57 protein-coding genes and 1 pseudogene (1 of these 58 running past the window's edge) are annotated in these 57,671 nt (G+C 28.5%); 14 read left to right on the top strand and 44 right to left on the bottom strand.

Annotated elements, in window-relative coordinates; all coding sequences use genetic code 11:
• Positions 1-529: the 5' portion of a DedA family protein gene (locus KPL38_RS04060; RefSeq protein ID WP_216287400.1), read on the bottom strand. 77 nt of this gene lie to the left of the window's left edge; only the first 529 of its 606 coding nucleotides appear in the window; the start codon lies at positions 527-529; the stop codon falls past the left edge of the window.
• A 420-nt stretch (positions 530-949) separates the two neighbouring features.
• Positions 950-1,519, bottom strand: a complete 570-nt coding sequence (locus tag KPL38_RS04055) for a class I SAM-dependent methyltransferase (RefSeq protein ID WP_216287398.1) — start codon at positions 1,517-1,519, stop codon at positions 950-952.
• Between the two features lie 394 nt (positions 1,520-1,913).
• Between KPL38_RS04055 and KPL38_RS04050 the strand changes: the two genes are divergently transcribed.
• A complete protein-coding gene (locus KPL38_RS04050; RefSeq protein WP_216287396.1) occupies positions 1,914-3,050 on the top strand; it encodes a CapA family protein in 1,137 nt (378 codons plus the stop codon).
• 31 nt (positions 3,051-3,081) lie between these two features.
• Here the strand turns inward: KPL38_RS04050 and KPL38_RS04045 are convergent, their stop codons facing one another.
• The 4 genes from KPL38_RS04045 to KPL38_RS04030 all read right to left on the bottom strand — a co-directional run bounded on the left by KPL38_RS04045 (position 3,082) and on the right by KPL38_RS04030 (position 6,190).
• Positions 3,082-3,900 carry a polysaccharide deacetylase family protein gene (locus tag KPL38_RS04045; protein ID WP_216287394.1) on the bottom strand — a complete coding sequence of 273 codons (819 nt, stop codon included), beginning with the start codon at positions 3,898-3,900 and terminating at the stop codon, positions 3,082-3,084.
• A gap of 310 nt (positions 3,901-4,210) precedes the next feature.
• Positions 4,211-4,558: a hypothetical protein gene (locus tag KPL38_RS04040; protein ID WP_216287392.1), complete on the bottom strand. Its 348-nt coding sequence runs from the start codon at positions 4,556-4,558 to the stop codon at positions 4,211-4,213.
• Between the two features lie 331 nt (positions 4,559-4,889).
• Positions 4,890-5,837, bottom strand: a complete 948-nt coding sequence (locus tag KPL38_RS04035) for an AEC family transporter (RefSeq protein ID WP_216287390.1) — start codon at positions 5,835-5,837, stop codon at positions 4,890-4,892.
• 161 nt (positions 5,838-5,998) lie between these two features.
• Positions 5,999-6,190 carry a hypothetical protein gene (locus KPL38_RS04030; RefSeq protein WP_246577802.1) on the bottom strand — a complete coding sequence of 64 codons (192 nt, stop codon included), beginning with the start codon at positions 6,188-6,190 and terminating at the stop codon, positions 5,999-6,001.
• 184 nt (positions 6,191-6,374) lie between these two features.
• On the opposite strand from KPL38_RS04030, the gene KPL38_RS04025 reads away from it, so the two are divergent.
• The 5 genes from KPL38_RS04025 to KPL38_RS04005 all read left to right on the top strand — a co-directional run bounded on the left by KPL38_RS04025 (position 6,375) and on the right by KPL38_RS04005 (position 9,716).
• On the top strand, positions 6,375-7,040 hold the full coding sequence (locus tag KPL38_RS04025) for a nucleotide-binding protein (protein ID WP_216287389.1): 666 nt from the start codon (positions 6,375-6,377) through the stop codon (positions 7,038-7,040).
• 99 nt (positions 7,041-7,139) lie between these two features.
• Positions 7,140-7,349: a 4Fe-4S binding protein gene (locus KPL38_RS04020; RefSeq protein ID WP_216287387.1), complete on the top strand. Its 210-nt coding sequence runs from the start codon at positions 7,140-7,142 to the stop codon at positions 7,347-7,349.
• A 15-nt stretch (positions 7,350-7,364) separates the two neighbouring features.
• A complete protein-coding gene (locus KPL38_RS04015; protein WP_216287385.1) occupies positions 7,365-8,435 on the top strand; it encodes a 3-methyl-2-oxobutanoate dehydrogenase subunit VorB in 1,071 nt (356 codons plus the stop codon).
• Positions 8,435-9,184: a thiamine pyrophosphate-dependent enzyme gene (locus KPL38_RS04010; protein ID WP_216287376.1), complete on the top strand. Its 750-nt coding sequence runs from the start codon at positions 8,435-8,437 to the stop codon at positions 9,182-9,184. The genes KPL38_RS04015 and KPL38_RS04010 overlap by 1 nt, the downstream gene beginning before the upstream one ends.
• Position 9,185: 1 nt before the next feature.
• Complete coding sequence (locus KPL38_RS04005) at positions 9,186-9,716, top strand: 2-oxoacid:ferredoxin oxidoreductase subunit gamma family protein (RefSeq protein ID WP_216287374.1); 531 nt, start codon at positions 9,186-9,188, stop codon at positions 9,714-9,716.
• A 188-nt stretch (positions 9,717-9,904) separates the two neighbouring features.
• On the opposite strand, the gene KPL38_RS04000 is transcribed toward KPL38_RS04005, so the two are convergent.
• From KPL38_RS04000 to KPL38_RS03970, 7 genes are all read right to left on the bottom strand, one after another.
• Positions 9,905-10,555: a hypothetical protein gene (locus KPL38_RS04000; RefSeq protein ID WP_216287372.1), complete on the bottom strand. Its 651-nt coding sequence runs from the start codon at positions 10,553-10,555 to the stop codon at positions 9,905-9,907.
• A gap of 371 nt (positions 10,556-10,926) precedes the next feature.
• Positions 10,927-12,024, bottom strand: a complete 1,098-nt coding sequence (locus KPL38_RS03995; protein ID WP_216287363.1) for a lipocalin-like domain-containing protein — start codon at positions 12,022-12,024, stop codon at positions 10,927-10,929.
• Between the two features lie 154 nt (positions 12,025-12,178).
• The gene (locus KPL38_RS03990; protein WP_216287361.1) at positions 12,179-12,991 is read right to left on the bottom strand and encodes an alpha/beta fold hydrolase; all 813 of its coding nucleotides are present in this window, start codon (positions 12,989-12,991) and stop codon (positions 12,179-12,181) included.
• 612 nt (positions 12,992-13,603) lie between these two features.
• Positions 13,604-14,767, bottom strand: coding sequence for an iron-containing alcohol dehydrogenase (locus KPL38_RS03985; protein WP_216287359.1), 1,164 nt, complete (start codon positions 14,765-14,767; stop codon positions 13,604-13,606).
• 147 nt (positions 14,768-14,914) lie between these two features.
• Positions 14,915-15,055 (bottom strand): hypothetical protein, encoded by a 141-nt coding sequence (locus tag KPL38_RS03980; RefSeq protein ID WP_216287357.1) that lies wholly within the window; start codon positions 15,053-15,055, stop codon positions 14,915-14,917.
• Between the two features lie 269 nt (positions 15,056-15,324).
• A complete protein-coding gene (locus tag KPL38_RS03975; RefSeq protein WP_216287355.1) occupies positions 15,325-15,600 on the bottom strand; it encodes a hypothetical protein in 276 nt (91 codons plus the stop codon).
• A 59-nt stretch (positions 15,601-15,659) separates the two neighbouring features.
• Positions 15,660-15,803 (bottom strand): hypothetical protein, encoded by a 144-nt coding sequence (locus KPL38_RS03970; RefSeq protein ID WP_216287347.1) that lies wholly within the window; start codon positions 15,801-15,803, stop codon positions 15,660-15,662.
• A 612-nt stretch (positions 15,804-16,415) separates the two neighbouring features.
• Between KPL38_RS03970 and KPL38_RS03965 the strand changes: the two genes are divergently transcribed.
• The 4 genes and pseudogenes from KPL38_RS03965 (at position 16,416) to KPL38_RS03950 (ending at position 18,769) form a co-directional block, all read left to right on the top strand.
• Positions 16,416-17,108, top strand: a complete 693-nt coding sequence (locus KPL38_RS03965; protein ID WP_216287345.1) for a hypothetical protein — start codon at positions 16,416-16,418, stop codon at positions 17,106-17,108.
• A gap of 48 nt (positions 17,109-17,156) precedes the next feature.
• Positions 17,157-17,303 carry a hypothetical protein gene (locus KPL38_RS03960; protein WP_216287343.1) on the top strand — a complete coding sequence of 49 codons (147 nt, stop codon included), beginning with the start codon at positions 17,157-17,159 and terminating at the stop codon, positions 17,301-17,303.
• 456 nt (positions 17,304-17,759) lie between these two features.
• Positions 17,760-18,571: pseudogene (locus KPL38_RS03955) on the top strand (IS91 family transposase).
• 57 nt (positions 18,572-18,628) lie between these two features.
• Complete coding sequence (locus KPL38_RS03950; RefSeq protein ID WP_216287341.1) at positions 18,629-18,769, top strand: hypothetical protein; 141 nt, start codon at positions 18,629-18,631, stop codon at positions 18,767-18,769.
• 244 nt (positions 18,770-19,013) lie between these two features.
• On the opposite strand, the gene KPL38_RS03945 is transcribed toward KPL38_RS03950, so the two are convergent.
• Positions 19,014-19,355, bottom strand: coding sequence for a cupin domain-containing protein (locus KPL38_RS03945; RefSeq protein ID WP_216287339.1), 342 nt, complete (start codon positions 19,353-19,355; stop codon positions 19,014-19,016).
• Positions 19,356-19,419: 64 nt separating this feature from the next.
• Between KPL38_RS03945 and KPL38_RS03940 the strand changes: the two genes are divergently transcribed.
• Entirely contained in the window at positions 19,420-19,569 is a 150-nt protein-coding gene (locus KPL38_RS03940; protein WP_216287331.1) for a hypothetical protein, read from the top strand.
• A 155-nt stretch (positions 19,570-19,724) separates the two neighbouring features.
• Here the strand turns inward: KPL38_RS03940 and KPL38_RS03935 are convergent, their stop codons facing one another.
• Positions 19,725-19,877 carry a hypothetical protein gene (locus tag KPL38_RS03935; RefSeq protein ID WP_216287329.1) on the bottom strand — a complete coding sequence of 51 codons (153 nt, stop codon included), beginning with the start codon at positions 19,875-19,877 and terminating at the stop codon, positions 19,725-19,727.
• Between the two features lie 420 nt (positions 19,878-20,297).
• Between KPL38_RS03935 and KPL38_RS03930 the strand changes: the two genes are divergently transcribed.
• The 3 genes from KPL38_RS03930 (at position 20,298) to pyk (ending at position 23,655) form a co-directional block, all read left to right on the top strand.
• Complete coding sequence (locus KPL38_RS03930) at positions 20,298-20,627, top strand: winged helix-turn-helix transcriptional regulator (protein WP_216287327.1); 330 nt, start codon at positions 20,298-20,300, stop codon at positions 20,625-20,627.
• Between the two features lie 296 nt (positions 20,628-20,923).
• Positions 20,924-22,066, top strand: a complete 1,143-nt coding sequence (locus KPL38_RS03925) for a sugar diacid recognition domain-containing protein (protein WP_216287324.1) — start codon at positions 20,924-20,926, stop codon at positions 22,064-22,066.
• A 170-nt stretch (positions 22,067-22,236) separates the two neighbouring features.
• A complete protein-coding gene (pyk, locus tag KPL38_RS03920; protein WP_216287322.1) occupies positions 22,237-23,655 on the top strand; it encodes a pyruvate kinase in 1,419 nt (472 codons plus the stop codon).
• 158 nt (positions 23,656-23,813) lie between these two features.
• Here the strand turns inward: pyk and KPL38_RS03915 are convergent, their stop codons facing one another.
• The 29 genes from KPL38_RS03915 to KPL38_RS03775 form a co-directional block, all read right to left on the bottom strand.
• A complete protein-coding gene (locus tag KPL38_RS03915; protein ID WP_216287320.1) occupies positions 23,814-24,518 on the bottom strand; it encodes an LrgB family protein in 705 nt (234 codons plus the stop codon).
• 28 nt (positions 24,519-24,546) lie between these two features.
• Positions 24,547-25,722: an SAM-dependent methyltransferase gene (locus KPL38_RS03910; protein WP_246577801.1), complete on the bottom strand. Its 1,176-nt coding sequence runs from the start codon at positions 25,720-25,722 to the stop codon at positions 24,547-24,549.
• 427 nt (positions 25,723-26,149) lie between these two features.
• Positions 26,150-26,797: a fructose-6-phosphate aldolase gene (gene fsa, locus KPL38_RS03905; RefSeq protein WP_216287318.1), complete on the bottom strand. Its 648-nt coding sequence runs from the start codon at positions 26,795-26,797 to the stop codon at positions 26,150-26,152.
• Between the two features lie 57 nt (positions 26,798-26,854).
• Positions 26,855-27,685, bottom strand: a complete 831-nt coding sequence (locus KPL38_RS03900; protein ID WP_216287316.1) for an HAD-IIA family hydrolase — start codon at positions 27,683-27,685, stop codon at positions 26,855-26,857.
• Between the two features lie 225 nt (positions 27,686-27,910).
• Positions 27,911-29,269, bottom strand: coding sequence for a sn-glycerol-1-phosphate dehydrogenase (locus KPL38_RS03895; protein WP_216287314.1), 1,359 nt, complete (start codon positions 29,267-29,269; stop codon positions 27,911-27,913).
• A 31-nt stretch (positions 29,270-29,300) separates the two neighbouring features.
• Positions 29,301-30,350, bottom strand: a complete 1,050-nt coding sequence (locus KPL38_RS03890; RefSeq protein ID WP_216287312.1) for a glycerol-3-phosphate dehydrogenase — start codon at positions 30,348-30,350, stop codon at positions 29,301-29,303.
• Between the two features lie 207 nt (positions 30,351-30,557).
• A complete protein-coding gene (locus KPL38_RS03885; RefSeq protein ID WP_216287310.1) occupies positions 30,558-31,838 on the bottom strand; it encodes a PTS galactitol transporter subunit IIC in 1,281 nt (426 codons plus the stop codon).
• 260 nt (positions 31,839-32,098) lie between these two features.
• The gene (locus KPL38_RS03880; RefSeq protein ID WP_216287308.1) at positions 32,099-32,386 is read right to left on the bottom strand and encodes a PTS sugar transporter subunit IIB; all 288 of its coding nucleotides are present in this window, start codon (positions 32,384-32,386) and stop codon (positions 32,099-32,101) included.
• Between the two features lie 23 nt (positions 32,387-32,409).
• On the bottom strand, positions 32,410-32,886 hold the full coding sequence (locus KPL38_RS03875; RefSeq protein ID WP_216287306.1) for a PTS sugar transporter subunit IIA: 477 nt from the start codon (positions 32,884-32,886) through the stop codon (positions 32,410-32,412).
• A gap of 359 nt (positions 32,887-33,245) precedes the next feature.
• A complete protein-coding gene (locus KPL38_RS03870; RefSeq protein ID WP_216287304.1) occupies positions 33,246-36,215 on the bottom strand; it encodes a sigma 54-interacting transcriptional regulator in 2,970 nt (989 codons plus the stop codon).
• A 272-nt stretch (positions 36,216-36,487) separates the two neighbouring features.
• Positions 36,488-36,874, bottom strand: a complete 387-nt coding sequence (locus KPL38_RS03865; RefSeq protein WP_246577800.1) for a DUF1523 domain-containing protein — start codon at positions 36,872-36,874, stop codon at positions 36,488-36,490.
• Between the two features lie 261 nt (positions 36,875-37,135).
• Positions 37,136-37,963, bottom strand: coding sequence for a peptidoglycan-binding protein (locus KPL38_RS03860; protein WP_216287302.1), 828 nt, complete (start codon positions 37,961-37,963; stop codon positions 37,136-37,138).
• A gap of 139 nt (positions 37,964-38,102) precedes the next feature.
• Positions 38,103-38,534, bottom strand: coding sequence for an ankyrin repeat domain-containing protein (locus tag KPL38_RS03855; protein WP_216287300.1), 432 nt, complete (start codon positions 38,532-38,534; stop codon positions 38,103-38,105).
• Between the two features lie 99 nt (positions 38,535-38,633).
• Positions 38,634-39,794 (bottom strand): metallophosphoesterase, encoded by a 1,161-nt coding sequence (locus KPL38_RS03850; protein ID WP_216287298.1) that lies wholly within the window; start codon positions 39,792-39,794, stop codon positions 38,634-38,636.
• Positions 39,795-40,026: 232 nt separating this feature from the next.
• Positions 40,027-40,392: a hypothetical protein gene (locus KPL38_RS03845; RefSeq protein ID WP_216287296.1), complete on the bottom strand. Its 366-nt coding sequence runs from the start codon at positions 40,390-40,392 to the stop codon at positions 40,027-40,029.
• 411 nt (positions 40,393-40,803) lie between these two features.
• Positions 40,804-40,944 (bottom strand): hypothetical protein, encoded by a 141-nt coding sequence (locus tag KPL38_RS03840; protein ID WP_216287287.1) that lies wholly within the window; start codon positions 40,942-40,944, stop codon positions 40,804-40,806.
• Positions 40,945-41,076: 132 nt separating this feature from the next.
• Positions 41,077-42,282 (bottom strand): transglutaminase domain-containing protein, encoded by a 1,206-nt coding sequence (locus tag KPL38_RS03835; RefSeq protein WP_216287285.1) that lies wholly within the window; start codon positions 42,280-42,282, stop codon positions 41,077-41,079.
• A 237-nt stretch (positions 42,283-42,519) separates the two neighbouring features.
• Positions 42,520-43,548, bottom strand: a complete 1,029-nt coding sequence (locus tag KPL38_RS03830; RefSeq protein ID WP_216287283.1) for an LCP family protein — start codon at positions 43,546-43,548, stop codon at positions 42,520-42,522.
• A gap of 60 nt (positions 43,549-43,608) precedes the next feature.
• Positions 43,609-44,286 carry a CpsD/CapB family tyrosine-protein kinase gene (locus KPL38_RS03825; protein ID WP_216287282.1) on the bottom strand — a complete coding sequence of 226 codons (678 nt, stop codon included), beginning with the start codon at positions 44,284-44,286 and terminating at the stop codon, positions 43,609-43,611.
• Positions 44,280-44,972, bottom strand: coding sequence for a YveK family protein (locus KPL38_RS03820; protein WP_216287280.1), 693 nt, complete (start codon positions 44,970-44,972; stop codon positions 44,280-44,282). The genes KPL38_RS03825 and KPL38_RS03820 overlap by 7 nt, the downstream gene beginning before the upstream one ends.
• Positions 44,973-44,990: 18 nt before the next feature.
• Positions 44,991-47,303, bottom strand: a complete 2,313-nt coding sequence (locus tag KPL38_RS03815) for an alginate lyase family protein (protein WP_216287278.1) — start codon at positions 47,301-47,303, stop codon at positions 44,991-44,993.
• Between the two features lie 20 nt (positions 47,304-47,323).
• Positions 47,324-48,781 carry an oligosaccharide flippase family protein gene (locus KPL38_RS03810; RefSeq protein WP_216287276.1) on the bottom strand — a complete coding sequence of 486 codons (1,458 nt, stop codon included), beginning with the start codon at positions 48,779-48,781 and terminating at the stop codon, positions 47,324-47,326.
• A gap of 41 nt (positions 48,782-48,822) precedes the next feature.
• Positions 48,823-49,902 carry a glycosyltransferase gene (locus KPL38_RS03805; RefSeq protein ID WP_216287267.1) on the bottom strand — a complete coding sequence of 360 codons (1,080 nt, stop codon included), beginning with the start codon at positions 49,900-49,902 and terminating at the stop codon, positions 48,823-48,825.
• Between the two features lie 57 nt (positions 49,903-49,959).
• Positions 49,960-51,108 (bottom strand): sugar-transfer associated ATP-grasp domain-containing protein, encoded by a 1,149-nt coding sequence (locus tag KPL38_RS03800; RefSeq protein ID WP_216287265.1) that lies wholly within the window; start codon positions 51,106-51,108, stop codon positions 49,960-49,962.
• Positions 51,109-51,179: 71 nt separating this feature from the next.
• Positions 51,180-52,559, bottom strand: coding sequence for a phenylacetate--CoA ligase family protein (locus KPL38_RS03795; protein WP_216287263.1), 1,380 nt, complete (start codon positions 52,557-52,559; stop codon positions 51,180-51,182).
• Positions 52,560-52,637: 78 nt separating this feature from the next.
• Entirely contained in the window at positions 52,638-53,951 is a 1,314-nt protein-coding gene (locus KPL38_RS20195; protein ID WP_216287261.1) for an O-antigen ligase family protein, read from the bottom strand.
• 52 nt (positions 53,952-54,003) lie between these two features.
• The gene (locus tag KPL38_RS03785) at positions 54,004-55,200 is read right to left on the bottom strand and encodes a glycosyltransferase (protein WP_216287252.1); all 1,197 of its coding nucleotides are present in this window, start codon (positions 55,198-55,200) and stop codon (positions 54,004-54,006) included.
• Positions 55,201-55,297: 97 nt separating this feature from the next.
• Complete coding sequence (locus KPL38_RS03780) at positions 55,298-56,419, bottom strand: glycosyltransferase family 4 protein (protein ID WP_216287250.1); 1,122 nt, start codon at positions 56,417-56,419, stop codon at positions 55,298-55,300.
• Between the two features lie 27 nt (positions 56,420-56,446).
• Positions 56,447-57,538: a glycosyltransferase gene (locus KPL38_RS03775; protein ID WP_216287248.1), complete on the bottom strand. Its 1,092-nt coding sequence runs from the start codon at positions 57,536-57,538 to the stop codon at positions 56,447-56,449.
• Positions 57,539-57,671 lie beyond the last annotated feature (133 nt).

Below are 57,671 nucleotides of genomic sequence, written 5' to 3'. Positions count from 1 at the left end.
CTGCATAATGAAACCATGGTCGTATTATAATCCAATTCTCTCCCATATAATAACCAGTAAAACCAAGTAAAGTACTCCAAATTAATGAGCCAAAAAAAGTATACAATGTGAACTTTTTAAAATCCATATTGCTTATTCCTGCTGGTAGTGAAATAAAAGTCCTTACGATAGGTAATAGCCTTGAATAAAAAACAATTTTTTCTCCATATTTACTAAAATATTTATCACTTTTATCCAAACTTGATTTTGATAAATGCAAAAAAGATGAATATTTCTCAACTAGTAGTCTTCCACCTAATTTTCCTAAATAATAAGCTAAAATCGAACCAAATGTTCCTCCAAGTGTTCCTATAAGTATTGTTGGAATTATGCTCAGCCTTCCTGTATAGCTTAAATAACCCCCAAAAGGAAGTATTGCCTCACTAGGTATTGGAATACATGCGCTTTCAAACATCATAAATATAAAAACTCCAAAATATCCCAATTTATCCATAACAATAATTACCATATTAATTATACTTTCTACCATATTTTCCTCCCTTTAATTCAAAAAACTTGCCGCTATTATAAACTTTCCGATACCAATGGTTTTACAGACAATAAGCACATTATACCATAATAATTTTCGGAATTCTTTTCTAAAACGAAAATTGACTTATTACATATAAACTCTGCAATTACATTACAAATAACCCATTGTTTCTTTTTATTATCTATAATTTATCTGTTTTTATATTTTATATTGTGACAGTTACTAATGTCAATTAGGTGTCAATATAATATTTTTTTTATTAATTTTTTATAAATTCATAAACATATACGCTATATAGCTTTATTAATAAATTTTTATAGCATATAAAAAAGCCTTGAATTACCTTATGGTATTTCAAGGCTTTTAAAAACTATGTAATTTTATTATGTTTAATTTTTAATCCGCTGCATAGAAGAATTATTTAGATTTTTTTTTACTTGAATATGCATTAGTTTTCTTTTCTACCATGAAAACATAATACCCATCTATCTCGGTTATTTTCACCCCACCAAAGATTGAAATCAACTTATTCTTATACCAGTCTTTTCTTTTAGTAACCATATACATTTTCCCACCAATTACTAATCTATTAAATCCTTTTTCAATAAATTCCTTTGGAACAGAAAAATCTACATGGTATGGAGGATTTGAAATAATTAAAGTAAAGTCTTTTTCATTAATGTTCTTAAATCCATCACTTTGATATAATTTAACCTCTTCAACATCATTAAGAACAATATTTTTTCTTGCTAATATTACTGCTTTATCATCTATATCGGTCATTACTACATTGGCTGCTCCTACTATTTTTGCAGATAATATTCCAACTATACCATAACCGCAACCCAAGTCTAATACCTTATCGTCATGCTTAAATTCAACAACTGACAACATTGATAAAGTACCTTTATCAACGTTTTGAGGAGAAAAGACCTCCGCTGATGTGTTCAATTTCAAATCAATGTTTTTTATATTTACATTTAACATAATTATATTCCTCCAAAGTTATCGTTAAATCATCTCCTCTAGGGAGCTACATTAACGACTTCAGAAGGAGATTTAAACTCCCACTGAAGTTTTATTTTTGCTAAGGTAGTTATCCTCTGAGTAAGTCTCTGGGGGTAGATAACAATTCTCAATTGTTATCCTCCCATTTATAGAAGTGGGAGACTTTCCTTCTGAAATGTCGTTAAGATAAAAATTGTTACTCTCTACCATACGATTGCATAATAGTTTATAAATAAATTATAACATTCTTTCTGCACTTGAAACGTGACTCTTTTGAAGATTAAAACATTATTAACATACTTACTAGAAAAAGCAAAAATAATGATGTATATTTAATACATAACAAATATTATATAACAACGGAGGTATTATTTTGAAAAAATCACATCATATAAAATTCAATAAAAAGATAATAATCAGAAATTTATTATTACTATTTATTTGTGTAAGCTTGTCATTAATTGCTGTTAAAATTATTTCATCATTCAAGAAACCTAATGAAGCTAATAATACCGCTAAAGTTCTAACGCCTGCTACTTCTAATGTAAAAAAAATAAATACAGAGGTATTGCTATCTGCACTAGGTGACTGTACTATAGGCACTGATAGTAAATTTAGTTATGCTAGTAGTCTTCCAGCTATGGCACAGCAATCAAGCAATGGGTTTGGATATTATTTTAAAAATGTACGTAGAATTTTAAGTAAAGATGATGTTACAATTGCCAATTTAGAAACAACCTTTACAAATTCTAATGACAAAGCGGATAAACAGTTTAATTTCAAAGCCGACAGTGATTATGCTAAAAGTTTAACTCTTGGTTCTATCGAAGGTGTAAATATTTCTAATAATCATATATATGATTATAAACAAAAGGGATTTGTTGATACAAAAAATGCCCTAAAGAAAGAAAAAGTTAATTACTTTGGTGAAGGTTCAAAGTGGACTACCAAGATAAAAGGACAATCCATTGGCTTTTTAGGTTATCGAGGTTGGTCTTTAGATAAAAGTTTTCTTGATAAATTAAAAAGAGATATAGCCCAATTAAAAAAGACTAACTCAGTTGTAATTATAAATTTTCACTGGGGAGCTGAAGGCGCGTATTACCCTGTAGATGCGCAAAAAAAGCTTGCACACTTTGCTATAGATAATGGTGCAGATATAATACTGGGGCATCATCCTCATGTAATTGAAGGAATAGAACAATATAAGAATAAAATTATCGCCTATAGTTTAGGAAATTTTTGCTTTGGTGGAAATCCTAATCCAAATGATAAAACAACCTTTATTTTTCAGAGTAATTTAAAGTTTGTAAATAATAATTTAACTTCTATTGGTGTACGAGTTATTCCTTGTAGTATATCTTCAGTAAATTATACTAATGATTATTGCCCAACTCCTTTTATTGGTAATGCTAAGATAAATTTATTAAGTAAATTAAATAAACTCTCAGGCAGTTCAGGCTTTAAACTAAGTGATAAGTTTTTTTATATAAATACTAATATTAATTAGTATTTATATATTGAGATGTTAATCTTTGGATTCATTTAAGTTTTCCAAATGAATATTTTTGAGATTTTAGATATTCAATAACTTTTGGTAATGCTTGGACAGTCGTTTCCTTGTTAGAAGCATCATGCATCAGAACAACTACATGCTCTTTCCCTTTAGTGTATTTTTTAAGATTATCTAATAATTTATCTACTGAAATATTTTGTCCTTCTGCATCACCCGTTATATCATTCCAATCAACATAATTGTATCCATCACTTTTAAGTGTCTCTCTAAAAGATTCAAGTTTTTTACCAAATGATCCACCTGGAAATCTTACCAACTTAGTTTTAAAATTATTGCCAAGTATTAATTTCAAAACTATATTACATTTATTAATATCTGTTATAAAATTTCTAGTATCAGAGTAAAGATATTTATAATTATGCGAATATGTATGATTTCCTATAGATTGCTTATCCGCAAATTCCTTTCTTACCAAATCAGGATATGCTATTGCATTACTACCAACTATAAAAAAGGTTGCTTTTACATTATATTCATCTAAAATCTTTAAAATTAAGGAAGTATTGTTAGGAGAAGGTCCATCATCAAAAGTGAGATAAGCTATTTTATTCCCATCAGCCCTGTAAATATGTTTATAAACATCTGTATATGATAAGTTTATATTTGTTTTGGGGGATTTAACTAAACTTTTTTTTAATTCCGTTTTTACATTACTAGAACGAATATCTTTTGTTTTACTATCAATATAGAATATTAAGCATGAAAGAATAACCATAATCACCATTGCTAAAATAATCCATTTTTTATTTTCGATTATTTTTTTCTTTCTCTTTTCTATTTTCATCATTATTATCACCAATCATTTCATTGTTTTATTTTACCTTTAAGTATATGTTTTATATTCTATTTAAAGAATAGAAATCCACAATTAAAAAAAGTCTCAAATTACCTTCCGGCATTCAAGACTTTTCTTCTTTCATACATTTATTTCTTATTCTTTTGATTTCAAAAATACAGCAAAACTATAATTATAATATTATAAAAAAAGAACTGCATCACTGCAATTCTATTATTTACATTTTTAGGTGATTTTAAAAAATATTCAAATAATATACTAGTAAAAAATATATTAGACTCTTTTTTTACTTTCTCTGCTATTGATTTATTATAATTTTCTCTTTAATTTCTGAATTGCTGTAATTATACCCTTCTACTAATTTTATCCCCTTAGAATCTATATGGATCTTATTCCCATAAATTGCTGTTACACTATTATTATATTTATTGCTACGAATTCCGTCTTTTACAAAGACTTCTCTTTCTTCATATTTTATAAGACCTAGTGTTTTTAATTTTTTTAAATAAAAAGCAAATTCTTGTTTCTTCTTTTTTGGTTCGTCCTCTTCTAATTTGTAATTTTCAATTTCAAACGGCATATCTGGCATCATATCTGCATCATAAATGTCAATTAGCATCTCACTTTCCAATGTGTTTAATTCCATGTTTCTCCTTCTCTCTTTTTATTTAGGTTATCCTTATAATATTTTTTTAATTTTATTATACAATTCCCCATTTATAATTTTTTATATTTTGTTATTCATAAAAAACACCTTAGTATCTTAATATTTATTAATCTGTGGCTTATGAAACCCATTACTCGCTGCTACCATATATTAGTAGTATATTGTTAATATTCTACATTTATTCCAAAATACCTTTTATTTATTTAATATATTTTATGTTTTATTAATTATTTTTCATCTGTCTTTTTTAATCTACTTCATGGATTATAGAAATTTCTTTTTATTGTTTATTAACCTCTATTTTATAAATTTATATCACAAGTCCCAAACTTTTTAATGTAAAAATTAAAATTGTTAAAGTAAATGCTGATAATAAAGTAGTTACTACAATTATACTAGAAGTTAGAACATCGTCGTTATTCATATTTTTTGCCATAACATAACAGCTTACTGTAGTCGGAGAACCTAGCATAATGACCAACGCTATAAGCTTTTGATCTCGAAATCCTAGAAATGCTGCTAGTGGCAGAAATATGGCCCCTTGAAGTATTAATTTAATAAAACTAGCTACTAAAGTAGGCTTTATTTTTGCCAATGCTTTTTTCCCTTCAAATCCAGCACCAATTGTCACTAATGCTAGAGGTGTAGCCATAACAGCAAAATTCTGTATTGTTTTATCTACTATTTTAGGAAGATTAATATTTAATAAAGATGATAACATTCCTAATATAATTCCAATAATAATAGGATTTTTTATAATGTTAATGAATGCTTTTTTTATGTTTTCCTTTCCATTTTTATTGTTATCTCCTTCAAATGTGAGTACAATAACGGAATATATATTATATAGAGGAACTGCTCCTATAATCATTAATGGTGCCATTCCAGAATCGCCATAAATATTTTTAATAAAAGCAATTCCTAGTATTGCCGCACTTCCACGAAAGGATGCTTGGACAAAAGCACCTATCATTGAAGGATCTTTCATGATTTTTTTGCTAAATAACCAAATTATCCAAAAACAAATACTTGTAACTACTGCACAAAACAATATATATTTTCCATCAAAATTTTTAATTATATTAGTTGATGCTATATCAGTAAATAATAATATGGGTAGAGTTACCTTAAAATTAAATTTATTTGCTACTTCTACAAAATTATCATTCAACATTCCTATCTGTTTTAGAATATAACCTATTACAATTACAAAAAATACTGGAAGTGTAGCATTTAAACTATATATCAAACTTTCCATTTTCTACTTCTCACCTTTCTGTTAATAAATATTCATTGCTAATTTTAAAAAAACTAATATAAAAAAGCCATACTGAAGTATCGCTTTTTTATTGTTTTTATTATTAAATTATTTCCAAAGGTTTACCAAGCTCAACATTTTTAACTATACTTGCAAATAGTCTACATTAAGTAGGTAGTTTTATGGTAAACCTCATCAGTTTGGTGTTTTTGTCTTCTATTATAACTTCTTCTTCCTTTTTTAGCAGGTTTAATTCCTATCCCTCTTCCAATTTCTGAAGTTGTAAATTTTCTGCAATTTAATTGTAATGCATTCATGTCTATTGTCATTGATTTACTTTTTTTCATTTTCATGTTTTTTACCTCCAATAAATTATTTATATATTCATCATACTATAATGATACAGCTAAGTAAATATTAAAAAAACTATTTTAATATATATAAATATAGAGTAAACGCAATTTTATAATCATAAATTTTGTAATGTGGTTTATAGACCATCATTTGTGGTAATATAGACTCATAAGAGGTGTAAATATGAGCCGAATTAGAATTTTTACAGGTCATTTTGGAAGTGGAAAAACAGAGGTTGCTCTTAACTATGCAATAACTCTTGCAAAACTAGGAAAAAAAGTAGCTCTAGTCGATATTGATATAGTAAATCCTTATTTTTGCTCTAGAAACATGAAGGATAAACTAGAGAATCTAGGGATTAAACTTATATCCTCAAGTGCAAGTCTCATGAATGCGGAACTAATGGTAATACCATCGAATGTTTACGGCGTGTTTAATGACAAAAGTTATGACGTAGTAATGGATATAGGTGGAGATGATCAAGGTTCACTTGTACTTGGACAATATAATGAATATTTAAAACAAGAATCTTATGATATGTATTTTGTTGTGAATAATAACAGACCATTTACTTCAAATAAAATAGAAACAATCACTTGCCTACAATCAATTGAAAGAGCATCCAGACTTAACGTTACGTATCTTATCTCAAACACTAATTTATCGTATGAAACAAATGCTGAAGACATTATAAAAGGTGATAAAATAGTTTCAGAGGTTTCACTTCAACTTAAAATTCCATATAAATATATTATTTGTACAAAGGACTTGGCTAGCATTATTAAAAACAAAGTACACGCTAAGATATATCCTATTGACATATATATGAAGCCGCCCTGGATGGAATAAAAATCAATAACTCAATATTAAAAGCTTAATATATTTGTATATATTTTAATTGTTAGGAATATCATGTAATCGTTTTAATAAATCTAAGGGGTGATTTAAATGGCAAGAGTAACATTTAGAGAAGATAGATGTAAAGGTTGTAAACAATGCATTAGTGTATGTCCAAAAAACATTATTACAATGTCCAATAAGTTAAATGTTAAAGGTCATCATCCCGCAACAGTAACTGAGGATAAAATGAAAGATTGTATAGGTTGTGCATCATGTGCAAGAATGTGTCCTGATTGTGTAATTACAGTTGAAAAATAAGAAGGGGGAATTATCATGGGTAAAAAAGTTTTAATTAAGGGTAATGAAGCAATTGGAGAAGCAGCCATTAGGGCGAATTGTATAGCTTTTTTCGGTTACCCAATTACCCCTCAGACTGAAGTTGCTGCATTTATGTCAAGGATGATGCCTAAACTAGGTAGAGTTTTTCTGCAAGCCGAAAGTGAAGTAGCAGCAATAAACATGGTATATGGCGCAGCAGGAAGTGGAGTACGATGTATGACCTCCTCAAGTAGTCCTGGAATAAGTCTAATGTCTGAAGGCATTTCATATATAGCAGCAGCAGAACTTCCTTGCGTTATAGTAAATATTGTTCGTGGAGGTCCCGGGCTTGGAAGCATACAACCAGCTCAATCAGATTACTTCCAAGCAACACGTGGCGGTGGTCATGGTGACTATAATATGCCTGTACTTGCACCAGCGTCAATTCAGGAAATGGTAGATTTAGTTCAAGATGCTTTCGACATAGCAGATATATATAGAAATCCTGTTATGGTTATGGGTGATGGAATGCTTGGTCAAATGATGGAACCAGTCGAATTTAAAGATAGGGTGAAAAAAGTGCTTCCATTAAAGGATTGGGCAGCTAATGGGCTTAATGGACGTAAAACTCATAATATAATAAATTCATTATTTTTAGATCCTGATATATTAGAACAACATAACATTCATCTTCAATCAAAGTATGCACAAATAACAAAAAATGAGGTTAGATACGAAATGGTCAACTGTGAGGAAAACTGTGATCTTATATTGGTTGCATATGGGACAACTTCAAGAATATGCAAAAACGTAGTTAAATCTGCAGCAAAAGAAGGATTAATGGTTGGATTAATAAGACCTATAACTTTATGGCCATATCCAATTGAAGCCTTTGAAAAAACAATAGATAAAACTAAATATGGTTATTTATCTGTAGAAATGAGCTGTGGACAAATGGTTGAAGATGTAAGACTTGCAGTAAATGGTAGGAAACCTGTAGCATTCTATGGAAGATCAGGTGGAGTAGTTCCGCATCCTACTGATATATTAAATAAAGTAAAAGAAATCATAGGAGGCGCAAAATAATGGCTATAGTATATGAAACTCCAAAAGCCCTACTCGATGTACCAACTCACTATTGTCCCGGATGCACACACGGCATAATCCATAAATTAGTTGCAGAAGTTATTGATGAATTAGGAATTTTGGATAAAACAATAGCAGTTGCACCTGTTGGATGCTCAGTTCTTATGTATAACTATTTTGCATGTGATGTATTTGAGGCTGCACATGGAAGAGCCCCAGCAACAGCAACTGGTATTAAAAGAACAAATCCTGATAAAGTAGTTTTTACTTATCAAGGTGATGGTGATCTTGCAGCTATTGGTATGGCAGAGATAGTTCATGCAGCAACAAGAGGTGAGAACTTAACTTCAATATTTGTTAACAACTGCATATACGGAATGACTGGTGGTCAAATGGCTCCAACAACTCTACCAGGTCAAGTAACTGAAACCACTCCATATGGACGAGATGTGAAATTAGCTGGTTACCCTATTAGAGTATCAGAATTAATATCAACACTTACTGGAGCATGTTATGTTGAAAGAGTATCTGTTGATACAATTCCCAATTTGTTAAAAGCTAAGAAAGCAATAAAAAAAGCATTTGAAAACCAGATTGCTGGTTTAGGTTTCTCGATGATCGAAGTATTATCAATTTGCCCAACAAATTGGGGATTGTCACCTCAAGAATCGATGAAGTGGCTTAGAGATAATATGATCCCATACTATCCTCTTGGTGTTAAAAAAAATACAACTGAGGAGGTTAAATAAGATGATATCACAAGAAATAATATTTGCTGGTTTTGGTGGACAGGGTATTCTCTCAATGGGAAAATTTCTTGCATTCGCTGGTATGGATTCTAATTTGAACGTTTCATGGCTACCATCATACGGTCCAGAAATGAGAGGTGGAACTGCAAATTGCTCAGTCATACTAACAGATGAAGAAATTGGATCTCCAGTTTTAACAAGAGCAAGTACATTAGTTGCAATGAACAGGCCATCGCTCGAAAAATTCATAGATTTTATTAATCCTAATGGTCTTCTAATTATTGATTCAGATCATATAACTTATACTCCAGATAGAAAAGACATTACTATTTACAAAATACCAGCTAAAACTATTGCCGAAGAAATTGGAAACGAAACTATTGCCAATATGGTACTTTTAGGTGCTCTAGTAAAAAAAACAGGCATTGTTTCAATGGAAGCTTTACTTGCCTCACTTAAAGTTCATGGGAAAGAAAAGTTCTATGAGTCCAATAAATTGGCACTTGAAAGAGGTGCACAATATATTAAATAAAAATATAGGGAATATGGATTATAATATCCATATTCCCTATTCATAACTTCATCTAACTTTCTCTACATCCTCATATTCTACACCCATAGCTCTGTTTGCATAATTTCTCTGTTTATTTATTGAAATGATTAATAAAAATACCTATGTTAAGTACTAACATAGGTATTAATCCGCATTTCTATTTTATCTTACTTAAATTCAGTTGTAATACTTTTTACTGTGCTATTATAATCATCACTATCTACAAGATCAGTGTCTCTAAGTAGCTCTATATGTAGTATTTTACCATTAGTAAAAGTAATAGTACCTTCAGATGTAGATACCTCTATATTAGCAACTTGCACACCGCCTTCAATTTGATAAACATTATCTGAGATTTCATCACTCTTTTCAGTTGATACTGAAATATATCTATCTTCACCTATGTTTCCGTCTATTAATAGATAAATTATTCCAAGTTCACATTTAACCGCAACATAATTTTCATTATTAACATATGCCTCCAGACAATTGCCAAAACCCTCTATTTTAAATTCTTTTAGGTTATGTTTATGTATTGTAACAAGCTTTTCACTTTTATATACTTTTCTTGTTAAACTGTGATTAAATAGGTATTTAAATATAACTATCTCCTTTGATGATAAATCCCTGCTTATCATTTTTTGTATATTTTCAATTTCTTTTTTTAAATCTTCATTACTTGATATATCGACTTTGAACTGTTCTTTGGTGTCTGTTGAATATTTTTCCTTACATTCTTTAATATGGTTGTCTACCAAATTCTCTAATAAAGCATTCAGAGCACCATTAAAATCATTCGCTAATAATATCATTTCCATTTTACAAAACTCCTCTTATAATTTATTTCATAGTAATGTTACTATGAAGTTAATAAAATTAATGCAACATAGCATATAAAATTATTTATCACTCTTTCTCTTTTTACATCTTACAAATTCATGTTTTAATTTTAATTTTTTAATCAACCTCTTATCTCACTTGCCACTATATTTCTTAACTTCACATTTTAGACATAATTCATTCTACTTTAATATTTTTGCAACTATTTATAAATCACTCCAATATCATTGGATTGTTTGAGATAAAGTTTTGTTATAAAATGCATCTTCTATTATACCATTATTATTTTATATAACTTTATCCGACACAATATTTATTTTATCGAAGATAATTTAATTGAATATCTATTCTAATTATCTACAATAGCATCTTTATTACTGCCAAAAAACATCTGCTCCCATAATCCTTCTTCTTCAAATACTTTTTTCTCACCATTTTCTTCAACTGTTAACTTGACATCACCAATACATCTTATATAAGTAGGATTGAATCCCAAAACCTTAGCTATACCAATTTTTATTGGAGAATTTCCTACTCTATCAAGCATATTGAAAGCTAAGATATCATATTTTCTTTTAAATTCTATTTGAAAATTCGTTACATCGTCCACTTTATGAATAAACATTAAATTATTATCAAAGAATTTTTTGCTTATAGGGTGATATTTAGTATTTAATCTTTTAATTATTGTTTTTTCTTCATTGTCATCCAATATAATTCCATCTTTAGCTATCATCATAACTGGCAATCTAGCATAGCCATATTTCTTTTCCGTAATAATATCACAGGCTATTATTGTATAAGGGCCGACATTTACACGACACCAATACCAATGATTCATGAGTTTTCTCATATGGGTATTCCCCCAGTTATGGTCATGATATCCACCACCGGTTAACTCAAATGTTTCTCCACAAGCTTTTAAAGTAGCTCTAACATCGGCAGAGGGTTGTGGAACAATCCATGCAAAATAATATTCCTGATTTTTGCCATAATACCAATGCCCTGTTCCCGGTCGCCACATTGGTAATTTAGGCTTCATTGTGCAAGTATATTCAACATCATCATCTATGAAATGTATTAAATAATTTCCTTTTAAATATTTAATGCTGCTTTGAGCAATTTTTACATCACATTGATCCCTTGAAGCCCGGATTTTTTGTCCCTTCTCTTCAGAAATATGTTTTAATACTTTTTTCCCATTAGGAAACGTTATCTCAAGTGATGCTGTTGGATTTGCAAGACCTCTTACATCAAATCCATTTTTGGTATAAAATATAACAACTACTTTAGTACCATCTGAGTATTTAGCATCAAAATACCACCATTCGTATGTGCCTCTACCACCATCACTTCTCATTCCATCTTCCCATACCGCTGTTTCTTTATTAATACCTAATTGCTTATAATCACTAATACCTTTTGCCAAAACGGCTTTTTTGTTCATAGTTTACCTACCTTATATTTTATAATAAATATTACAAACTTAATTTAAATTGTGACACAAAAAACACCATAAAATTCAATTTTGAATAATATGGTATTTAAATTTTTTATCCACTTTCAATATTTTTATTAAAACATTCTACGTTTTGAAAAGTTTATTTTTCTATGAATTTCACCAATTCTTCGTTGAATTTATCACGCTGGTCATAAAATGACGCATGACCGCTATATTTAAATGGTATAAGTCTTGAATTTTTAATACCTTGCTTTTGTACTTCAGCTAGTGGGAATGGAACAACTTTGTCATGAATACCATGAATAATTAAAGTTGGGACATTTATTGCGGCTAAATCTGAAAACAGTACTTCATTTATCCAAGTATTTGCAGTGGCTGCAGTTGCCCACCCTGCTGCCTGTAATCCCAACTGAAAGAACCAATTAGAAAATGGTTCAGTTATATGCTGAAAGAAAAATATATTGCCGAAATCGCTAAGCATTTTAGGACGATCAGTATATGTTCCCTGAATAATTTTAATTACTTCTTCTTTTTCTAGTCCAATTGGAAAATTGGGGCGCTTAATAAGACTAGGAGCTGCTGCTGCAAAAAGAGCAAGTTTAGATACGCCTCGTCCTTGATGCCGAGCCATGTATCGAATAGCTATAGCTCCCCCAGTTGAATGACCTGCCAGTGTAATATCATGCAATTTTAGTGCATCAATTACGCCTCTAACATCGTCTGATAATCTATTATAGTCATAGCCTGTGAATGGTTTATCAGATTCACCAAATCCTCTCTGGTCTATTCCAATACACCTATATCCCATCTTCGGAAGCTGATTAAACTGATACTCAAATAACTTATGACTTCCAGGCCAACCGTGAAGAAACAAAATTGTCTTATTACCCTCAGGATTAAGATCCTCTACATAAATTTTTACATTAGGTTCTACTTTAATATAATATTCCATTTATAACCTCCATTAATTCAATAGATATTATAATATGTTATTCATTTAAAGCTAAATTTGTGAAGGATTGAGCTGAGTCTTAAATACCGTACTATTCAGTTTTCAAAGAACATCATTAGTGATTTCAGACTTTTTTTATTTTGATTACTTATTACTTTATATATATTATTGTTTTGTAAATCATTGGGAATTAATTATTATGAAATTATCGTTTTCTAAATAATGGGGCCCCGATGATTTATGATTTTTATATTTATAAAAGAAGCTTTACAAAATTCAGGAACTTCACTATCAAATTACAAGGAATAAGTTTTTAATTTAAGTGGCTTATTATTATGTTCTTTTATTTTAAGCTTGTCTAACTCTATTATACTATAGATTTTTACAATATATCTTTATTTTAACTATAATAGTTCTTTATTTTATGAATATTGCTCTTTTATGTGCTATATCAAAAGAGACAATCAAGTTGATTGTCTCTTTTGATATAGCGTAAAAATTAGTAACAACTTTGATTTATTTGAAGTCAATGTTTCCCTAATTCTTTACCTTCATAATGTATAGCTACTATAAATTATCAAGTTTCGTCAGGTCTAATAACATGGTTTCATTTTATAATGCAGCCTTAAATATGTTTAAAACATCATTACTGTCTATAGGTTTTAAACTACCTATCTTTCCAAATCTTACTGATTTCTTTGCCATCTCTTCTAATTTATCTTCACCGATTCCAACTTCACTAAGCTTTGTAGGAATTCCAAGTAACACAAAATATTCTCTAGTTTTATCGATCGCAGCATTTGCAATGGCATACTTGTCTGTTCCTTTTTCAATATCCCATACATTTACTCCAAATTCAACAAATTTATCTACAGTACTATCATCCAAAATATATTTCATCCAATGTGGAGTTAAAATTGCAAGGCCTACTCCGTGAGTAATATCATAATAGGCACTTAGCTCATGTTCCATAGGATGAGCAACCCAGTTTTTGTCTTTTCCAAAACTTAATAGACCATTTATTGCAAGACTTGAAGCCCACATTAAATTTGATCTTGCTTCATAATCTTTTGGTTCATCCATAGCTTTTTTACCATACTTTATACAAGTTTTAAGAATTGCCTCAGCCATTCTATCTTGCAAAAAAGCTTCCTTTGTACTACTAAAATATGCTTCAAATGTGTGACTCATTATATCTGCTGTACCCGATGCAGTTTGCTTTTGTGGTACTGAAAAAGTGTAAGTAGGATCTAATATTGAAAATTTTGGTGCCATATCAGGATGCCCAGTTCCAAGTTTTTCATTTATATCAATATCTGTAATAACTGCAAAAGTATCCATTTCAGATCCAGTTGCTGCTAAGGTTAATACGGTTGCAATTGGAAGTACTCTATAAATTTTGCTTGGATCTTTAACTATATCCCAAGCATCTCCTTCATAATAGTATGCTGCTGCTATAACTTTTGAGCAATCAATAGAGCTTCCTCCACCAACAGCAAGTACTAGATCTATTTTATTTTTTCTACAAATTTCTACACCTTTTCTTACAGTTGTTATTCTTGGATTTGGTTCTACACCTGAAAGTTCCCAAAATTCAATTGAATTTTTCTTTAATTTATCAATTATATCAGAATAAATACCATTTTTCTTTATGCTTCCTCCACCATATACAAGGAGTACCTTTGAACCATATTCTTTTATTTCTCTAGGTAAAACACTAATCTTACCTTTACCAAAAAATATTTTAGTTGGAATTGAATAATCGAAATTCAACATAAAATCACCTCATAATTTATTATTAATATTATCTTGTTATCATTAATTTTATAGATACACATATTTATAAATATAATAAAATTTACAGATTTAAACTGCATAAGTTTAAAAGGATTAAATATTTTGCTCTTTTTATATTTTCCCCTCTTATTGCTTTTCAAACCACTTCTTCATTATAACATGTAACTGCTGTAACAACATGCCTATACTATTTTTTATTATTCTCTTAGGGCTTGTCCTGCTGCTAATCATTTTCTTTAAACTTGGTTTTCTTAGTACAATTTTCATTATAGTCCTCTCCTAAAATATATCTTTAATTTTTTACGTAAGCTATTCCCATTATAAGAATAATAATGAGAAGCTCATTTATAGATTTCTATATTTTATAGATGATTAAATGCATAATATCCAAACAAATACTACTTATTCTCAGCACTACGCTAACAATCATAATTTAACCCTTAATCATACCAATTACTTAGCATATATTACCGATAGTTCATTTTCTAACTACATCATCATATTATAGCTATAAGCAAAATTCAAGAAATTCACTATTAATCTTCTAGCTCAAAATATTTATAATACAATCTTATTTGTACTTCATCAGCAAATTTATTATCAATATTATACTTAAGTTTTTCACCTAAGATTGGCTTTGCTTTATCTAGTACTATATTTAAATATTTATCATTTCTCATTACATTCATCCAGTTATAATTATCAATTGATATCTTTTTATAATCAAATTCATAAGGATCTATTATAAAATCTAAAACATCATAATATCCCTTATACTTTTTGAAATTTTCTATATTTACACCCTTGTGCAATAAATATAATACGACTATATTCTGTAAGATAGTATTTAATTTATCTGGGAAAGTTACACCTATCGCATTTTATTAAGTTTTTCATTAACATATATATTAATCTGATCAATAATTTTAGTTTCTATAACTTTATCATATTTTATTATATTAAAAAATAAAAGGCTTATAAGTTTTTCAACATCAATACTTTCTATATTATTCATTATGGTATTTTCCGCATTTATTTTTTGTTCCTCGTTCATTAAATCACACAATATTAAAATATGTTCTACTTTACAATCACTTATTATTGAATCAATTTTTGTTTTATATATATCGCAAGAAAATAACTTTACAACTATCCATAATAATCTCCCCCATAATCAAACTCCTATAATATTATTCTTCTTTTATCCTTATGATTAGTACCAATTCCGTACCGAGGTTCATAGCCATCAACCTAGGAATTGAAACATATTCCAAATAGGTTAAACTCATTTTTTTCCTTGAATTCTTTAGATTTGTATAAGATACTTTTAATTTGTATAATAGGTATTGTAATAATTATAGTAGCAATTTGTTGGTTGCTACTTATAAAGAAGCTTCCTAAAAAAGCATTAATGGTGAAACTATATATAAATTTATAATTACCTTTAGTATTTTTATATTGTATATTGCTTTTAACATGTTTACTTAGTAATAAATGGACACCGAGTTTTACAAATGAAAAGTGGAATAAATGTGAATACATAAGAAAATACTCTATGAATAATTTTAACCATAAGTATAAGATTGTTGTATTATTAATCTAATTATAAAGATAGGAGATGTTGTAAATGAAAAAAGCTGTTACGTTATTAATGCTATTAAATTTGATAAGTTATATAAGTAACTTTGCATTTGCATTTATATCTGCTTACGATAAGGTTGCTTTAAAAAGTAATCTAATAATACAAATGATTTGGATATTGTCTCCATTTGTATTTTTGACGGTTACATCATTTATTTTAGCAACTGATAACAAAGAAGAATATAAAATATTTAAAACAAAAGCAATAATTGATTGGATTATAAGGCTTTTATCATGTTGCCTTGTGTTCCAAGAGTTTAATTTTAAATTTTTATCAAATAGGTATATATTACAACAGGTGGTACTTTCTTCATTCTTAATTTTTAATATATATTTAGAATTTAAAATGTATAAAAAAGCTCGAAAATATGTACCAATTAAAAAAGAAAATATGGAAACTAAAAAAATATCCGAAAAAGAAAAACATAATATTAGAGAAATGGGTGAATCATCAACTCTTGGAGTGATCTCGTTCTTTGTATTTTCAGGTCTTATAATATCTATATCGGAAACAAGTAAAATGTATACTGGATTTGCAAAGTTTTTTACTATTTTTATCTTTTTATGTGCGTTTATATTGTTTTTAGTGGCTAACTATAAAAAGTGTAATTTATTTTATCTAAACAAATCTGTAGCAAAAAGGATTTTTATTAGAGACTCAGTATACGCAGGTGTTTGATTTATATTAAATATTATAGCTGCACTTGGATTCTTTGGTGTAGATACATTGGTTCAATCTGCAAATACATTTTTAATCTTTTTATTGCTATATCCAACAATACGTACTGATAGAAAAATAGGACTTAGATATACAGAAGTTAAGAATATTATAGGAGAAAATTTCGATTTATATTTTAATTGTAAAGAAAAATAGTTATAAGAAGCCTTTTTAGTTATAGAAATAAAACATAAATGTTTTTTCATTGTATTAGATCAACATGTCACTTGCAACATTGGTGGAACCTATCCCATAAAGAAGTTTTTGTACATGCGGATGCTTTTGATGCTTTATTGGGTTATTATTTTTTTGATTACAATGGGGTCGTGTCAGCAGACCAATAAATGTAAACTGTCTATAAAACATTATAGCCATGCTAAATGTTATTTTATTAAGCCAGCCTTAATTATTTTTAGGAAACTGTCCAGACCCCAAAGTTCATACCGGAACTTAACTGCTATTTTGCAATAAACCTGCATCTAGGAAAATTCCCACATCCTTTAAATGGACCATACCTTCCATTTCATAATACTAATTTTTCTCCACATTTAGGACAAAACCACTATTAACCTTGATATTTTTTTCAGCTAATGTATTGTGAATTGCTTTTATATGATTGAGATTCAAGATATATTTAATCAGTATGGTGATGAGTATAGAAGAAATCATAAGCTACCGTTACATATTTTAAAAACTATGATAGATATTGAAGCTTGTAGAACAGCAGAGCTTGGTGGTCATGTAGACGAATGTGATGAATGTGGGCACGTCAGGGTTTCTTATAATTCCTGTAGGAACAGGCATTGTCCTAAATGCCAAACTTTAGCCAAGGAACGATGGCTTGAAAAAAGAAAAGAGGATTTATTACTGGAATTGAGGAATTAACAGAAAAACACATATTTCAAAGCTTTATAGGTAAGTTATATAAAAAAGAATGGGTTGTATACTGCAAACCCCCTTTAGGGATTGCAGAGCACGTACTTGAGTACCTTGGTAGATACTCTCATCGAGTAGCTATATCTAATCATAGGATTGTGAATTTAGAAAATGGATATGTAACATTTAAGTGGAGAGATTACAAAGATCATAATAAAGAAAAATTTATGACTCTTACTGTAGACGAATTTATGAGAAGATTTTTCATGCATGTTTTACCAAGAAAATTTGTTGAAATCAGGTACTATGGTATATTAAGCAATAGAAACAGGTCAACTAAGCTTCAAAAATGCAAAGAACTTACAGATGCAGTACAAAGTAAAAGTGAAAATTCAAATGATAATTTAAGTGCAGCGGAGCTTCTTCTTAAGCTGACAGGAATAGATATAAATATCTGTTCTTGCTGTGGAAAAGGTAAAATGATTACAAAAGAGAAGTTGGATCGCCAAAACTATTCTCCACAAGGAGAAACAAATAAAATAGCATAAAGTCTTTATTTAGGGGAGGGTGAAAATGCGTCTATTTTTACAAAACAATCAAAATTAATGAGGATTATAGATACATTAATGGAAATTATAATAACGGTATTGAATTTAAAGCAAATTTCAGAAAGAGGTGAAAGATTGAATCGCCATAGCAGTGCTAACGCGGCTTCGTTCAATAGTTCGTTTCACGACATTAAATAGACCCCTATAACTAGTCTATACCCTCATTGTTACTTTAACCTATGCAATTTTATACTGTTTTGACTGCATAAAAGGTGTATAATTGAGAAAATCTACCCCTTTTATTCATGCTCCATATTCCTTAATATTATAATAATATATTTATTTCTCTTACCTATATTATCTACATTACCCTTAGACATAGATACCTGAAACAATAACATTGTTTCAGGTATGATCTAATTAAACACTTGGTAATTATAAATTATACTTCCTTTGAATACATTGGTGATGGATTTGGAGCAAGTATAACATAACATGACATATCTTTATCACTCGTATTTGTTAAGCTGAAAACTTCAGTACCCTTGCAGTGTATAATATCTCCTTGAGTAATTTTATGATTTATGCCGTCTACACCCATATCCCCTTGACCTACAAGCACATGAATTATAAGATCACTTTGTTCGTGGTTATGAGCCGGAACTCCTTGACCTGGTTTAAAGTTTAAAACAAAGTTTAGAACCCTATCTTCTTTGAAGATAATTCTTTTAGTAAATTTTCCCTCATTATACACGATTTTATCAGATATTTTTTCTATTTTCATAATATTCCTCCTTTATATTTAATGATAGTGTTAACACTATCCATTAAAAAGGAGAGGATTATTAATGACAAATGAAAAATTAACACCAGAGGAACTATCCAAAATAGAAAAAGATAAACTTGAGAAAGCAAAAAAAGACGCGAATTTTGTACCACCGTCATTCAATTCAGAGTTTGATATATTTGGACCTTTGAATTGTGATAAAGAACTTTAAACTATGTAAAAAGCAATCTCTATATCTTAATATTATTTGAGGTAAGGTGATTGCTTTTTTCTTAAAATCAAAATAATCTTGAAACAATCTTATAACCAGCTTCATTTATTGGTAACTAGCCTATATCATCTCATTCCTCCGCATTAGCCTTAGTACTAGTTAAAATGCCCATCATATTCTTTCATGCCATATTTAGAAAAATTTTTATCAATACCATTTCTCTTTTTATCTAGTAATTTACTTGAGAATACCGGAAATAGTATGTCGCTTTTATAAATCTTATTTATATCATCATAAGAAATTAACAATTTAAAGTCTCTTTCTATTGCTTCCTTAACCTCAAAACCATAATTGAATTCAAATTGTCCGTTTTTTGATAATTGTCCAACAATATATTATCTTATTGTTTTAGGCTTTTTCCATACTAAATAAATATAATCTTTTCCTTTCCTAGTAGACATACTTTTCCTCCTCTCTTTAAAATATATCATTCATTAATTTTACTTTTGCTAATAAAAATTTTTTTATTAGTTTTTTCCTTTTATCGCTTATCAAATCTTCTGAATAAGTAAACATAATATTATCTAACCAAAAGGTTTGAATTGTTGAATTTACACGGTTTTTCGACAAGTTTTTTGCAAGAAAATTGATACTAAATCTTAAATGATATATAATAATAATTAGTTATAATGTTTTCATTTGATAATTTTTCATAGGTAGGTGTAAAAATGATCATGTATGATGGTAAAAAATATGTCTGTAATATTGATCTTGGAATGGAATTAATTCGTGGCAAATGGAAGGCAGTAATATTATGCCATTTAAATGATGGTCCAAAAAGGTTTTTAGAACTTCAAAGAATAACTGGTGATATTAGTCAAAAAGTTCTTAATGAAAAATTGCAAGAACTCCAGCATCATGGCCTAATTAGAAAAATAGTTTATCCGCAGGTTCCACCTAAAGTAGAATATCTATTAACTGAAATTGGGAAAGACCTTTTTCCAGCATTAGAAATGATTCAAAATTGGTCAATAAAGTATTTTCCTAATAAAGATTAATTATTGCAGTTAGAAACTGTATTAAATCATCTCCTGAGGAGCTGTAACATCTCTGAAAGAGCTGCCTAACCACTTCAGAAGGAAATTAAACTCCCACTAAAATTTTATTCTTACAAGGGTAGTTAACTTCCGCTTATAGAAGTGGGAGACCTTCCTTCTGAAATGTCGTTAAAATAAGATAGCTTTTCCCCTTACTAGGAAAAGCTATCTTTTATTATAAATCTATTTTTTAATTTCAGTAATTATTTTATTTGCATTTAGCGTTTATTTTTATAACTTAAGAGGAGATGTAATTATTGGAATTTTCAAGTACCAAATTAGCTAAAATTATTGTTGAGAGAACTATGAACGTTGTTAGTTATAATATTATTATAACTAACACATTAGGCATTATTATAGCATCAGGAGATACCGACAGAATTGGATCTATACATGCGGAAGCAATAATATCACTTAAAAGAAAATCAGAATTTAATGTTAGTGAAAATCAAAGTAAAAAGTTAAGTGGAGTATATTCAGGAACCAACCAAGTTATTGAGTTTCAAAATAGAATTATTGGAGTAATCGGTATTACAGGGAGACCTAAAGATGTTTTAGGTTATGGCAAATTAATTAAAATGACAGCAGAAATGATGATTGAGCAAGAACATTTACTAATGGAATCAGAAAGTAGCAAGAAAATGAAGCAAGAGATTATGCTAGCACTTATATATAATAAACAAGATTCTCTTATTTTGTTAAATAAATACATTAAAAAATTTGAAATTCCATACTATCATCCTATGATTATTTCCATAATTGAAGTGAATTTTAAAGATGATTCAAACAGAGGTGATTTAAAAGTATTAAATGCAATAATAAATCTATTAGAAGGTACATTTATGGAATCTCTAGCAGTAATAATTGATTCAAAGACCATTGTGGTATTACATAAATGCATACATATTAATAATGCAATTGAAGATTATAGTGAAAAAGTAAAAGAAATTAACAAGAAGATATGCAATCATATAGGCATTACTGTAAAAATATCCACAGGAAAAATATATGATAAGTTAAATGATATGTATAAATCTTTTAATATAGCTAAAGATACACTTTTATTTGGTAAAAAGATATACCCTAATGATGATAATGCTTATATTTTTGATTCACTAAAGTGTATGATGTTGTTTTCTCAAAAGAGTGGTAAATGGAAAATTAACGAATTAGAAGACATCTACCAACAAATAGCATTAAATGATAAAGATGGTGTATTAAGAGAAACTTTGAAAGTTTTAATAGAAGAAAATGGAGAACTTAACAATGTTTCAAGTAGGTTATTCATTCATAGAAACACTATTCGATATCGCTTAAATAATATTCACAAGATAACAAATAGAAATCCTAGAAACTACATTGACCTATTTTGGCTTTATAGTGCTATGATTAATTTTTAACCGACGTTATTAGAAACGAATGTAAACCCTAAGTTTGTGGCATACTAATTATACATATTATATAAAGTAACTAAATTGAAAGTTGTTTTTAAAATTAGACATATAAGTAAACGAAAGTTTCCAATTAACTTAAAACATTAATTTATAATATAGAGGGGAAGGTATTAATTATGCAAAGAACAAAAATGATTTTCACAATTGGTCCTGCTAGCGACAGCAAAGAGATATTGACAAAACTTATTAATATAGGAATGAATGTTACTAGGCTTAATTTTTCACATGGTACACATGAGGATCACAAAATAAAAATGGATATTATAAAAGATCTTAGAAAAAAGCTTAATAAATCTGTTGCTATAATGCTTGATATTAAAGGTCCTAAAATTAGAACTCACAATTTTGATAAGGATAAGGTCTTAATTGATAAAGGACAAAAATTCACCTTTAGTTGTGGTAAAGAAATACTCGGAAATAAAGATAGATGTTCTATTTCTTATGAAGGTCTTTGCAATGATCTTAAGGCAAATGGTACAATTCTTGTAGATGATGGTCTTCTAGAATTTAAAATCAATTCGATTGAAGGCACTGAGATAAATTGTACGGCCTTAAATTCTGGTTATATAGGAAATCATAAGGGAGTTAATGTTCCTAACGTATCTATTGGTCTTCCTGCAGTAACGGACAAAGACAAATTAGATTTAATATTTGGCTGTGAACAAGGGGTCGATATCGTAGCCGCTTCTTTCATAAGAAAAGTTGGCGATGTGTTAGATGTTAGAAAGATACTTAATGCAAATGGTGGCGAGCATATCCAGATAATATCAAAAATTGAAACACAAGAAGGCGTAGATAACATAGATGCTATAATCGAAGCCTCTGATGGTATTATGGTTGCTAGAGGTGATATGGGGGTTGAAATACCAATTCAAAAGGTTCCTACAGTTCAAAAAATGATAATACATAAATGTAATAATGTTGGTAAGCCTGTTATAACTGCAACTCAGATGTTAGATTCTATGATTAGAAATCCAAGACCTACTAGAGCTGAAGCTTCAGACATAGCCAATGCTATTTTTGATGGTACTGATGCAATCATGCTTAGTGGTGAAAGTGCTAACGGTGACTATCCATTGGAAGCAGCTTTAACTATGTCTAACATAGCAATTGAAGCAGAATCAAATATTGATTTTAAAGCCGCTTTAAATAAAAGAAAACATGTATCACTTAACAATATATCAAATGCTATAAGTCTTGCTACATGTACCACAGCAGATGAATTAAATGTATCTGCAATAATAACAGCAACTCAAAGTGGTCATACGGCTAGAATGGTATCAAAATACAGACCAAGATGTCCAATCATCGCTGTTACACCAAGAGAGCGAGTTGCAAGAAGTTTATCCATTAATTTTGGCGTGCAATCTATAGTTTCAATAGAATTAACTTCTACAGATGAATTAGTAGAAGATGCAGTGGATAAATGCTTGAATGCGGGATATATAAAAAAAGATGATATTGTCATAATTGCAGCAGGGATACCTGTTGGGGAGTCTGGTACTACTAATACAATGAAAATACAAAAAGTTTAAAAGCTTATAATATGAATTTTATCTTCTAAATTTAAAGTGATATAAAAAAAGATAAAAATGCTTCATAAATTCTTAAGTATATTAAAGATTTATGAAGTATTTTTTATTCTTATCAAAAAACTCAGAACAAACTAAGGTTTATATTATATTTCAAAAAATCATTTAAATATTTCGAGAACTACCTTCCACAAAAGAGGATATAAAAGAACAGCAAGAATTCCTGAAATAGCCATAGTTATGCCACTCATTGCTCCCTCAATTTCCCCTATTTCCATAGATCTTGCTGTTCCTAATGCATGGGCGGATGCTCCCATAGCAATTCCTAAAGCAACCTTATCTTTAATTCTGAAAACTTTATGTGAAAATGGTCCAACAATAGATCCTATAATTCCTGTCATTATAATAGCTACAACTGTAATTGATGAAAATCCACCTAACTGCTTAGAAAGTGCTATCCCTATAGGTGTAGTTATTGATTTAGGTATTAAAGACTCCGTAAGCTCATTAGTTAATCCAAATAATTTTGAAAAAAATACTACACATATAAAACCCGAAATGGCCCCACTAAGAATTCCTATGAGTATAGAAACTGCATTTTTTTTAAATAGATCAAATTTTTTATACATTGGAAGTGCTAATGCTACCGTAGCAGGGAATAAGAAAAACGAAATTATTTGACCACCATTATTATAGTTTGCATATGTAATATCAAATTTTTCGAGAAAAAATATCAAGATAATAATTGCTATTAATAGTGGATTAAATATTGAAAGCTTTCCCTTTTTCTTTATGTAAATTCCAATTTCATAAGCAATAAGAGATATTATTACACCAAAAATTGGTGAAGTAATTAAATCATTCATTTATTTGTCCCTTCCTTAAAACTTTTTCCTATTTAACCATGTAATCTCTTGTCAAACTCAAATCATTATTTACACCTTTAGCAAATAATATCTGATGAACATTAATATTACCGCAATTAAATGATGCAGCACAGGAATTTAGGTATAACCTCCACATTCTAATAAATGTTTCGTCTTTAGTCTTTTCTACTATAGGTAAGACATTTTCATAATTTTCAGCCCAATGTTCGAGTGTCTTTCCATAATGTCTCCTAAGGCTTTCTATGTCTATTAATTCAAGTTCTAGTTCTGCTATATCTGTGATAATATTTTTGATTGCAGGCACATGTCCACCTGGAAAAATGTATTTATCTATCCATGTATTGTTTCCTCCTTCATTTACTGCTGTTATGCAATGAAGTAAAGAAAGGCCTTTATCCTTTAACAAGTCATTTACTATATGAAAATATTCTGGTAAATTTTCTAGTCCTACGTGTTCAAGCATTCCCACACTAACAATTCTATCAAAACTTACATTCTTTATTTCTCTGTAATCTTGAAGTTTAACTTCTACTAAATCTTCTAATCCCGCAGCTTTTATTCTTTCATTAGCCTTTTGAAGTTGTTCTAAACTTAGAGTAACTCCAATAGCCTTTACCTTATATTGTTTTGCTGCCTTAATTATAAGTTCTCCCCATCCACATCCTATATCAAGTAAACTTTGTCCTTCTTTTAAGTTTAATTTTGTTAATATATGATTTATTTTATTGCTTTGAGCTTGTTTTAAAGAATCTGTATTATTCTTAAAATATCCACAAGAATAATTCATAGAATCATCTAACCACAATTTGTAGAAATCATTTCCAATATCATAATGAAACTGTATATTATTCTTACATCTTTTTATACTGGTTTTAAACTTTTTTATAAGTTTTTCATATTTTTCACTTTTATTTAGAAAGCTCTCTTTGTTATTGTATATTGACTCCACAACAAATTGTAGATTGCCTTTTATTTCTAATTTTTTTGTCATATATGCTTCTCCAAAGGTTATAGACGGATCATTTATAATGTCACCCTTTGATATTGGTTCATTGAAAATAATTTGAAATTTGCTCTCACCTTCACCGAACTTTTCTACACTCCCATCCCAGAACCTAATTGTAAATGGATCAGAAAATAGCTCTTTTAATAAAGTTTTATAAAACAATTTATCACCGATCAAAATTTATCACTCCTTAATTAAATATTAAATATAACTTATATAAATGCTAGACGTCTTATTCTCTTTGGCGTAAGAATAAAAAAAACGTTTTAAAGCATAGGTTTATTATTATGCTTTTTTACATTATAAACAATATCTAATTGCACAAACAATAACCGCTAATTTTGTTTACATGCACATTTGTATTTTATTAACACATACCATTCATTATCATATTAGTTTTGTACTATACCTGTACTTTTTAAGAATGTTTGCTTTTCTAAATTAAGCAATACTGTTATATTTAAATCAGAAAAAAATCAAACCACTTCATTTCTGAAATGGTTTGATTTTTTATATTTATATATGCACATTACCCAATTTTATTATGAAAAATTCACATATCCTTTGCAGCAATGAACTTTTTTTGAATATGTCTGCCTCCTTATTATTTACCAAAGGTTTCTTTCCAATCTTTGGCAAATTTTTCTATTCCGGCATCTGTTAATGGATGTTTTATCATTTGTTTTATTATTTTAAGTGGAACTGTAGCAATATGTGCACCAGCAACTGCTGCATCTGTAACATGCATTGGAGTTCTTATACTTGCAGCAATTATCTCAGTATCAATTCCATGTACTTTAAATATTGTAACAATAGTTTCTATTAAATCCATAGCATTAGCATTTATGTCATCAAGTCTTCCAAGGAAAGGACTAACAAAAGAAGCTCCTGCTCTTGCAGCAAGTAAAGCTTGTCCAGCTGAAAATATTAATGTTACATTTGTTTTTATTCCTTCTTTTGAAAGTACTTTTACAGCCTTTAGACCTTCCTCAGTCATTGGAATTTTTACAATCATATTTTTATGAATTTTTGCTATTTCTCTTCCTTCTTTTATCATTCCTTTTGAATCTAATGAAATAACTTCTCCACTTATAGGTCCGTCTACAATAGATGCTATTTCTTTTATAACTTCATTAAAGTCCCTGCCCTCTTTTGCAATTAGAGATGGATTAGTAGTTACCCCACAAATAACACCCATATCATTAGCCTCACGAATATCTGCAACATTTGCTGTATCAATAAATAATTTCATAATTAACACTCCTTCATATTTTTTTATTTTATTTTTCTACTGCAACCTACAAATAAATTAGTTGTATATTTCTTCTAATACATCCTTAACTCCACCTAATGATTTAAAAATAAGTGTTGGTTGTATTTCAGATTCAACTAAATCCTCAAGCTTTGCTTCACCTGATAAAACAAGAATAGTTACTGAATCATTATCTTTACCAATAGCTATGTCTGTATAAAGTCTATCCCCAACAAAAGCAATTTCTTTCTCGCAAAATCCAGTATCCTTAAGGACAAATTCTAGTGTATGATGTGAAGGTTTACCAAAGAATTCTGGAACCACTCCTGTAGACGCCGTAATCATAGCACATATAGCACCACAATCTGGAATGAATCCATCTTCAGTTGGGCAATTAAAGTCAGGATTTACGCCTAAAAATTTAGCTCCATTTCTTATAAATTCACAAGCCTTAGATACATTTTCATATGATAATGTAGTATCAAACCCAACAACAACAACATCTGCGTCATCGGTAACAACATTAATATTTGCAGCTTTGAAATCATCTTTTAAATACTGCGTGCCTAAAACAAATACTTTTTTATCTTGCATATTCTCTTTTATATAATTAATAATTACATAATTTGAAATAAGCATCATATCATCAGTTAAATTATATCCCATTTTTCTAATTCTATTTATATAAACTTTTGCATTTTTAGAAGAGTTATTTGTAAAAAATTTAAATTTAATATTGTTTTTCTCAAGCTCTTCTAGAAATTTAATAGAACCCTCGAGTATTTTGTCTCCTAAATAAACAGTACCATCAAGATCAAGAATAAAACATTTTACTTTTTTTAAAATATCTATTGAACTGTCTTTTGAATCAAGCGTTCTTCCTATCATACCTATCATATCTCCTTCTTAATATTGTCTTTAGCTTAAAAAAGCATAATTCTCTAAAAAGCAATATTTGATAACAAATTCAATATTTATATCACATCACAATATAATAAAAGTAACATATGTAATAGAATAATTTTAAAAACTACCCATATGTTACTTCATTTTTTTCTATAAAATACTTAATATCTAAATGGTCTACCAATATTTTATAGAGTGGATTGCATATTATTTGTAATAAATATTTGCTATATAACTGGCAGCCTCATCAAGCTTTCCTATATCTTCAAGAAGTTGCATAATACCATATCTATTACGCATATCCTTTGCAGCAATAAAACTTTTTCTGAATAATTCTTTGCTAAGTCCTAAGTCTTTAGGATTCCAAACTGCACCTGCTTTTTTCAAAGTCTTAATTATTTCCTCTGGTTGCGGAACAAAAACATCACAAATTTTCTTTATATCGTCCCATTTTGCAATTATTTTATACATACTATCTTTTCTCTCTTTTTCATCAAAGTTAATACTATTTTGTTTAAATTCAATAATATTTGTTGCACTAATAGTAAATACATCTTTTATATTTTGCAACCAGATATTTTTATCAAGATGCACGTAATCACCTTTTTTAAGTATTTTATTAATATCTAAGTCTTTTGCATATTTATATGCATAAGCTACAATTCCAACACCTACACCTACAGTATTACCGTGAAGCCATTTTGAATTATCTCCACTATTCATAAACATCATTTCATAACAATGCGATATATAATGTTCTCCACCAGACGCTGGCCTTGAGGCTCCAACCATGCCAATTGCAATCCCTGATAAAATTAATGCTTCAGTTATATTCTCTACAGTTTTAGCATCTCTACTTGTAACTCCTGCTGCAGCTTCCTCACACTTCTTCAAAGTGCTAAGAACTAATTTTTCAACTTCTGGGCAAAAATATTCATCATTTAAAATATTTGCAACATGCCAATCTGCAAGAGCTGTATATTTACCTAAAATATCCCCAAGTCCTGCTTGAAGCATTTTCATAGGTGCCTGTTTCATAATATCAATATCACAAACAATGGCTAATGGATATACTCCATCATATGTAACCTTTACGCCATCACATATAAGTGGAGAAACCACCGACGCAAAACCATCCATTGAAGGTGCAGTTCCCACAATCACATACGGAATCCCAAGCTTACAGCTAAGAAACCTTGAAATATCATTAATTGTACCAGATCCTACTGCAATAATTAAAGATGTATCACCAGGTATTTCAAGTAATAATCTTCCTAGTGTCATTTCATTAGGATGTAAATGTTCCTCAGTAAATACATACTTAGTAGCTATAAATTTATTTTTTAATAATTCTTCAACTTGTTTACCTGCTACCTCATATGTGTGGGTATCCTCTATAATAAATACCTTTTTACCTTTGTAATTCTTGATTACATTTGGTAACTGACTTATAACTCCTCTACCTACTTTTATAGTTTCTATCCCTACACTATGATTTTTACCACATGTACACATGTAATTAAGTCCAGTCATTTCTTCTACACTTAAAGCCATTAAATCTATCATAAGCCATCCTCCTTAAATCAAAGATTTTTTTCTATTTAATTTTTTCTGATTCAAAAGACTTCCATGGAATATCAACTGCAGAAGCACCAGAATTTATAATATTGTCAACATGCAAAAGTAATGGGAAATCGCTAAGTTTAACAACCCCCCTTTTTGCTAGAGCACGTACTCCACGAGCTGTACGAGTGGCAATGACTATTGATTCTAATGTGACGCCTTTCAATTGTTTAATTGATTCTTCAATTGAAAATCCTTGTCCTAGTAAAGTTCCAACTTTACGAGTACGTCCACCGAATACAGTTACGTAAAGATCTCCACCAGATAATATAATATTCTCTTCTCCACCACCGACTATCTCAAGAAGATGTTTCATTTCCTTTATACTTTGTCCAAAAAGTCCAGCCTGTGAATTATAATGTTCGTGACCAGAACCATCAGGTCCAATAGCAAGACCTATAGCAAGTGATACACCTAGTGCATAAGCATTTTTAAGTGCAACTGCACATTCAACACCTACAACATCTGTTGAAAGACTTATATGATAATAAGGAGATTCAAACAAACTCTTAAGCATTCTAAGCGTTTCTATGTTATGTCCACAAAATGTAACAACTGAATTATCTTTATCAGCAAGTTCATAACTAGTACATGGACCCCCTATAGCATTAATAGAAAGTTTCTTATTATTAACAAGCTTACTTTCAAAATATTGTGGATAAGTAATCATATTTCCATCTTCTTGATCAATCATTCCTTTTGTTATTGAAAGAAGAGGAATGTTTTCAGGTATAATAGGCAATATGTTGTCCGCAAACCAGTCAACTCCAAAACTACTAACTCCACATATAACAACATCAGCTCCAACTAATGCTTTTTTTACATCTTCAATTTGGAAATACTCAATTCCTGTCTTAGGTAATTGACGTTTTAATAAAGTATGAAAACCTGTAGTTTTTACTGTTTCAATTACCTCTCTATCTAAAGGAGTACCAACTAGTCTTACTTTATTACCATTTTCAGTTGCAGGGAAAGATAAAGCAGATGCCATCTGTCCAGCTCCAATAACTGTTATAATTTTCATAATATTACCTCCTAATGAATTTATTAAAAATTAATTGTATTTGTATTTCTAAATATGCGATTTACTTAGTTGTTAAAAGTTATGTGTATGTACATTATTGTCACTCATAAGTGATGTAGTAAATTTAATTACTTTTCCAATAACAAATTTGTTTTTAAGAAGTAAAGAGTGCTTGATAGCACTCTTTACTTCCTAACTTTTACCTATTTATAAAATAACTCCTCCTGTGAATAATTGGAATACCTTTATAATTATCCAATTTAAGAAGTTACCACCTAAATCTAAACTTGAAATCATAGTTGTTCCTTTTGGCATTACGAATTGAGCCATTTTAGCAATTTCAGTATGGAATACAGCAATGTTTGTTGCCATTAGTAAAGCAAGTGCCATTACTACAGTACCAGCTAAAACTGAATGAACAATATTACCCTTTGTAGATCCAACTATAAATGCAACATAAAAACAAATTGTAGTTAAATCGCCAAATGGTAAAACTTTATTACCAGGCAATACAACTGCTAAAAATAATGTTATAGGAACTAAGACAAGTGCTGTTGCTATAACTGCTGGATGTCCAACTGCAACTGCTGCATCAAGTCCAATTGTTAATTTTCTATCTTTACCAAAGTTTGTATTCTGTAAAAATTCTCTAACGCCTTCTGAAATTGGAATTAATCCTTCCATTAATATTTTAACCATACGAGGCATTAAGAACATAACGCCGGCCATAATAATACCTAATTGAAAACATTTTCCGATATCGTATCCAGCTAAAAATCCAATTACCGCACCAAGAACTAAACCCATCATCATTGGTTCACCAAACACACCAAATTTCTTTTGGATAGATTCTGGATCTGCTTTCAAATTTTTTATTCCTGGAATTATTCCTATTACTTTTGCAATTGGAATACCTATAAGACCACATGCTGCAGTAGATCCTGTTGGTAATGATACTCCTTCAAGTCCGAAAAAATCTTCAACCATCGGAGCTGTCCAATCAGCAATTTTAAGAACTGCAATTTCATAAATAATAGCTGCGAGTATTGCAAGTCCCCAATTTCCATTAGTTAAAACAAGTACTGTTGCACCTGCTGCAGTAAAATGCCAATAATTCCATATATCTATATCAACTACGTTAGTAAATTTCATAAATAATAATAGAACGTTTACAAGCATAATAATTGGTATCATAATAGCAGCTATTGGAGAAGCCCAAGTAATTGCTGCTGCTGCTGGCCAACCAACATCTAATACACTTAGATGCAATCCATATCTTGTTACCATCATTGATGTTGCTGCCCCTAAATTAGTAGTAAGCAAACCAATTACTAAATTAATACCTACAAAACCAACTCCGATTGTAACACCTGATTTAAACGATTTTGTAAATCCTAATTTAAAGCAACATCCCAATATAGTAATTGTAAGTGGTAATATTATTGTCGGTCCCAAATTCAAAATGTAATGAACAACGTTTAATAACATGTATTTCCCCCTTTATTTTTTAGCATTTGTTTAACAACATTTTGGAAGCTTCAAGTCTGCCATCTTCTATAAGTGGCAGTTGTCTAGCCTAGGAAAATTACTTTGGTGGAAGTCTAAATCTGCTTCCAAAGTTGTTAATATTGCAGCTCCGCAGGAGATGATTTAATGTTGAAATATAATATCATCTTTAACCTTATAAATATAATTTCAAGTTTGTATTAATTAGATTAATATGGTTCGTAATTATATAATCACATATTTTATTCTTTTATAACATCGATAATTGCTTTATCAATCTTTTGTGTATTTATATTAGTTAAATAGTTTATTGCCTTAATTACAGGAATACTATAAGTTCTTGGTGCAATTGTTGTTGTAACTAAAAGATCTGCATCATCTTGATAACCTGGTACTTCTGATATTTTACATTGAATAACTCTTGCATTAAGATTGTTCGCTGCTATTAATTCCTCCACCTTTTTACATACAACTGTTGAAGTTGCTATTCCTGTACCACATGCTACTAATATTACTTTTTGTTTACTCATTTTATATCCTCCCTTAAATTTATTTAAACTAATTTACAATCAAAGTTTGAGACTATATCATATATTTCATTGACATCGTTTGCATCGTGCAGTCTCTTTAATATATCTTCATTTTGAATTAAAAGCATTAGTTGCTGCAACATCAATATCTGACTGTGTGGTTCTTTTAAAACCATAGCAAATACAACATTAACTTCTGCTTGTCCATCACCATCCATATTATTAAATGTTACTGGATTCTTCAAAGTTGCAATAGCTATAGCTGGCTTAATTACATGAATTGCATCAGTATGTGGTATAGCTACGTTGTATTTTCCAAGTGTTAACCCCGTTGGAAATTTCATTTCTCTTTTCACTAACCCATCATAAAAGGAATCCTTTACATAATTAGCTTTTAACAACATTTGAGACAAAGCATAAAAAACATCTTCTGTCGTTTTGGCTTCAAGATTGTTTATTATTAAATCTTTACTTAAATATTCATTAATATTTGTTGGCATTGTTTCCCCCCTTCTCTCATTATTTTTTTCCAATGTACTTACTCTTTCTACATAATTATAATAGCAATTGTTGTGCCATAAGCCCTGTTGGAAAAGTAACAAATTAGTTCTTTATAAAAAAGATAATTTTACTTATACTTTCTATACAATCATATTTAGCAATTGTCGTGCCAAAAGTTTGTTGAAAAATTAACCTTTTGTTTACTATAAATAAAAGATTAACTTTACTTACACTTTCTACATAATATATTAGCAAGTATCATGCCAAAAGCCTGTCGAGAAAGCAATAGTTTAATTTTCAGCAAAAAAGATAGAAGCTATACATAGCTTCTATCTTTTAATTTCATAAACATGATATATTACTCATTCAAAAATATGTTTGCAATTTCTTTAGGTGATTTTGCTTGTTTTACTTTTTTAATAATATCTATTTTAGATAATAAATCAAACAATTTTAAAACTATTTCTCTATCATTCTCTTTAAGCGCAAGCATAATAATTGTATCAACCTCAGTGTCATTATCCCAAATAATAGGATGCTTAAGTTTAAAAATAGTTAATGAAGATTTTTTAACATGCTCAGGCAACCCATGAGGTATTGCAACATTATCTGCAACTATTGTGCCTCCCATCATTTCTCTTTTATATACACTTATTGCATACCCTTCCTTAACATTACCTTTTAATTGTAGCAATGAACACATTGCATCAATTACATCACCTTTTGAAAATAAATCATCTCTTATTTGTATATTTCCCTCATCTATTACATTCGTTAATGGATTGATTATTTTTATTCCTATTAGGTTTTTTAGCATTCGTTTACCATCTTCCTTCAGAATACTCTGAAATGAAATAAATGGGATGTCGTAAATATTAGGATTAATAGTTCCGACTATTGCAATTATATTATGATCTTCGCTAATCTTATTAATTTTATACTGAGCATTTTCTCTGTCCATAATTCCAATTGGAATTATAGATATATTTTCATTTGAAATTTCCTTTATTTCTTCAATATATTTTTTAATTCTTAATGCTGTGCCTTCACCAGTTATACACACTGTAATTATAGTCTTAGAATATTTTTTTACGCCTTCTACTTTTCCGACATATGATTTATCTCCGTCTAAAGCATTCGCTATTTCATTTAAATCACTGGTTACAAGCGCTCTTCTTACTGCTTCAAGCACCATTACAGTATCTACTCTACCAATAATTCTTGTAGGAATTCCTGTTTGTTTAGTAATGATTTCACCAAAAGTTACTAATGACCCCATATCAACTAAAAGTAAACATCCTTTGCCCTCATTCACTTTTTTTACTGTCTCTATAGTTTTTTCAAGCAGAGTCTTAGGACTCTCATCAAGTGACATTTCAATTCCAATTGCAAGGTTTGTACCTAATAGTTTATTTGATACATCTGCCATTCCACAGGCCACATGACCATGACTTAATATGATAACATTTACTCTGCTTATATTTTGATCCATGGCAGAAAATGTTTTAATATACATAGCTAAAAACCCAATTTCATCGTCAGGTAAATCTATATCTAAGCTCTTATTTATTTCCTTAGTCAATATTTTAGCAACTCTATATTCATTATAATATTCGCTCTTAATATAATCTAATTGAGAATTCTTAATTATCTTTCCTTGCTTTAACCTTTCAACAGTAGAGTTTAAGTGCACTGCAACGCAATAATAAAAGTTTTCTTTAATATTGTCTATATAACTTTTCGCTATGTTAGTTACATTCTCTACAACCTTTAATATTTTTTCATCAATTATATTCTTTAATTCTTCCTTAGGAAAAAGTATGTTTGATTCAATGTTTTTGGCAAATCTATTTAAATCAAATTTCATTTTATTCCATATGATTTTGTTTATTTCATCTGTTTTAAGCCCTTGCTTTTCAAGATCATAATATTTTTCTTGTATATTACTATATATCTCATCAGGTAATATGTACCTGTCATTTTTAAGTTTATTTGTACTTATATTTCCGGGGTCAACTACCAAATCATCATTAGATATATCGTCATACATTGAATTTCTACTAGCAACGCTCAATATTCCTAGTGGCACATGGTCTGGTAAATCTGTTATTTCAATAATAACAACGTCTAAATCATTGCTTAATGAATTCAAAAATCCTTTAGCACAGGCTACTTGTATGTCGCTTCTTAGCTGGCCAATATTGCCTGGGCAATCATATAGTAATAACGATCTAATAACATCAAACCTGATAGTAATTTCCTTTCCAACTCTTGCAGCCTCTTGTGAAAAGAAATTTTCAATTAATATATATCTTTCCTTAATGGGTCTATCATTAATAGATGGAAGATCGATTATCATTGGTATTCTTCTTCTAAACGTTAATAATAAAGCTGATTTTGGATCCTCCGTCGTTGCTGCCGTTATCATGACATTAGCTATTCTACTATTTTCTGTTTCGCCAAGTCTCCTATATCTCCCTTTATCTAATAGATGGAATAAAATTTCTTGCCCTTCACTTGGAAGTCTATGTACCTCATCTAAAAACAATATACCATCATTAGCCTTCTCAACAATACCAACCTTATCAACATTAGCACCAGTAAATGCACCCTTTACATATCCAAATAATTGCGAAAGAAGTAATTGAGGATTTTCTGCATAGTCTGCACAGTTAAAAACTATAAAAGGAGCATTATTTTTAAAGTTTGAAGAATTTACTGCGAACTTATACATAGCTTCAGCAAAAAAACTTTTACCTACCCCTGACGGTCCAAGTATTAGCGTATGAAGTCCATGTGGAGGATATAAAATTGCTGCCTCTGCTTGCCTTATTTGGTTTCTCAATGAACCATGGTATCCTATAATTTCTCTTAAATTGTTATTTATGTTTTTTTTACTATTTATTTTGATTTTTATTTTATTATTTAATTTATTAATACTTACGTTTTCTGCTTTAGTATCTACAATATTCTTAGTTGCATTATCTACAACATCTTTAGTTACATTATCTGCAATACTTTTAGTTGCATTTTCAACAACCTGTTTCCTTATTTGAGTAACAGAATATCTTGAGATATCATATCCAATCTCAGCTAACATCTTGCATAACATATTATCTGAAATCGAATTATTTTCTTCAATAATCTTTTTAATGTCATTATGTAAAATTTCTTCTCTTCTTTGATGAGAATTAGGTATTCTTTTTTCTTTTCTAAATTGAGTTATATAAGCCCTAGTAGTATTTACTTTTAATGCAATATCATTATCAGTTAATGGTATCTTTTTATCTTCATTATCAATAAGTTCAAATATCGTATTTTCAATCACAAATTATACCTCCATTTGCCACTTTATATTCTATATTATATTCTATTTTTGATATTGTATCTACACGTTTACAATTATAACATCAATTCAGAATAGAATTGTATTTAATATACTTGTTTTCTAAGGATAATCATAGCTCGTTTAGTAATTCACACTGCTTATAACCAAATTTAGAGCAAATATAATTCATAATATTATCCCCTCTCTTTTGAATCTATTTGATTTATCAGCCCTAAATAAAGTTTTTAGAAATTGGAATCTATTATTTTTTTCTAATTTACACCTTTAATATTTATAATATTTTGATAAGATGATATTATAGGTATGCTAAAACCATATGCTCTAATTTGATATTTTCTATTAATTATTACACCCCAATATACATCTGCAGAACGGATTTTAAATTCCATCAAACTATTAGCATCTTTAAAAATTCTTATGTTACCAGCTTGTGTTTGTGTATAGATTAAATACGTATCAACATTCTTACTTCTTATAATTCGTTTATTTGCAACAGTCACTGTATAAGTGCTTCTAAAGAAATGTGGTGATACCATAATTACTCCTATCATTAAAATGATGATAATTATTATTGTCTTAATCTTAAATCTCGGGAATCTATTATATCTAAATTTATAAAAAAAATTATTTCTTATCATAAAATCTCCTTTATTTTAATAAATCCATTCACTATAATTATTACTCGAAATTTCTATACATTAGAATACAATCTATAGAAATTTTGCTATATTAATTTAGATTCGACATATTATAGTAAAATATAACTAAACTACAGATTTCGTGAATTTAAAATTAGCATAAAAAAAAGCCATTTGAAGTAAATACTCATCACTTCAATCTGGCTATATATTCCTATTAAATTTAATTTCACATTTTAAGTTTTTCTAAGTATTATTATATTAACTTGGTGGTCTTATTCCATTAAGAAGACTCCAGGTATTCAATCCAAAAGTATATTGAAAATGCGGCAGATCTACAATGCTTATAAAAGTTCCACCCCACTCAAGTCCAACTTGTTGTCCTAGCTGACCCATTTTTTTATATTTTTCTATATCATTTGATATCTTACCATTCTCATACGGTGAAGCATCAAAGGCTAATCCCCAGTTATGATAAGAGTCACCCCCTTGGGCATTGGTAACTAAACTCCCAGGCATGGTCCTACCTTGAGCATATAACCTATCTTGTTCATTCCAACTTCTAAATGCGTTAGTAATACGTACATCTAAATTATTAGCAATAGTCAGATCAAGAAATTTTTGTGCAAGTACTGCCACTCGTGGATTTAGCGACTTTATAGAATTTGAACTTGGCATATATTCAAAATTAATCTTTGGACTAGGATTAAACAATCTTTGCCTTGTCCTTGGATTTACAATGCCATCTTGATATAACTTATTGTCTCTTTGAAATCTTTTTACTGCATTTATTGTAATAGGACCAATCCATCCATCAGCATATCCAGAGTTATATCCTCTTAAAGTTAGCTGCCTTTGTACTAATTTAACATTTTCAATAAGAACGCTCCATGTATTGGGTCCAACAATTCCGTCCCTTTTTAATTCAAATCTGTCCTGAAAATTTTGCACTACATTCCTTGTTTTTATATCAAATACACCGTTAATTGTAAAATTATTATAATTAAGGCTTAGCCCATTTAAATTTATCTGAAGCCTTCTTACGTATGGTCCTACTGAACCTAATTTTAATACCGGTAACACTGGCATACATAATTACCTACCTTTCTTAAAAATTCACATTATTCTTTATTGTATGCCATTCGATCAAATATGTTAAAAACTCTTTCAACAAAAATGTTAAAGCTACTTTAACAAACAATCCATGAAAATTAATTATTATACTAGATTAATTAGGCAAAATAGCTACTATATATTTTGCTACCTCAATAGCTGTTTCATCTATTTCACCATCGCCTGCAAAAACCATTGTATCAGCATTAGCACCCTTACTTAATAACAAGTTCATCATTGATTCGCTTTTAATAACTGATAAAGGAGTACACTTTTTAGCATCCATTGTATTTAAATTCGCCCCTTTGCTAATCAGAAGCTTAACTATATCTTTATTATCTACTTTAACTGCTTCTTCAAGTGCTGTTTCACCATTTTTGTCTTTAGCATTTATGTTTTTAACATCGGCAACGTATTTTTCAACCGCTTCAATATCATTATCTTGTATTGCAGTAAATATATCTTTTTTATTATTTCTACATAATATTATAAGCATTGAAGATATTATAATAAAGCCACTTAATACTATAAGCATTATTCTTTTCATATTTTGTGTTCCTCCATTATTTATATAAAATTCATTGCTTAACTAGTTCTATTATGTTCTTTAAATTCCTTTATTTACAAATATTATTTGTCACCTTTATTATTTAAATTTAATATTAATTTCAACAATTTCAGAGCGACTTCCTAATCGAATTGGCGGTCCCCAAGTTCCATAACCCGAAGATACTATATATTTAGAATTACCCTTTTCTAAATAACCATAATCTAATTCAAATATTAGATTTGTTACAATATTGGCAGGAAATAATTGCCCTCTATGTGTATGTCCTGATAGTTGTAAATCAATACCTTGCTTTAGTGCATCATCTAAGTTCTTAGGCTGATGATCCATTAATATAAGTGCCTTAGACTTATCTAAGTCTTTTGTTATATCTGATAGTGATTTTCTTTTAACCGTAGTCGTTGCCTCTAGCGATATATCGTCCCTGCCTATAACATAAAAACTATCGTTAATTAAAATTGCTTTATCTCTTAATACAGGCATACCTGCAGCATTAAAAACTTTAACACCATCCTCTACCTTATTTCTCATTCCATCATGATTCCCAAGGCAAGCATATACCCCATATGTACTTTTAATTCTTTCAAAGTTATCACCCATCTTTTCTCGTACAAAAGGCTCAAGACTACTATCAATTATATCTCCAGGTATTAACACAATATCAGGATGTAAATTATTTATTTCATTTACCATTTTAGTAAGTCTTCGATTATTTACTACTGATCCAAGATGAATGTCTGATACCATAACAACCTTAAGTTTCTTTAAATTACCAGCCGTCTTATCTATTTTTACATTGTAATGTGTTACCTTAGCATTTCGTCCACTCCAAGTACCATATACCATAACTCCAACTAAAAGCACAACCACTACTATTGAAATAATAAATGAAAAATTAGGATTGTCAGACAAACTTCTTGGAATGAATTTGATTTTTTTATTTAAAAATTTTATTAAATCTACAATAGGCAATATTAAAAGAAGGTAAAATATTATTCCCATCCAATATGATCCTATAATATTTAATGTATTTAGAAGCATAGACGGTATATATGAAGCAAGTAACATGCTTATGATATATGCAGTAGCTACTAGTAAAATTATTACCCAATAAACTTTATTATTTAAAAATGAAATATGAATTCCAAAACTTTGCCATCCCCTAAGCCCTATATAATAATTTATTCCCCCATATATAAGTAAAAATATAAAAGCAAACAGTAACATTAATTTGTTCATTTTGCACCCCTCTAGCAATTTCATCTATTTTCAAAAGCTATCAGATATTATCTGATAGCTTTATTGTTCCAGATATTCTAAGTTAATAAGCCACACAAAATATTTACTTATATGGATTATTTTATATAGAATATTATAACACAGCTATAATGCTAATATAATCATTCCATTAGTATTAAAAGAGTTTTTTTGTGCAAGCTCACTTAATTATTACGTATATTCTCTATAATTTCTACATATACTTTTTATAAACACTACAGAAACCCTTAAGAAATCCTATATAAAATTCTTGAGGTATATCAACTCCCGGGAATAAATTAGTAAGTCTTTCAAACTTTTTAACAGCAAGAACATTGATATTTTTAATACCATATGGTAATAAACCCTTTTCTACTAAATTAAGATATGAAATTAGACCTATTTCGAACCCATTTAATTCATAAGGATGTATTTCCCCTTTTCCTTGTTCATCGTCATTATAAAATGATTCAACGAATTGATGAATAACTGATAAAGAATCTTTTTCAGTTTCTTCACTTACTTCATCTTCTTCAAACCAATCTCTACCTTCCTTTTTCCAATCAATTATTTTACCCATTCGAGAACCTCCTATTTATATCTTAAAGTCCTATTTAATGCTAATTTATTAACTTATACTATTATTAATATTCAACTAATTTAGAATTGCTATAAATATTTATATGTTTAGCATACAAACTATATCAAATTTGATTAGAAGTTCACTCAATCTTAATGTCGATTTAATATTGTTTTAACATAACCATGTTATTATTTATATAAGATGAAAGGAGAGTGGGTTATATGAATAAAAAAGATGTTATTATAATTAGTAAAGATGTTATTGATGAATGTCTTGCTGATTCTATTGAAAAAGCAGAGAAACAAAAACAAGTCTCACATTATAAAATGTAAGACTTGTTTTTATTTCTTTACACAACTTTTTGAGTTTATTGTCAAATCAAAATTTGCGTTTCATCCATTATGCTTTTTAATCTAAAAATACTACTTCATTACACTTCTTGCATACTAATATCAAAGTAGCATCTTCACAGGTTTTAAATTCGTATCTTTCAATTGGCTTAACGGTTTTTATATCTTCAACATTACCACATTTACAAATTAATTTCATCTTGTACCTCCTACTAGCTGTTTACTTTTTCTATTATACCATAATTTGGTAATATTTATTGCAATTATGATGTTATTTTTTTAAATATGATAAAATTAATATAGTGTTCATATGACATTAATTATTTTTCTCTTATTTATTCTTTAATGAAATTGCAGATGATTGTAGTTTATTTACTGATGTTCTAGTGACATAAAAATATTTTGCACTAGTTTTAGTTATAACCCATAAGGATGAATACTTGTTTTTTACTGTTACTTTCGATATTGCTTTTACTCCCTTTATTTTGTTTGGATTAGATGTATACACCGTAATTATATCGCCGTGAGCAAGCCCTTTCACATATATTTTGCCTTTTGAAACTGACATATAACGAGCTACTACTGATGCACTTTTAACTGCTTTAGTTACTAAAGCGTGAGATGGTATTACTAATAATTTAGGTACAACTACATCATTAGACTTAACATATGCCTTAGAAGCAACTGGGTACAATGCTCTATTCCAAACATGACTAGACTTTATTTGAGTGTCGCTTTGCAAAGAATAAGTCTCAAATACCCTTCCTTTTATATCTGGTAATGGATCATTCCAAGTTGTATCTAAATGATACCAATTACCTGCTACTTTTACCATATTCCAAGCATGATTACCATCCGCAAGCCCAATAATTATTCTAGTCTGAACTCCTGCCTCCGTAAGCATTCTGTAAGCTAATAAAGAATAACCCATACATTTGCTTTTTCCACTTCCGAGCAGTGCTTCATACGCTGTGTTATTTTTGTTATCATAAGAAGTGTCATAAGCTACTTTCTTACATATATATGCATTTATAGCCCTTACTCTTTCTCCTTCAGTCATACTAGGCGTTATTATTTGACTTAAGACCTCTTTAACTTTTACTTTTACATCAGCTACTTGCTTTGTTGTCTCTGTATAATTAAATCCGTATGTTAGAGAAAAATGTTTATTAGCTAATGTTGGTGTTGAAGCTCCATCATAACGATAACTCATTAGTAAATTCTTCTCATAATCACTGCCTGCTGTTTTAATAGCTGTTGTTACTACTTCCATCAAAAATGCATTGTAATTTGGAATAGTTTCAGATCCTTTGTAACTTATATAAAGAGTGTCTGCTCTATGAGCAATTGCATAAGCTACCCTAGCCCTAAAAGCTGTAATTGTAGTTACAGTATCCATTTGCGATTTAGTAGATTTACTTACTATTGATTTTGAACCAGTTTGTACTGCTTGTACTAAACCATCACTCATAGTCGTTATACTTATGGCTAAAGCTAATGATAATAATACTTTATTTGTTTTATAATTATGTAACATAAAATCCCTCCTTCACTTTATTAACATGAAAAAGATACCTTGTTTAATTTGTATCAAATAAATAGTAAAATCATAAATAACTTAATTGTTTCAATTATTCATTAACCTAATTAAACTATATAAGACATCAAAATAGGACCACAAGAAAAATCTTGTGCTTGTATTTATATGATTATTTATGTGCTACTATTCCTCAAAATCGTATCTTATTTATAAAACATTCCCCTAAAACAGATGTTACTTTGTCAATGGTTTTTTATCCTCATATATATATTTATGAATTTGAGATGTAGTAGTCTTAATATCTGTAACCAAATACCATACCCCACCAATCGTTTTTCCCGTGCTATAAGCATCCAATGGGAAACGTTCCTGATCTAAAGTTTTTGTATTATTCGTAAAAATGTCAGTACCTAACTTTATAATATACATACTTGACATACTTGTTTGCGTATATGTCAATAACTTTTCTACAGTCGTTGGAAATTTAAATACTCCCACACCCTGTATCTTTTCAAGTAAAGCACTCAAAACAGTTCTTTGCCTTTCTGTTCTAACATAGTCTCCTCCTGCAGTGTGCCTAATTCTAGAATATGCCACGGCCTGCTTCCCATCTAGATTCTGGATACCTGTCCTTGTCACTTTTTTAAATGTTTGTTTTTCAAGATTTGCAACCTCTCCCATATAATCATTAATAAGACTAATCTCATCCGCCTTTACATTTATGCTCACTCCACCAAACTCATCTATTATTTTTTCTAAATCAAAAAAATCCACGGTTACGAAATCTTTAATATCGAGATTAAAATTTTCATTTAATGTTCTGATGGCAAGTTGAGGTCCTCCATATGCATAAGCATGGTTTATTTTTGTTTTGCCATGATCTTTTATATCTACATAGGTATCTCTCATTATAGAGCTCATCTTTATCTTTTTATGCAACTCATCTATTGTAAGTATCATAATAGAATCAGAACGTGATGGTTCATTTTTATACCTTCTATCCAAACCAAATAAAGCTATATTTATTATTTTTGTGCCTACCTTTGTTTTTGTACTTACTTCTATTTTTTTATCCTTTACTTGTTCCAAAACCACTGGTTTTATACCTAAATCTTCATTACTCTTAGATATTTTAATAGTGTTTACCTTGCTTAACTCATAATATGTGTATCCAATACTGGTGCCTATAATGACTAGAATCGTAAACGTCATAATTAATACAATCTTTCCCCATATTAGAATCCTCTTTTTGTTTTTTTTCATTAAGCCACCTTTTTGTTATTGTTTCTACTAATTATATATATTCTTATTTAATGATTACGCTCATTTTTCTATTTTTTGTTTATAGCAATCACCATGGTTACTATTATTAATATTAGGTATTTTATTAATTACAACTCCTAATATCTTACCTCCAACATTTTCAATCTTTTCTTTTGAACTAAGTAATTCATTTTTATCTAATTTTCCATAAGCAGTAACAATTATAGTTCCTTGAGCTAATGCTGATAAAATTTGAGCATCTGATATATACAAAACAGAAGGTGCATCTATTAATACCATATCAAAATCATTAGTTAGTTCATTAAGAATTTCTTTCATCTTTATGCTTCCTAAAAGCTCCGATGAATTTGGATTCAATGGTCCACTTGGTATAACATATAGATTAGGAATACATGTCTTAATCACAGTATCTTCAATTTTTCTCCCTTGAAGCAATATATTTGTAAGTCCTTTAGAATTGCTAAGCGAAAACATTGTATGAATAGTTGGCCTTCTAAAATTACAATCAACTATAACCACCCGCTTACCACTGCTAGTCATTGTAACTGCTAGATTTGATACAATCGTACTTTTACCCTCAAAAGGTTTACTAGAAGTAACGACAATACTTTTAACTTCATATCCTAAAGAAGAAAACTCTATATTAGTTCTAAGACCTCTAAATTGCTCTACGACTTTGAATTTTAGGTTCTTAATTTTACTAACACTCCTTAGCATATTATCATATCCTCGCTCTTTATTTTAACTAAAGAAATTGTCCCTATAACCGGAAGGCCAAGTACTGTTTCAACATCTTCTTTTGTTTTTATTGTGTTATCCAAATAATCTAATAAAAAAACTAAACCGATAGAAAATACAATACCAATAAAAAAGCCCATTGCCATGTTACGAGCTGGTTTAGGACTATCATTTATTGTAGGAAGTCCCGCCTCATCGATAACCATAACAATATCAATTTTATTAATTTTTATGCTAATATCATTTAATGATTTAGCAAATTGGTTGGCAATAATCATTGCTTGTTTGGGCTCTTGTGATGTTACTGAAATAGTTAGAAATTGAGTATCCTTCTCTGGAGTAACAGTTATCATTGCTAACAAGTCTGAAACCTTCATTGATTTTAAATTTAGTTGTTTTATTACATCCTCCGCAACTGTTCTTGATATTGTTAATTTGCTATATGTTTGAACCATTGTTTGATATAACATAACATCATAGTAATTTGAACTAGAATTATTACTTGTTGATTGTGTTTTACCAATTATTACAGAAATATCTGCCTTATATTGCGGTTTAATAAAAAAATAGCTTAAAATGCCAGCACTTACTGTTGCAACTATAGTTATTATTATTGCTAAAATTAATCGTTTTTTTAATATATAAAAACGCTCTTTTAACTCCATATTTCTCTCCTTTAAATATTAATCACGTTGTTTTATATTCCTTTCTTGTGAGTTCATTAATTTACCATAACCATTCGAGATAGCTTCACATTCATTAAAATTTTCATGAAAGTCTTTATTACAACAATCAATTATAATAAGCTTATCCTTGTTTATTTTAAATTCTCTTAATATTTTAATATTTCTATAAGTTAAATATATAATCAAATTGTTGCTACTACAGCTTAATATTTCGCTATTAATTTCATTTTTCATCGAAAAAGTTTCTATAAATCTGCATTGTTCTTCATTATTTATTATAGGTACATTATGAGCATTAACACTACGAAACTTGTTTCGCATCTTAGGCAATGAAGTATACAAATAAGTTCCTGAATCAACATATATATCTTCTCCTGCTATATTAAGTTCAAAAGAAAGCTTGTCATTATGGCTATGCCCAGCCCCTTTGGGTATGAGCCCTCCCATATTTGGGGTGAGTGTACCCCCTTTGGGGGTGAGGTCACCCACTTTGAGTGGGAGCCCACCATTTTCATTTTGACCTATTCCTCCTGCCATAACAGAAAGATAAAAATTATCACATTTAAATATATACAATCCGAAAAATGGATAACTTTTAAGTTTAATATTATTTATATCTATTACTTCACTTGTATAATCTTTGTATTTTATTTCCTTTACAAATGAATATTCAAAATTAAATATCTTGTCTTTATATAAATTTATTTCATAATTTAAAGGTTCTGCTACAAGTCTTTTATTCTTACATAAACTTTTAATTATACTTTTTTCAAGTTTAAACTTATCTAGAAATCTAAGTTTCTCATCATCAAATAGTCCATTTACCCCCGAAACAAAAGTATTGTGATTTAAAATATTTTCATCAAAGTATTTTTCCTGGTTTGATTGATAGCTTTTTAAATTAATATATTTTTTTATAGCGTCACTCTTAGTAAGTAACTCTCCATTTGGACTAAATCTAAAAAATCTTCCGCTATCATTGTCTCCTACTTGAGATATATTTTCATTTTCCTTTGTTATATCTACAGTAAATAATGCTGCTCTATAAATTCTTTGAATATATTCTTTTGGAAAAAACTCATAAGAATAAACATCATACTTTTGTTTTGATAAAGGTTTTAGCCTTTTAATCCTATTCGATTTATATTTAGTAAGAGCTTCTTTCTTATCAGTATTTAAAATTCCATATATAAGTGCTGTACTATAAATTAAAAGTTCTCCACTTAATCTGTGATAACTAGTAGATGATTCAAAATTACTACCATCTTCATGAAATTGTTTAAGAATTTGAGTTATAATCTCCTGAACCGAAAATTGTAGCCAAGAGTCTATTTCCTTATCTCTGTTTAAATAAGCACTCACAAATGCTAATCCAGAAATATCCGATAAATAATGATTCCCAGTAAAACCTTCATACCATTCAAGATTGCTTATTATAAATTGCCCATGTTCATAAATACTTTGGTTAAATGTTTTATTAAAAAATTCATCTAAGATGTTAAACTCATCAAGTTGTTTAAACATATCAAAAGCAATAAGCATATTAGCTGCTCTTATTGATACATCCATAGTACATTTCCAATTAACACCCATTCTTTTCGGATTTGTCATAATAAAATCTAATATTTGATTTCTAAATTCTGTTAAAATGAGTTGTCTTTTTTCTGGAAATAAAATAGAAAATATAGCAAGTTGTGGCAGGTGTTGAAATCTAGCAAGTTCCCCTGGAACCTTAATATCTACACCTATGTCTTTACCTATAGGTTGATCTAAATACCACTTTTTCTGAGAATACCTATAGCCACTTTTAAAATCCATCTGGTAATCTATAGGAATATAACCTATATCAATATGATTCCATATACTTTTAGCAAAGCTTAAATGATGTTTAAGTAGTATTTTATTAAGCCATTCTCCCTCTATATCGAAATTATTAATATGGAGTGAGCCATTGTAAATATTACCCTCAAGACCTCTACAATTCATGTCATAGGTAACATTAACATATCCACTTCCAAGCAAATCAAAACAATGAGCTAAATACATCTCACATAAATATTTTGATGCTACCTTATCAATATTTGAAAAATCGATCCTCCTTATATCAATATAACTATAATTTATATGTTTTTCTCTAGATACATGGGCTTTTTTAGTTAAAAACATGTTTTTACATAAAAAAATGTTTGCTCTTAAATCCATGAATTTAACCAGACTGTTTTTTATTATTTGATATGTTTTTTTTAATATCTTTTTTATAATCTTATCAGGTGACATCGAGAGCAGTTTTTTAAATTTATAATTATACATGACTGACACCACCTAACTACTTATTTTTTTATTCTTTTCTTCAAAAGACCCACAGTATTATTAAATATAAAATCTTTATCAATACAATTAATTTTGATTAATATAAATAAATAGCTTATCATTATAAATATATTAATTATAAATTCTTTTTCTAAGCCAATATTTTTTAATGATACAATATAGTATATTCCATATAAAGCAAATGTTACTATTTGAACCTTTAGTTGATATTTAGTGTCTAAATCTAACCTATAATATTTATGAGATGATTTAATGAATATTAAGTTCAATAGAAAATAAGAAATAATAGTGGCTAAAGCTGCGCCTATCATTCCTAATTTTGGTACAAGTAAAAAGTTTAAAATAATATTGAGTGCAGCGGCATAACCCATGTAGATTCCAATTTTGTATGTTTTATTTTGAATTTGTAATCCCAAGGCATAGTAACCAGTTTTCCCATATAAAAAATATGAGTATAGTATAAGAGGCACTACTTTATAGGCATTACAAAAATCTTTATTCGCAAAAACAACAATACCAAATTTGCTGTATATCGAAATACCAAGCATAATAAAACATCCTATTACACTATATTTTCTAAATAAGAGTTTAAATTCTTCTTTTGCATTCGAATTTTTATATGTTTCAAACTTATAAGCAGTAAATGAATTTAAAAAAGGAGTAATAAAAAGTGGATTTATAAGCATACCAAATTGATATCCAAGATTATATACTCCCGTATCACCAAATCCATTGTAATGATTAATAAAATACCTATCAGATAAAGTCAAAATCCATCCTGACAAATTAACTGGTAATAATCCCAAACTAAAAATCATCATGTTCTTTAATAATAATTTATCTAACTCAAACTTAAAGTTTCTAACTTCGATTAAAGTTAAAATAACAAATACAACAATGCTAGATATTAGTTGCCCATATAGAACTCCCATAAATCCCATATTAACTTTTAAGACTAAATAAATGATTATTAAAAATTGCAAACTTATTTGTGATACCTGAATAACAGACACTTTCAATGCTTTATACTCCATGCTATATTTACTTGTATAAATACTCGTGATTTGACCTAATATCGAAGTCACAATAATAATAACTAATATTTTATAGCTATCCCCAAAATTGAAAATCATCTTTGAAAATGTCTTTCCGATGAGGCACATTAAAATCAACATAACTCCGCTTATTAAGTACGCAAAATTTAATGCAGTATTAACAATTTTATTTTTATCAACCTCTTCTTTATAAAATCTACTTAGTCCTGAATAAATTGATAAAATTAAGAATGAGCCAATAAATCCTGTAAAAGCCGTTATCGTTGATATTTTGCCATATTCTATTACACCTAATTTATTTGTATATATAGGCAAAAGCAAGAAATTTAAAACTTGAATTAATATCTGACCTGCAGCATACACCAAACTTATTTTTAATAATTTTTTAGAATTTATACTCATCTATCGGTCCTACCCCTATATAAATATTAATATTCGTTCACTTATAATTTAAAACATTCTCTATAAATTTCTAATAATTTTCCAGCATTATCTTTTGAGTTTATCTCCTCTAGTTTTTCTTTAGCCACTTCATAGTTCTTTATTACATATGCTGTTTTATTATATAAATCATCAATGTCTCTTGTCTTAAACAATAAGGTCCCTTTTGGCCTCACGCATGCATCACTTGCAACTGTAGGTATCTTAAAATACAAAGCCTCTCTGATAGACACAGCATCTCCATCTGTATTAGTAGGCCTTATAAATAACTGTGATCTTTTAATAATAGGATATAACTCCATTTTTTCATTTACGAATAAGAAATTACTTTTAAGTTTTTTATCTATAATTGTTTTTTTTATCATATTAAAATACTGAGTATTATTAATGCAAGGTATACAAAATACCATTCCTACATTTTCTCTATCCTTATTTAACTTTTCTATTAACTCAACGCACATATCTATACCATATAAATCTTGATTATTATAAAATTGTATTAATGACGCATTTGCACTTATTATAAAACTTTTGCCCTTTATAAAATCTAATATATATTTAGGTATAATTGAGTTTTCATTCTCAAATGGAAATATGAATGCCGGCAACTCGTATATAGGTTTATTTATACCTTTAGTTAAAAGATATTTTTTATCACCTGATTTTGTGCATATGATTGTATCAAAACTATTAAGTGATTTTTTCATTATAAATTGATTACGCACAAACATCCATTTGTGTCCAAATAGCGATTTGTGCACAAATAAATCTTTACTATCACCATGAATTGTTAATATTTTTTTTCTTTTTTTAAAAAATAACTTATTAAAAAGTCCAATATAAATTTTGTAACTTATACCAGGTATATTATAATGAATTAGCTTTATATTCTTTCTAAATAAATACTTAAATGGAACATATCTAAATCTTACATTAGTCACTTTTTTAACGTTTTTATTTCTATTACTCAAGTCCCAAACTTCATTTGCTATATTTAAAGAATCCATATACAATTTCATTCTTTTAATGTATATGGAAACTCCACCTATTGGTTCTGGGTATGGTCCAACTTGAACTATCATTAAGCTTTTCCATCCCTTAAGTTATTCCATTTATCTCTAAGATGTAATATAATATTATTATTCAATATCTAGCCTCCTGTTTTTCCAATACTTATTAGGATCATTAATTTGAAAATTCTCTCTTAACCCACCTAAAGTAATTTGGAAAAGATCAATTGCGAAACCTAAATTTGTTTCAATTGCAATGGGGCCATCCTCAGTTAATGCTATATCCCACCCCAAATAAGTAAACTGTGGCAGTTTTGATGCACACTTAATTGTAAAATTCTTTATACTATTCCATTCATTTATTTTATGATTTTTAAAGATGAACTTTGAATCTGGATGTTTATAAAAAATTTCTCCTTCCTCGGTCGACGCGTAGTCTCTGTAAATTCCAGTTGTGCAGTCTATTCCAAGCGCAATTCCATTCTGCGAAGCATTATCAACTTCTTTCCCATCTCTCCCTATTCTTAATGCTGCGCATACTATCCTAACTTTTCCTTTTATATTTTCTGTTGCTATTCTAAATGTATTTACAGAACTTGGATATATTTTTAAAACACTTCCATCTTGTATTACACCACTCTGAATTATATAATCATTCTTTTTACATATATTATTCAGAAGTGTTTCAGTTAGTTCTACATTATTATTTGTATATTTATTATCAAAACTTAGATGAAAAATCATTATGCCATATCCACCCTCACCATCAACTGGCTTGATAAATATCTTTTTATAAAGCTTTTCTTTAAGCACTAAACTAATTTTATAAAAGCTTGTTTTTTCTAAATTACTAGTATATATTTTGCCGTTAATCAATTTGCATATAGTATCTGGTTGATCTATATTTACACTTTTAAATAATAACTCAGCAATATTTTTATCACCAAGTAATATTGAATATTTATCCTTATCATAATATGATAAAAATAAATTATAAAAGAAGAATTCTGGTATATAATTAATTAATTCCTCTTTGGTAAGCTTTTTATCTTTCCTATATAGATCATATCTAAAATAATGAAGTGGATAACACCCCCAATACTTTTTACAAATACTTATTTCCGCTCTAATTTGCCTTTTAGATTTTTTATTTTTACAATCCTTATACCTTTTATAAGCACTTTTCATTCTGTGATATTTATATCTGTATGTTAATTTATGTTTAACTTGTCTAAGTTTTAATCCTATATAACTATTCTTAAAATTAGCAATTTTCATTATTATCACCTCCAATTAAACAAAAATTGATTCAACAAGCTTTCTATTCACCTAAAACTAATATTAAATTTCTATATTTTTATATTTTGGACTAGGTACCTGAATTTACCCACCTTTGTTTTTTCAATATGGTCTGTAAAATATAATTCGATATCAAATCTTGGATAAAACTTTTTAAAGTCTCTAATTACACATTCTTTATCTTCCTTCGTAAATTCTATTTTACATTGAATGTATAGTTCGACTCTGCCAAGTTCATTTTGTACATATTGGTATAAGTATATTTTGTGTTTAACCTCCCAAAGAGCTACATCACAATATATAAATGTTACTTTTGATCCCGTCTTATCTATAAAATAATCTTGTTGCCTTCCCTCTATTTTTTTAATCAATTTATAATTTCTTTTGCAAGAACATTCTTCATTACTATTAATTGCAATATCTCCTGTTCTGTACCTAATAAAAGGAAATATATGATTATTAAACCCTGTACACACTATTTCACCTGCTTCATCTTCTTCCAGAACATCATGACCACTTTCATTAATTAACTCTGTATATCCATATTCACTCTGAAGGTGATAATAATTACTCTTTTCACATTCACCTGCCAAACAACTATGTTCTGTGTGACCATAAAAGCTATATACCCTTGTGTTAAAAGCTTGTTCTAATTGTTTTCTCTGAAAATCATATAAATTCTCAGAAGCGCATATTATTGCCTTTAAATTTGGACATGATATATTTATATTGCTATCTATTATATGTTTTGACAATAAACTTATAGTTGAGGGATATGCCTGTATAAAATCTGGTTTAAAATCTATTATTCTTTTTATGTAATTATCCATGTTATTTTCAATTAAATTAAATGAAGACAATATTAAATTATTACCTATATATTCGTAATCCCCCACCTTAGGTATATTCCCCCTAAGTATTACCATTTTATAGCTTTTTTTAATGTCATAACCTATCCTCGACCATAAATTTGCTGTATAGGCCCACTCTATTTTTTGCTCTCTACTTTTATCTTGATAGAAACCCATTGGGATTCCTGTAGAACCACCTGTTGTTACATACCTTAAATCCTTTTTATTGTATTCTTTTGAAATCAAGTCATCTAAGTTATTTTGAATTATTTCCTTTGTTAAATATGGTATTCTTTTTAAATCATTTAAATCTTGAATATACTCTGGTTTTATATTATTTTCATTAAATAACCTTTTGTAGTAGGGTACATTTGCATAAGAATATTTTATTATTTCTTTAACCTTTTTTAATTGATATTCACTAAGTTGCTTTTCACTCCATGTCTCTGATAACTTCAAAAATTTATAAGTATTATTAAATATTTTTCCGTATTTAAATACATCCGGTAATGAATTATAACTATTGATTATTGGTTTTTTAATTATATCTGGCATTTTTTTTATTATTTGTTTAATCATTAATTTTCTCCTCATAATTTATATACTTGGTTTTATTTGCGATAATTTGCAATCCAGAAGTATTGCGCTAATTAATATTCAGGTTTTAATTTCATCTTTTGCAAATAAAAATCCAAATAGTATAAGATAATAAATACATATATTAATCTCATAAGTCTGATTTGAATTAAAATTAATACATATCGTATTACCTATAACTAACATAATAATATATAATAGTTCCTTTTTTTTATTGTATTTTTTTATCAACATATAAATTAAACAAATGTTAAAAACAATAAATAGTATAAAATTTATTATTCCTTCCTCCACAATCATACTTAAAAACTGTGAATGAATTACGAATTGATCAATCACGCCAAATTTATGCAATACATAATTATTGTACTGTCCATGACCTGTTCCTAATATAGGCGTGGATAAAAAAGCTTTTATAGCTAAGGGAAATTGCACAAATCTATCAGCTTGGGTATCTCCTCTTTTCAAAAAAAGTATATCCACTATTTTGCTGAAATAATTTAGATAAAAATATATTCCTATACCTACTACAGAACTAAATGCTACTATGTTTTTTATAAGGTCTTTAACAGATCTGATTTTTATTAATGAAAGGATAAAAATTAGAATTTCAACACATATTGCAATATAGGCAACTCTTGTAAACGTAAATATAATAAATACAACATCGGCTAATATTAAGCTAATATTAAATATGTTTTTATTTTGATTAAATTTATATAGAAGTACCGTAAACATTATTACTCCAAGAGTACCCCCACCATTGTCACCCATTACAAATCCAGATATTCTTCCGCCTATATACAGCTGCGTTAATTGCTGAGTTGGATCTTTAAAATTAATCAAAACAGTATTTGTTATATATTGCAGGCCTCCCAAAATTCCATTCATTATACTGAACACTGAAACCACGCTAATGATAATTTTCTGATTGTAATTAAACCTTCTTAAGACTAAAAATATTAATAGCATTAACTCAATATCAAAGAATATTAATAAATACATTGAATAAGCTTGAGCTGAATAAATATATAAAAATATAGGTTCCAATAACATATACATATTGATTATAGTTAAACATACAATCATAAGTATAATTTTTTTATCTATACTTTTTTTTATATGATTTTTTTTATACATAATTATAAATATGTATAAATAAACAAATAATACTGTTGAAAATAAGCCAATTTCAATAGTGTTTGAACCAATATTAACTTTTATTAAAATCAAATTAAATATAGAGCAAAATAAAATAATTAATAAGAGTAATTTTTGTATAGTTTCTTTATATAAAATATTTTCTACTATACTTTCTTCAAAACACAAATAAATGGCAAAGATTATAATTACACCTGCTATATAGTTTTTCACTCCCTATAAACCTCACCTTCCATTTTTATATGGCTTCGTATAAATATATATTTTATAGTTTATTATAAATTAACATGATAATTTTAATGTTTTTTCCCCATTCATAGTAATCATTGATTAATAATTTAAAATGCTCCTGATTCTTTTTTATTTTATCTATTTTACTGCTTACATCGTAAATATCTTCTTCATAAATACATACGTTGTATCTATCATTTATTTTATCTATATCACCAATATCATGGCTTATAAAAACTGGTAAATTACAATTAATGTACTCGGCAAATTTTGTTGGACTAGCAACTTTATTTACATTATTGCTGTCTCTTAATAAAATGCTGCAATCAGCTGCGCTTAGATATTTATATACATCCTTATAAAAAACAGGCTTGATTAAATATTCTGATTTATTAACATTCAACTTATTTAAAGAAGCTTCAAATATTTCCTTATCCTTAGTCAGAATCAAAAAAAATGTTTTTTCTATGTTTTTACTTATATTAATAAAGGCATTGACTAAATCTTCTGGTTTCTGATAACTCTGCCCCCCTCCACAATATACAAGAATAAATTTATTGTTTACTTCCAACTCATTTCTTATTTTTTCTCTTATCAATAAATCAAATCTAGTTTTATCAGCATCTATGCAGGTTGGAATTATTGATTTGCCGCAATTAATAACATACCTATTTTTTAGATACTCCTCTAGTTTTTTAGAAACACATAATATGTAATCTGAATTTTTACATACATATGATTGGATATTATTAATTTTTATCACTGAAAAATTCAATATTATTTTATACATGATGTTTTTATATTTATATCTCATTAAATACTCATCAATAACTGCTCCTCTAAAATCTGAAATCACTTTTACATTAAACATATCTTTTAATTTTTTTCTTGCTTTTAGTCCAATAAAACTACCAAAAATTCCTCTACAATGAATAATTATTTTTTCATTTGCTGAATTTTCATTTATAATTAAATTAATTACCCTAGTGATTAGCGTTTTGTTAATGAAAAAATCAAATCTTTTATTCTTGAGGAGAGATGTTACCTTAAAATTTTTATAATTTAAATATAGCTTCATTTTATCAATATATTCTTTTGAACTTGTGTTTGTGTCAAAATTGATAAGTCTAACTTTCAAGTCATTTTCACTTAACAGATGACAATACGTATAAATTTGAGAATCGAATACACTACAATTTATGCCATCATAATTAATATAATAAATAATCATATAGATATCTCCTTTTTATTATTGAAAGTAAGAATACTATTTATAGTTAAAACACTATTTATAGTGTTAAAACACTATCTATCGGTAATAATTCCGTCTATTTTTTATGTGACTCAAGTAACCCCTTATAAATGTTCTGAAGAGTATTAATATAATCCGTAATACTATAATTCAGTCTTAAATGATTATAAGCATTTTCTACTATTGCTTTTGCTTCATTTTTATTTTCATATACATATTCCATTGCATTCATTAAAAGCTGAGGATTCCTATCCTCTATTAATATTCCATTATATTTGTTTTTAATTAATTCAGGTATTCCACCAACAGACGTAGAAATAGCAATTTTTTTCATAGCCATAGCTTCGAATATTGTTAAAGGAAGGCCTTCCCTTTTAGACGATAATATAAAAGCATCAAATATGTTAAGCCAATTATAAATATCCCTTGTATATCCAATAAAATATATTTTGGTTGATAAATTATATTTTGTTACTAAATTGACTAGGTTATATTTTTGGTCCCCATCTCCCACTATAATTAAAATTGAATTATCATGTTTTTGCTGAAATAAATTAAAACTTTCTATAAGCAAATCTATACCTTTTAAATCAATTAATCTTCCAATATATCCAAAAACATATTTATTTATAGGTATATTATTTTTAAATTCAAACTTTTTTTTAGAAATAATATTAGCCTTATTAATTTCTCCAAAATTAAAACTATTTGATAATGCAATTACTTTTTCCTTATGACATTTGCTATTGCACTTACAATAAAATTCTTTAACGTTTTTTGAGCAGGCTAAAGACAGATCATATTTTTCTCTAAATAATCTATCAATAAATCTTAATATAGACTTGCTTTTTAGCCAATCATATTCACCATGAATATGGGATATCACAGGGATTTTTAAATTAGCGCTTGCAATTTTTGCAGCTATAGATGCGCGTACATCATGTGCATGTATTAAATTTATATTTTCATTTTTTATTAGATTTCTCAGTTTTAATATTTCTCTCATATTTAAATTACTTATATTAATCTTAAATGATTGAATAGATTCTTTTTCAAAAAATTCTTTTAGCTCATCTCCTGCACAAACTACTATTGGCTCATAAATTGTTTTGTCTAAACTTGTACATATATCTAAAGTTACTTTTTCAGCTCCATTAAGAGTTTTAGTTGATAATAGATGTAATACCTTATAAAACATAACATAACCGTCCTCATCAATAATTTTTCAAGTTGCCTCGTATAAATTTATATATTTTCTAACCATTTGGTTTAGACCATATTCTTCAATTACATTTTCTCTAACTTTCTCTTTAAATTTAACATCTGATATAATATTGTTTGAAGTTATATAATTAATTATTTTTATATATTCTTTTAAGTCATTCACTAAATACCCATTTACATTGTTTTTGATAACATCATTATTACCAATGACATTTGATACTATTACTGGTTTTCCTAGATACATTGCTTCAAGAAGTGAAATAGATAAACCCTCCCAAAGAGACGTCATTATAAAGATGTCTATATTCATAATCTCTTTTATAACTTCTTTTCTATCTGACCATCCTGTAACTTTTATATTATCTGCTTGTAATCTATCCTTTAACTCTCCATATCCTACCCAAATGAAATCATACTGTGGAAATTTTTTTGCTATATCATTAAATAACTTTGGGTTCTTTTGATAACAAATTCTGCCTACTGTCCCTACTTTAAGTTTGTTATTATTATTATTTTTATTTACATTTAAATTATTTTCTTTTATAATTTCATCTATTTTTTTTGGATCAATTCCATTATTAATGTTTATACATTTTTTTGATATCTTCAAAGCTTCCTTATATTCTCCAAACGAGCAACCTACTGTATATCCACCTAGCATACTTGCAAACCTTTCTAATCCATAAAATATTGTTCTTTTAATCCTAGATTCATTCTTTTGAAGAAATGAGAATCCATGTGGATTATAAAAAACTTTATCCATATTAAATCTATTAGCATAACATGCAATTCTTCCTAAAAAACCAGCAATAGACGAATTCAAATGAATAATTTCTGGATTTTCTTTTTTAAAAACTCTTTTTAGTTTACCTAAGGCCTTTAGACTCTTAATGGGATTTAGTCCTCTATACATAGAGACATTAATAAATCTAATCTTAGAATCAAAATTCTTCTTAAAATCTAAAGGTGTCTCTCTCCTTAATGAATATACAATCACTACTTCATACTCTCGAGTAATTGAATTACATAGTTCAGATAAAAACGTGTATACTCCTGAGCCAAAAGACTCAACAACATAAACAATTTTTTTCATATTATATCCTCCAGTACATAAGTGATAGTGTTAACACTATCTTTGTTTTATTTATTTAAGACCCTGCAATTGCAAGGATTGTAGCTGTTTTTAAGAAAAAAAACAATGACCCCCTCTTTCTGGTATAATTGTT

Source organism: Clostridium psychrophilum (genome assembly GCF_018861705.1).
Classification (GTDB): domain Bacteria; phylum Bacillota; class Clostridia; order Clostridiales; family Clostridiaceae; genus Clostridium_AD; species Clostridium_AD psychrophilum.
This window is presented reverse-complemented; position numbering and strand designations above follow the sequence as displayed.

Bases quoted from the DNA above. Each gene is read 5' to 3' on its own strand.
- KPL38_RS04055 (WP_216287398.1), bottom strand. From the start codon at position 1,519: ATGTTAAATGTAAATATAAAAAACATTGATTTGAAATTGAACACATCA.
- KPL38_RS04045 (WP_216287394.1), bottom strand. From the start codon at position 3,900: ATGAAAATAGAAAAGAGAAAGAAAAAAATAATCGAAAATAAAAAATGG.
- KPL38_RS04040 (WP_216287392.1), bottom strand. From the start codon at position 4,558: ATGGAATTAAACACATTGGAAAGTGAGATGCTAATTGACATTTATGAT.
- KPL38_RS04035 (WP_216287390.1), bottom strand. From the start codon at position 5,837: ATGGAAAGTTTGATATATAGTTTAAATGCTACACTTCCAGTATTTTTT.
- KPL38_RS04030 (WP_246577802.1), bottom strand. From the start codon at position 6,190: ATGAAAATGAAAAAAAGTAAATCAATGACAATAGACATGAATGCATTA.
- KPL38_RS04025 (WP_216287389.1), top strand. From the start codon at position 6,375: ATGAGCCGAATTAGAATTTTTACAGGTCATTTTGGAAGTGGAAAAACA.
- KPL38_RS04020 (WP_216287387.1), top strand. From the start codon at position 7,140: ATGGCAAGAGTAACATTTAGAGAAGATAGATGTAAAGGTTGTAAACAA.
- KPL38_RS04015 (WP_216287385.1), top strand. From the start codon at position 7,365: ATGGGTAAAAAAGTTTTAATTAAGGGTAATGAAGCAATTGGAGAAGCA.
- KPL38_RS04010 (WP_216287376.1), top strand. From the start codon at position 8,435: ATGGCTATAGTATATGAAACTCCAAAAGCCCTACTCGATGTACCAACT.
- KPL38_RS04005 (WP_216287374.1), top strand. From the start codon at position 9,186: ATGATATCACAAGAAATAATATTTGCTGGTTTTGGTGGACAGGGTATT.
- KPL38_RS04000 (WP_216287372.1), bottom strand. From the start codon at position 10,555: ATGGAAATGATATTATTAGCGAATGATTTTAATGGTGCTCTGAATGCT.
- KPL38_RS03995 (WP_216287363.1), bottom strand. From the start codon at position 12,024: ATGAACAAAAAAGCCGTTTTGGCAAAAGGTATTAGTGATTATAAGCAA.
- KPL38_RS03990 (WP_216287361.1), bottom strand. From the start codon at position 12,991: ATGGAATATTATATTAAAGTAGAACCTAATGTAAAAATTTATGTAGAG.
- KPL38_RS03985 (WP_216287359.1), bottom strand. From the start codon at position 14,767: ATGTTGAATTTCGATTATTCAATTCCAACTAAAATATTTTTTGGTAAA.
- KPL38_RS03980 (WP_216287357.1), bottom strand. From the start codon at position 15,055: ATGAAAATTGTACTAAGAAAACCAAGTTTAAAGAAAATGATTAGCAGC.
- KPL38_RS03970 (WP_216287347.1), bottom strand. From the start codon at position 15,803: ATGAATAATATAGAAAGTATTGATGTTGAAAAACTTATAAGCCTTTTA.
- KPL38_RS03965 (WP_216287345.1), top strand. From the start codon at position 16,416: ATGAAAAAAGCTGTTACGTTATTAATGCTATTAAATTTGATAAGTTAT.
- KPL38_RS03950 (WP_216287341.1), top strand. From the start codon at position 18,629: ATGAGGATTATAGATACATTAATGGAAATTATAATAACGGTATTGAAT.
- KPL38_RS03945 (WP_216287339.1), bottom strand. From the start codon at position 19,355: ATGAAAATAGAAAAAATATCTGATAAAATCGTGTATAATGAGGGAAAA.
- KPL38_RS03940 (WP_216287331.1), top strand. From the start codon at position 19,420: ATGACAAATGAAAAATTAACACCAGAGGAACTATCCAAAATAGAAAAA.
- KPL38_RS03930 (WP_216287327.1), top strand. From the start codon at position 20,298: ATGATCATGTATGATGGTAAAAAATATGTCTGTAATATTGATCTTGGA.
- pyk (WP_216287322.1), top strand. From the start codon at position 22,237: ATGCAAAGAACAAAAATGATTTTCACAATTGGTCCTGCTAGCGACAGC.
- KPL38_RS03915 (WP_216287320.1), bottom strand. From the start codon at position 24,518: ATGAATGATTTAATTACTTCACCAATTTTTGGTGTAATAATATCTCTT.
- fsa (WP_216287318.1), bottom strand. From the start codon at position 26,797: ATGAAATTATTTATTGATACAGCAAATGTTGCAGATATTCGTGAGGCT.
- KPL38_RS03900 (WP_216287316.1), bottom strand. From the start codon at position 27,685: ATGATAGGAAGAACGCTTGATTCAAAAGACAGTTCAATAGATATTTTA.
- KPL38_RS03895 (WP_216287314.1), bottom strand. From the start codon at position 29,269: ATGATAGATTTAATGGCTTTAAGTGTAGAAGAAATGACTGGACTTAAT.
- KPL38_RS03890 (WP_216287312.1), bottom strand. From the start codon at position 30,350: ATGAAAATTATAACAGTTATTGGAGCTGGACAGATGGCATCTGCTTTA.
- KPL38_RS03885 (WP_216287310.1), bottom strand. From the start codon at position 31,838: ATGTTATTAAACGTTGTTCATTACATTTTGAATTTGGGACCGACAATA.
- KPL38_RS03880 (WP_216287308.1), bottom strand. From the start codon at position 32,386: ATGAGTAAACAAAAAGTAATATTAGTAGCATGTGGTACAGGAATAGCA.
- KPL38_RS03875 (WP_216287306.1), bottom strand. From the start codon at position 32,886: ATGCCAACAAATATTAATGAATATTTAAGTAAAGATTTAATAATAAAC.
- KPL38_RS03865 (WP_246577800.1), bottom strand. From the start codon at position 36,874: ATGATAAGAAATAATTTTTTTTATAAATTTAGATATAATAGATTCCCG.
- KPL38_RS03860 (WP_216287302.1), bottom strand. From the start codon at position 37,963: ATGCCAGTGTTACCGGTATTAAAATTAGGTTCAGTAGGACCATACGTA.
- KPL38_RS03855 (WP_216287300.1), bottom strand. From the start codon at position 38,534: ATGAAAAGAATAATGCTTATAGTATTAAGTGGCTTTATTATAATATCT.
- KPL38_RS03850 (WP_216287298.1), bottom strand. From the start codon at position 39,794: ATGAACAAATTAATGTTACTGTTTGCTTTTATATTTTTACTTATATAT.
- KPL38_RS03845 (WP_216287296.1), bottom strand. From the start codon at position 40,392: ATGGGTAAAATAATTGATTGGAAAAAGGAAGGTAGAGATTGGTTTGAA.
- KPL38_RS03840 (WP_216287287.1), bottom strand. From the start codon at position 40,944: ATGAAATTAATTTGTAAATGTGGTAATGTTGAAGATATAAAAACCGTT.
- KPL38_RS03835 (WP_216287285.1), bottom strand. From the start codon at position 42,282: ATGTTACATAATTATAAAACAAATAAAGTATTATTATCATTAGCTTTA.
- KPL38_RS03830 (WP_216287283.1), bottom strand. From the start codon at position 43,548: ATGAAAAAAAACAAAAAGAGGATTCTAATATGGGGAAAGATTGTATTA.
- KPL38_RS03825 (WP_216287282.1), bottom strand. From the start codon at position 44,286: ATGCTAAGGAGTGTTAGTAAAATTAAGAACCTAAAATTCAAAGTCGTA.
- KPL38_RS03820 (WP_216287280.1), bottom strand. From the start codon at position 44,972: ATGGAGTTAAAAGAGCGTTTTTATATATTAAAAAAACGATTAATTTTA.
- KPL38_RS03815 (WP_216287278.1), bottom strand. From the start codon at position 47,303: ATGTATAATTATAAATTTAAAAAACTGCTCTCGATGTCACCTGATAAG.
- KPL38_RS03810 (WP_216287276.1), bottom strand. From the start codon at position 48,781: ATGAGTATAAATTCTAAAAAATTATTAAAAATAAGTTTGGTGTATGCT.
- KPL38_RS03805 (WP_216287267.1), bottom strand. From the start codon at position 49,902: ATGATAGTTCAAGTTGGACCATACCCAGAACCAATAGGTGGAGTTTCC.
- KPL38_RS03800 (WP_216287265.1), bottom strand. From the start codon at position 51,108: ATGAAAATTGCTAATTTTAAGAATAGTTATATAGGATTAAAACTTAGA.
- KPL38_RS03795 (WP_216287263.1), bottom strand. From the start codon at position 52,559: ATGATTAAACAAATAATAAAAAAAATGCCAGATATAATTAAAAAACCA.
- KPL38_RS03785 (WP_216287252.1), bottom strand. From the start codon at position 55,200: ATGATTATTTATTATATTAATTATGATGGCATAAATTGTAGTGTATTC.
- KPL38_RS03780 (WP_216287250.1), bottom strand. From the start codon at position 56,419: ATGTTTTATAAGGTATTACATCTATTATCAACTAAAACTCTTAATGGA.
- KPL38_RS03775 (WP_216287248.1), bottom strand. From the start codon at position 57,538: ATGAAAAAAATTGTTTATGTTGTTGAGTCTTTTGGCTCAGGAGTATAC.